This is a genomic window from Pragia fontium DSM 5563 = ATCC 49100 (assembly GCF_900112475.1).
Taxonomy (GTDB): Bacteria; Pseudomonadota; Gammaproteobacteria; order Enterobacterales; family Enterobacteriaceae; genus Pragia; species Pragia fontium.
Genome location: NZ_FOLW01000003.1, coordinates 273,749 through 331,419, shown reverse-complemented (window position 1 = coordinate 331,419; position 57,671 = coordinate 273,749). Strand labels below are relative to the sequence as shown.

At 47.7% G+C, this 57,671-nt stretch carries 51 protein-coding genes and 1 tRNA gene (1 of these 52 cut by a window edge); 26 read left to right on the top strand and 26 right to left on the bottom strand.

Annotation, left to right across the window (positions count from 1 at the left end):
* On the top strand, positions 1 to 487 hold the 3' portion of the coding sequence (gene mutH / locus BMZ28_RS07150) for a DNA mismatch repair endonuclease MutH (RefSeq protein WP_071845505.1). Its footprint begins 200 nt before the window's first position; 487 of the gene's 687 nt are visible here — the last part of the coding sequence; its start codon lies off the left edge, out of view; its stop codon occupies positions 485 to 487.
* A 108-nt stretch (positions 488 to 595) separates the two neighbouring features.
* Here the strand turns inward: mutH and lplT are convergent, their stop codons facing one another.
* Positions 596 to 1,810 (bottom strand): lysophospholipid transporter LplT, encoded by a 1,215-nt coding sequence (gene lplT / locus BMZ28_RS07145; RefSeq protein WP_074821901.1) that lies wholly within the window; start codon positions 1,808 to 1,810, stop codon positions 596 to 598.
* A complete protein-coding gene (gene aas / locus BMZ28_RS07140) occupies positions 1,807 to 3,963 on the bottom strand; it encodes a bifunctional acyl-ACP--phospholipid O-acyltransferase/long-chain-fatty-acid--ACP ligase (RefSeq protein WP_074821899.1) in 2,157 nt (718 codons plus the stop codon). Before aas ends, lplT begins: the two co-directional genes overlap by 4 nt.
* A gap of 407 nt (positions 3,964 to 4,370) precedes the next feature.
* Here aas and galR point away from each other — a divergent pair, with 407 nt between their 5' ends.
* Both galR and BMZ28_RS07130 read left to right on the top strand, forming a co-directional pair.
* Positions 4,371 to 5,396, top strand: a complete 1,026-nt coding sequence (gene galR / locus BMZ28_RS07135; protein ID WP_074821896.1) for an HTH-type transcriptional regulator GalR — start codon at positions 4,371 to 4,373, stop codon at positions 5,394 to 5,396.
* Between the two features lie 32 nt (positions 5,397 to 5,428).
* Positions 5,429 to 5,998: a histidine phosphatase family protein gene (locus BMZ28_RS07130; RefSeq protein WP_074821893.1), complete on the top strand. Its 570-nt coding sequence runs from the start codon at positions 5,429 to 5,431 to the stop codon at positions 5,996 to 5,998.
* A 180-nt stretch (positions 5,999 to 6,178) separates the two neighbouring features.
* Here BMZ28_RS07130 and BMZ28_RS07125 read toward each other — a convergent pair whose 3' ends face one another.
* The 6 genes from BMZ28_RS07125 to BMZ28_RS07100 form a co-directional block, all read right to left on the bottom strand.
* Entirely contained in the window at positions 6,179 to 6,934 is a 756-nt protein-coding gene (locus tag BMZ28_RS07125) for a lipoprotein YafT (protein WP_074821891.1), read from the bottom strand.
* A 69-nt stretch (positions 6,935 to 7,003) separates the two neighbouring features.
* Entirely contained in the window at positions 7,004 to 9,073 is a 2,070-nt protein-coding gene (locus BMZ28_RS07120) for a heavy metal translocating P-type ATPase (protein WP_074821888.1), read from the bottom strand.
* 8 nt (positions 9,074 to 9,081) lie between these two features.
* The gene (locus BMZ28_RS07115; protein ID WP_047781827.1) at positions 9,082 to 9,396 is read right to left on the bottom strand and encodes a YtxH domain-containing protein; all 315 of its coding nucleotides are present in this window, start codon (positions 9,394 to 9,396) and stop codon (positions 9,082 to 9,084) included.
* Entirely contained in the window at positions 9,380 to 9,697 is a 318-nt protein-coding gene (locus tag BMZ28_RS07110; RefSeq protein WP_232036563.1) for a magnetosome protein MamC family protein, read from the bottom strand. The genes BMZ28_RS07115 and BMZ28_RS07110 overlap by 17 nt, the downstream gene beginning before the upstream one ends.
* A complete protein-coding gene (locus BMZ28_RS07105) occupies positions 9,687 to 10,343 on the bottom strand; it encodes a hypothetical protein (RefSeq protein WP_248296097.1) in 657 nt (218 codons plus the stop codon). Before BMZ28_RS07105 ends, BMZ28_RS07110 begins: the two co-directional genes overlap by 11 nt.
* 13 nt (positions 10,344 to 10,356) lie before the next feature.
* Complete coding sequence (locus BMZ28_RS07100) at positions 10,357 to 10,689, bottom strand: HMA2 domain-containing protein (protein ID WP_047781829.1); 333 nt, start codon at positions 10,687 to 10,689, stop codon at positions 10,357 to 10,359.
* A 260-nt stretch (positions 10,690 to 10,949) separates the two neighbouring features.
* On the opposite strand from BMZ28_RS07100, the gene BMZ28_RS07095 reads away from it, so the two are divergent.
* The gene (locus tag BMZ28_RS07095) at positions 10,950 to 11,318 is read left to right on the top strand and encodes an HMA2 domain-containing protein (protein WP_074821883.1); all 369 of its coding nucleotides are present in this window, start codon (positions 10,950 to 10,952) and stop codon (positions 11,316 to 11,318) included.
* A gap of 153 nt (positions 11,319 to 11,471) precedes the next feature.
* On the opposite strand, the gene BMZ28_RS07090 is transcribed toward BMZ28_RS07095, so the two are convergent.
* Positions 11,472 to 11,921 carry a hypothetical protein gene (locus BMZ28_RS07090; protein ID WP_047781831.1) on the bottom strand — a complete coding sequence of 150 codons (450 nt, stop codon included), beginning with the start codon at positions 11,919 to 11,921 and terminating at the stop codon, positions 11,472 to 11,474.
* Positions 11,922 to 12,075: 154 nt separating this feature from the next.
* Between BMZ28_RS07090 and BMZ28_RS07085 the strand changes: the two genes are divergently transcribed.
* The gene (locus BMZ28_RS07085) at positions 12,076 to 12,309 is read left to right on the top strand and encodes a DUF2594 family protein (RefSeq protein ID WP_074821880.1); all 234 of its coding nucleotides are present in this window, start codon (positions 12,076 to 12,078) and stop codon (positions 12,307 to 12,309) included.
* A gap of 77 nt (positions 12,310 to 12,386) precedes the next feature.
* Here the strand turns inward: BMZ28_RS07085 and BMZ28_RS07080 are convergent, their stop codons facing one another.
* A complete protein-coding gene (locus BMZ28_RS07080; RefSeq protein ID WP_074821878.1) occupies positions 12,387 to 13,355 on the bottom strand; it encodes a TerC family protein in 969 nt (322 codons plus the stop codon).
* Between the two features lie 749 nt (positions 13,356 to 14,104).
* On the opposite strand from BMZ28_RS07080, the gene BMZ28_RS07070 reads away from it, so the two are divergent.
* Genes BMZ28_RS07070 through BMZ28_RS07060 form a run of 3 tightly spaced genes read left to right on the top strand, consistent with a single transcriptional unit; the run spans position 14,105 to position 17,965 of the window.
* On the top strand, positions 14,105 to 14,845 hold the full coding sequence (locus tag BMZ28_RS07070) for a gluconate 2-dehydrogenase subunit 3 family protein (protein ID WP_074821873.1): 741 nt from the start codon (positions 14,105 to 14,107) through the stop codon (positions 14,843 to 14,845).
* A gap of 3 nt (positions 14,846 to 14,848) precedes the next feature.
* Entirely contained in the window at positions 14,849 to 16,633 is a 1,785-nt protein-coding gene (locus BMZ28_RS07065; protein WP_047781836.1) for a GMC family oxidoreductase, read from the top strand.
* A gap of 9 nt (positions 16,634 to 16,642) precedes the next feature.
* Positions 16,643 to 17,965: a c-type cytochrome gene (locus BMZ28_RS07060; protein WP_074821870.1), complete on the top strand. Its 1,323-nt coding sequence runs from the start codon at positions 16,643 to 16,645 to the stop codon at positions 17,963 to 17,965.
* An 80-nt stretch (positions 17,966 to 18,045) separates the two neighbouring features.
* Here the strand turns inward: BMZ28_RS07060 and BMZ28_RS07055 are convergent, their stop codons facing one another.
* A complete protein-coding gene (locus BMZ28_RS07055) occupies positions 18,046 to 19,101 on the bottom strand; it encodes an NAD(P)-dependent alcohol dehydrogenase (protein ID WP_074821868.1) in 1,056 nt (351 codons plus the stop codon).
* 341 nt (positions 19,102 to 19,442) lie between these two features.
* Between BMZ28_RS07055 and BMZ28_RS07050 the strand changes: the two genes are divergently transcribed.
* On the top strand, positions 19,443 to 20,348 hold the full coding sequence (locus BMZ28_RS07050) for a LysR family transcriptional regulator (protein WP_074821865.1): 906 nt from the start codon (positions 19,443 to 19,445) through the stop codon (positions 20,346 to 20,348).
* Between the two features lie 72 nt (positions 20,349 to 20,420).
* Here BMZ28_RS07050 and BMZ28_RS07045 read toward each other — a convergent pair.
* The 8 genes from BMZ28_RS07045 to BMZ28_RS07010 form a co-directional block, all read right to left on the bottom strand.
* Positions 20,421 to 20,494: transfer RNA gene (locus BMZ28_RS07045), tRNA-Gly, on the bottom strand.
* A 92-nt stretch (positions 20,495 to 20,586) separates the two neighbouring features.
* The gene (locus tag BMZ28_RS07040) at positions 20,587 to 21,327 is read right to left on the bottom strand and encodes a class I SAM-dependent methyltransferase (RefSeq protein ID WP_074821860.1); all 741 of its coding nucleotides are present in this window, start codon (positions 21,325 to 21,327) and stop codon (positions 20,587 to 20,589) included.
* Positions 21,328 to 21,519: 192 nt separating this feature from the next.
* Positions 21,520 to 23,562 (bottom strand): hypothetical protein, encoded by a 2,043-nt coding sequence (locus BMZ28_RS07035; RefSeq protein ID WP_047781841.1) that lies wholly within the window; start codon positions 23,560 to 23,562, stop codon positions 21,520 to 21,522.
* 640 nt (positions 23,563 to 24,202) lie between these two features.
* Positions 24,203 to 24,706, bottom strand: coding sequence for a DNA starvation/stationary phase protection protein Dps (gene dps, locus BMZ28_RS07030; RefSeq protein ID WP_047781842.1), 504 nt, complete (start codon positions 24,704 to 24,706; stop codon positions 24,203 to 24,205).
* Between the two features lie 384 nt (positions 24,707 to 25,090).
* A complete protein-coding gene (locus BMZ28_RS07025; RefSeq protein ID WP_047781843.1) occupies positions 25,091 to 25,441 on the bottom strand; it encodes a DUF1937 family protein in 351 nt (116 codons plus the stop codon).
* 134 nt (positions 25,442 to 25,575) lie between these two features.
* A complete protein-coding gene (locus BMZ28_RS07020) occupies positions 25,576 to 26,355 on the bottom strand; it encodes a DeoR/GlpR family DNA-binding transcription regulator (RefSeq protein ID WP_074821857.1) in 780 nt (259 codons plus the stop codon).
* Positions 26,356 to 26,396: 41 nt separating this feature from the next.
* Positions 26,397 to 27,611, bottom strand: coding sequence for an NAD(P)/FAD-dependent oxidoreductase (locus BMZ28_RS07015; protein ID WP_074821855.1), 1,215 nt, complete (start codon positions 27,609 to 27,611; stop codon positions 26,397 to 26,399).
* Positions 27,608 to 29,008: an NAD(P)/FAD-dependent oxidoreductase gene (locus tag BMZ28_RS07010; protein WP_074821852.1), complete on the bottom strand. Its 1,401-nt coding sequence runs from the start codon at positions 29,006 to 29,008 to the stop codon at positions 27,608 to 27,610. Before BMZ28_RS07010 ends, BMZ28_RS07015 begins: the two co-directional genes overlap by 4 nt.
* Before the next feature lie 246 nt (positions 29,009 to 29,254).
* Between BMZ28_RS07010 and BMZ28_RS07005 the strand changes: the two genes are divergently transcribed.
* Both BMZ28_RS07005 and eutH read left to right on the top strand, forming a co-directional pair.
* Positions 29,255 to 30,697, top strand: a complete 1,443-nt coding sequence (locus tag BMZ28_RS07005) for an FGGY family carbohydrate kinase (RefSeq protein ID WP_074821850.1) — start codon at positions 29,255 to 29,257, stop codon at positions 30,695 to 30,697.
* A 25-nt stretch (positions 30,698 to 30,722) separates the two neighbouring features.
* Positions 30,723 to 31,967, top strand: a complete 1,245-nt coding sequence (eutH, locus tag BMZ28_RS07000) for an ethanolamine utilization protein EutH (RefSeq protein ID WP_074821849.1) — start codon at positions 30,723 to 30,725, stop codon at positions 31,965 to 31,967.
* Between the two features lie 369 nt (positions 31,968 to 32,336).
* On the opposite strand, the gene lysS is transcribed toward eutH, so the two are convergent.
* On the bottom strand, positions 32,337 to 33,860 hold the full coding sequence (lysS, locus tag BMZ28_RS06995; protein WP_074821846.1) for a lysine--tRNA ligase: 1,524 nt from the start codon (positions 33,858 to 33,860) through the stop codon (positions 32,337 to 32,339).
* Between the two features lie 15 nt (positions 33,861 to 33,875).
* A protein-coding gene (gene prfB / locus BMZ28_RS06990; protein ID WP_114987013.1) for a peptide chain release factor 2 occupies positions 33,876 to 34,974 on the bottom strand; the annotation gives its coding sequence in 2 pieces (ribosomal slippage) (positions 33,876 to 34,898 and positions 34,900 to 34,974; 1,098 coding nt in all).
* A 386-nt stretch (positions 34,975 to 35,360) separates the two neighbouring features.
* Here prfB and BMZ28_RS06985 point away from each other — a divergent pair.
* The gene (locus BMZ28_RS06985; RefSeq protein WP_074821843.1) at positions 35,361 to 37,376 is read left to right on the top strand and encodes an LTA synthase family protein; all 2,016 of its coding nucleotides are present in this window, start codon (positions 35,361 to 35,363) and stop codon (positions 37,374 to 37,376) included.
* A gap of 268 nt (positions 37,377 to 37,644) precedes the next feature.
* Positions 37,645 to 38,742, top strand: coding sequence for a hypothetical protein (locus BMZ28_RS06980; RefSeq protein WP_074821841.1), 1,098 nt, complete (start codon positions 37,645 to 37,647; stop codon positions 38,740 to 38,742).
* Positions 38,743 to 39,087: 345 nt separating this feature from the next.
* Here the strand turns inward: BMZ28_RS06980 and hpaR are convergent, their stop codons facing one another.
* Positions 39,088 to 39,537, bottom strand: a complete 450-nt coding sequence (gene hpaR, locus BMZ28_RS06975; protein WP_047781852.1) for a homoprotocatechuate degradation operon regulator HpaR — start codon at positions 39,535 to 39,537, stop codon at positions 39,088 to 39,090.
* 409 nt (positions 39,538 to 39,946) lie between these two features.
* Here hpaR and BMZ28_RS06970 point away from each other — a divergent pair, with 409 nt between their 5' ends.
* From BMZ28_RS06970 to BMZ28_RS06915, 12 genes are all read left to right on the top strand, one after another.
* Positions 39,947 to 40,582 carry a fumarylacetoacetate hydrolase family protein gene (locus BMZ28_RS06970; RefSeq protein ID WP_074821838.1) on the top strand — a complete coding sequence of 212 codons (636 nt, stop codon included), beginning with the start codon at positions 39,947 to 39,949 and terminating at the stop codon, positions 40,580 to 40,582.
* Positions 40,579 to 41,349: a fumarylacetoacetate hydrolase family protein gene (locus BMZ28_RS06965; RefSeq protein ID WP_074821835.1), complete on the top strand. Its 771-nt coding sequence runs from the start codon at positions 40,579 to 40,581 to the stop codon at positions 41,347 to 41,349. The genes BMZ28_RS06970 and BMZ28_RS06965 overlap by 4 nt, the downstream gene beginning before the upstream one ends.
* Positions 41,340 to 42,806, top strand: a complete 1,467-nt coding sequence (gene hpaE, locus BMZ28_RS06960; RefSeq protein ID WP_047781855.1) for a 5-carboxymethyl-2-hydroxymuconate semialdehyde dehydrogenase — start codon at positions 41,340 to 41,342, stop codon at positions 42,804 to 42,806. The genes BMZ28_RS06965 and hpaE overlap by 10 nt, the downstream gene beginning before the upstream one ends.
* A gap of 97 nt (positions 42,807 to 42,903) precedes the next feature.
* Positions 42,904 to 43,779: a 3,4-dihydroxyphenylacetate 2,3-dioxygenase gene (hpaD, locus tag BMZ28_RS06955; RefSeq protein WP_047782752.1), complete on the top strand. Its 876-nt coding sequence runs from the start codon at positions 42,904 to 42,906 to the stop codon at positions 43,777 to 43,779.
* Positions 43,780 to 43,837: 58 nt separating this feature from the next.
* Positions 43,838 to 44,230: a 5-carboxymethyl-2-hydroxymuconate Delta-isomerase gene (locus BMZ28_RS06950; protein ID WP_074821831.1), complete on the top strand. Its 393-nt coding sequence runs from the start codon at positions 43,838 to 43,840 to the stop codon at positions 44,228 to 44,230.
* Positions 44,230 to 45,699: an NAD-dependent succinate-semialdehyde dehydrogenase gene (locus tag BMZ28_RS06945; RefSeq protein ID WP_074821829.1), complete on the top strand. Its 1,470-nt coding sequence runs from the start codon at positions 44,230 to 44,232 to the stop codon at positions 45,697 to 45,699. Before BMZ28_RS06950 ends, BMZ28_RS06945 begins: the two co-directional genes overlap by 1 nt.
* Complete coding sequence (gene hpaH / locus BMZ28_RS06940) at positions 45,693 to 46,496, top strand: 2-oxo-hept-4-ene-1,7-dioate hydratase (protein WP_047781858.1); 804 nt, start codon at positions 45,693 to 45,695, stop codon at positions 46,494 to 46,496. The genes BMZ28_RS06945 and hpaH overlap by 7 nt, the downstream gene beginning before the upstream one ends.
* 16 nt (positions 46,497 to 46,512) lie before the next feature.
* Positions 46,513 to 47,331, top strand: coding sequence for a 4-hydroxy-2-oxoheptanedioate aldolase (gene hpaI, locus BMZ28_RS06935; RefSeq protein ID WP_047782753.1), 819 nt, complete (start codon positions 46,513 to 46,515; stop codon positions 47,329 to 47,331).
* A gap of 153 nt (positions 47,332 to 47,484) precedes the next feature.
* Complete coding sequence (gene hpaX, locus BMZ28_RS06930; RefSeq protein WP_047781859.1) at positions 47,485 to 48,870, top strand: 4-hydroxyphenylacetate permease; 1,386 nt, start codon at positions 47,485 to 47,487, stop codon at positions 48,868 to 48,870.
* A gap of 69 nt (positions 48,871 to 48,939) precedes the next feature.
* The gene (hpaA, locus tag BMZ28_RS06925) at positions 48,940 to 49,872 is read left to right on the top strand and encodes a 4-hydroxyphenylacetate catabolism regulatory protein HpaA (protein WP_074821826.1); all 933 of its coding nucleotides are present in this window, start codon (positions 48,940 to 48,942) and stop codon (positions 49,870 to 49,872) included.
* A gap of 178 nt (positions 49,873 to 50,050) precedes the next feature.
* Positions 50,051 to 51,220 (top strand): p-hydroxyphenylacetate 3-hydroxylase oxygenase component, encoded by a 1,170-nt coding sequence (locus BMZ28_RS06920; RefSeq protein ID WP_074821823.1) that lies wholly within the window; start codon positions 50,051 to 50,053, stop codon positions 51,218 to 51,220.
* 17 nt (positions 51,221 to 51,237) lie between these two features.
* Entirely contained in the window at positions 51,238 to 52,179 is a 942-nt protein-coding gene (locus tag BMZ28_RS06915; RefSeq protein WP_074821820.1) for a p-hydroxyphenylacetate 3-hydroxylase reductase component, read from the top strand.
* A 450-nt stretch (positions 52,180 to 52,629) separates the two neighbouring features.
* On the opposite strand, the gene recJ is transcribed toward BMZ28_RS06915, so the two are convergent.
* From recJ to xerD, 3 genes are all read right to left on the bottom strand, one after another.
* Entirely contained in the window at positions 52,630 to 54,360 is a 1,731-nt protein-coding gene (gene recJ / locus BMZ28_RS06910) for a single-stranded-DNA-specific exonuclease RecJ (RefSeq protein WP_074821818.1), read from the bottom strand.
* A 90-nt stretch (positions 54,361 to 54,450) separates the two neighbouring features.
* The gene (gene dsbC, locus BMZ28_RS06905; RefSeq protein WP_047781864.1) at positions 54,451 to 55,188 is read right to left on the bottom strand and encodes a bifunctional protein-disulfide isomerase/oxidoreductase DsbC; all 738 of its coding nucleotides are present in this window, start codon (positions 55,186 to 55,188) and stop codon (positions 54,451 to 54,453) included.
* A 36-nt stretch (positions 55,189 to 55,224) separates the two neighbouring features.
* Positions 55,225 to 56,124, bottom strand: coding sequence for a site-specific tyrosine recombinase XerD (xerD, locus tag BMZ28_RS06900; RefSeq protein WP_047782754.1), 900 nt, complete (start codon positions 56,122 to 56,124; stop codon positions 55,225 to 55,227).
* A gap of 103 nt (positions 56,125 to 56,227) precedes the next feature.
* On the opposite strand from xerD, the gene fldB reads away from it, so the two are divergent.
* Complete coding sequence (fldB, locus tag BMZ28_RS06895) at positions 56,228 to 56,746, top strand: flavodoxin FldB (protein ID WP_074821816.1); 519 nt, start codon at positions 56,228 to 56,230, stop codon at positions 56,744 to 56,746.
* A gap of 66 nt (positions 56,747 to 56,812) precedes the next feature.
* Here the strand turns inward: fldB and BMZ28_RS06890 are convergent, their stop codons facing one another.
* Positions 56,813 to 57,559, bottom strand: coding sequence for a GntR family transcriptional regulator (locus BMZ28_RS06890; protein WP_074821813.1), 747 nt, complete (start codon positions 57,557 to 57,559; stop codon positions 56,813 to 56,815).
* Positions 57,560 to 57,671 lie beyond the last annotated feature (112 nt).

Below are 57,671 nucleotides of genomic sequence, written 5' to 3'. Positions count from 1 at the left end.
AGAACAAGACTTCCCCCATCTCGGGGTAGAATTAAAAACCATTCCGGTTAATGCACAAGGGAAACCGCTGGAGACAACCTTTGTCTGTGTAGCCCCACTCACCGGTAATGTGGGTGTTACCTGGGAGAACAGCCACCTGCGTAAAAAGCTGCGTCGCGTGCTGTGGGTACCAGTGGAGGGAGAAAGAAGTAAACCTTTGGCTCAACGTCGTATCGGTACCGCGCTATTATGGAGTCCCGATAGTCATGAAGAGCAACAGCTCAGACATGATTGGGAAGAACTGATGGATTTAATTGTATTAGGTAAAGTGGAATCGATAACCGCCCGACATGGTGAAGTCTTACAAATTCGCCCAAAAGCCGCAAATAGTCGCGCATTAACTGAAGCCGTAGGAGAATTCGGTCAACCGATTACCACTCTGCCACGCGGGTTCTATTTGAAAAAAGCATTTACCGGAGCCTTATTAGCTAAGCACTTTCAAATATAGCTAATGACAGTGATCAATAAAGCTATTCCGCTCGTCGCCAACATTGAGCACAGCCAAAAACCTCATGGTGAATAGTCAGAAGAGCCTTTCGGCTCTTCTCTATCATGATCATACTGATTGATTATTTTTGGATCTTATCAACTGAACAATCCATAGACTGCTGATTGAGACAGCCAATAATCCACCAAAGACACAGCCCAGCACCACAGGTGGCATCCCCGCTTTAACCGCCAATGTATACAGGCCAAGCATCAGCAGCATTGCGGTATTTTCACCAAAGTTCTGTACGGCTACCGCATTACCTGCCCCGACCGTTTGCTTACCGCGATCCTGTAATAACGTATTCAGCGGGACAATAAAGAAACCCCCGAATATCCCCACCACCATCAGAATCACATAAGAAAACGCCAGATTTCCCTGCAATACAAACACAATCACCCCAATTCCCAGTAAAATGCCTGCGGGAATACAGCGACTGACAGTTTTTAGCGTAATCCATTTGGCCGCTGCCGCTGCACCAATCACAATACCAACGGCTACCATGGCATTAAGCATGGTTGGCGTTAGCAAGCCTTCAATATGTAATGCCACCGGTACCCAGATAATCAGCAGAAAGCGCAGCGTGATCCCCGCGCCCCAAAACAGGCTGGTCCCCACCAAGGACATGCGGGTACCCTCATCGCGCCACAGCACGACACAAGAGTGAGCAAAGCGCCCGACCATCTGCTTCAAATTCCAAGGCACACCGGGGCGAGCCGCCTGTAGTTTGGGAATATAGCAGTTAGCGACCACTGCGCCGGCATACACCGCACAACACCCCCCTAATGCCAGATAAGGACTGATATCAACCAACCAGCCACCCACCAGTGACCCCACCAGAATCGCCGCCAGCGTTGAAGCCTCAATCAACCCATTGGCTTTAACTAATTGATCGCCATGGGTTATCTCACCCAAAATACCGTACTTGGCGGGGGAATAAGCCGTCGCGCCAATGCCCACTAAGGTATATCCAAAGAAAGGATCCAGACCGCCGATAATGATCGCCGCACCGAGCAGCTTGATGGCATTGGCAAACATCATCACCCGACCTTTGGAAAAACTGTCGGCAATTTGTCCCACAAACGGAGCCAACACCACATAAGCCACAATAAATAACATTTGCAATGTGGAGTGTGCCCATAACGGATAGGCTTTTTGAATCAGTACGCCGAGGGTGGCAAAAAACAGCGCACTATCACCAAATGCCGAAAGAAACTGTGCGCTGGTGACCGCCACCATACCGCGGCTCAACAGCGGTTTTGGCGTAACATCAATGGTTGTCATACGTGCTCCGCAGGCGCTTCGGCCATTTTACGTAGGGTAACAAAATCCGGTTTACCGCTACCTAAGAGCGGCAAAGATTTAACCACCCGAATATCACGAGGAACGGCCAGACCCGGTAAGCCTAGCTCTTGAGCTGCACGGGACAAAGCATCCCGCGCTAATCCATCAACCGTCGTGAACAACACCAGCGACTCACCTTTAGCCAAATCGCTGCGCACCGTTGCGGCATGCTCAGCCTCCGGTGCCACTTTTTTGGCAATCGCTTCCACGCTCTCCAGCGAAACCATCTCACCGGCGATTTTAGCAAAGCGTTTAACTCGTCCTTTAATGGTGCAAAACCCTTCAGCATCAAAAGAGACGATATCGCCGGTATCGTACCAACCACGCTCCATCACACCTTGCTGATTCTCTGCTTCGGGCACTTCCAACACGCCCGGATTCTCAACCCGTAAATAGCCCTTCATCACGTTAGGGCCTTGCACCTGCAAACGTCCGCCATCCTCAATTCCCGGTACGGAAATCAGACGAGAATGCATGCCCGGCAATAAACGACCCACGGTATGAGATTTCGCCGCCATCGGAACGTTAATCGCAATAACCGGTGCGCACTCCGTTACGCCATAGCCTTCCAAAATACGAATGCCAAACTTCTCTTGCCATAATTCACGCGTAGCGGTTGATAATTTCTCTGCTCCCGCCACCACATAACGCAAACGAGCAAAGTCGTAGGCATGGGCAAAACGAGCATAATTATTGAGGAAAGTTGGGGTACCAAACATCACATTACAGTTTTGGTCATAAACCAGTTCTGGCACCACACGGTAGTGCAATGGGCTGGGATAGAGAAAGATCCGACTACCGGTGATCAGCGGCGTCAGTAACCCTGCAGTCAGGCCAAACGCATGGAACAACGGTAAGGCCGACATAAACTTATCCTGAGGGGTAAAATCCGCCACGGTACGAATCTGTTCCACGTTAGCCAGCAAACTGTTATGCGAATGAACCACCCCTTTTGGATTACCTTCGGAGCCAGAGGTAAACAGAATCACTGCGGCATCATCCGGGCTTTGCTTCACCATCGCCTGACGAGGGACAAACAGATGCTTAATAATCCACAGCTTATCTTCTCTGGTAACGGTATCTTTCAGGTCTTCAAGAAAATACCATTTAGCGCCAGTCACCTGTTCAGCCAGGTACATCAGCTTTCCCTTCTCCAAAAACTGACGAGAAGTAATAATCGTTTTGACCTGTGCCGCTTTCAGCGCGCTTTCCAGGCCATTTACGCCTGCGGTGTAGTTCAACATCGCCGGTACCCGCCCGCTTAATGAACAGCCGAAAATGGCGGCGGCGGTAATCGTGGTATTAGGCAATAGCAGGCCAACATGCTCCCCTTGTTCGGTCAGCCGACCAATAATCCGGCTAACGCCGAGGGATTTTTTCAGCAGCGCACGGTATGAATCATTCTTCATCGAAATATCGGCAATACAGGTTTTACCAATACCGTAACGCCGATGTGCCTGTAGCAACGCTTCAAATAACGTCATGGATGGACGCACCGACATTCGGGCATCCATCATCACCTGATGTAAGCGTTCACCCGCCAGTTTACGACGCTCAGCAGAACGTTTAGCTTCCGGCATTGGGATCTTGGTGGCGGGTAAAATATGAATGGTTATTTGGGGGAATAAGCGACGTTTGAAAACACCTTTCAGACGGCCAAGAAAACTCAGTTCAGCCCCTTCCAGCCAAATGGGGATCACCGTTGCTTGGGATCTCGCCGCCACAAATGCCGCACCGTCATATATTTTCATTAAAGAACCGGTGACGGTAATACGACCTTCCGGAAAGATCACGATGGGGCGACCGTGCTCAATTTGCCGTACCAAGGTTTTAATCGCCATGGGATTACTCGGATCAAGCGGCACAAAATCGATATAGGGTTTAATTATCCGCATAAACCAGCGATCCGTCACATTAGTGTAAACGGCGAAAACCGGTTTAATCGGCAAAAATAGGCCGAGCAGAATGCCATCGATAAAAGAAAGGTGGTTTGGCGTTATCATCAAACGCTCATGATGGAAACTGGAGAGATCGCCTGAGACACGAACACGGAAACAGAGGCGACAAATAAAACGCAAAACTTGATAAACCATCAACTAGCTCCCTATGATAACGCTTTTATGCGTTGATACATCCATTTACGGGTTAAGACAAGCCATTTCTATCTCGGTTCATCATTCATTAGCCAACCGGATAAAAAACCAGCAATATCAAAAATTAGCAAAAAAAAACCTACGCATCCGCGTAGGTCGGTGTAATCCAGTAAATGGTTCCGACGTTGCCGCCGGATATTCACCAATAAATACCTCTGGGATCTAAAATCTAGTCCATACCCCACCTTCCAGCCAGTACCAAAAAGCTACATAGCGCGATAAAGTGTAACTAAGCATGTAATTATTGCATTTCATCTCATTTTTTCATCACGCTGATTGCCAATATCCTTTAATTCCGTGAGACTCAACGATGTAAACGTTTTCTTTTCTGGGAGTGAAAGTTAAACATGGCCACAATTAAAGATGTCGCAAAGCTGGCTGGTGTTTCGGTGGCAACCGTCTCCCGAGTCATGAATAACTCTCCCAAGGCTAAAGGTGCTACACGACAAACGGTACTTAGCGCCATGGAAACGCTGCAATATCACCCTAACGCCAATGCCAGAGCATTAGCTCGTCAGACCACCGGTTGCCTTGGTCTGATTGTTGCTGATGTATCCGATCCGTTCTTTGGTGCGATGGTCAAAGCCACCGAACAAATTGCGTATGCCAACGGCAGCTTTTTATTGATTGGCAACGGATATCACGACCAACACAGGGAACGTCAAGCCATTGAGCAGCTCATTCGCCACCAATGCTCGGCGTTGGTGGTACATGCTAAAGCCTTAAGCGATGATGAACTGCGCGGATTAATGATGCAGATTCCCGGCATGGTGTTGATTAACCGCAGCATCCCCGGTTTAGAACAGCGCTGTGTTGCACTCGACGATCGATATGGTTCTCATCTGGCCACCCAATACTTAATTCAGCAAGGCCATCGTCATATTGGCCTAATCGGTTCAAATCATAAAATATCCGATGCTAAAGATCGGCTACAGGGCTATCTCGATGCCTTAACCGAACAACAAATTCCAATCAATAACAGGTGCATTGCTTCTGCCTCACCGGATGAAGCCGGCGGTGAAAAAGCGCTGATTGAACTACTGGAAAGGAACCAGCAAATGACGGCGGTGGTCTGTTACAACGACACCATGGCCGCTGGAGCCTTATCAGTACTTAGCGATAACAACATTCAGGTTCCTCAACAGATGTCGCTGATTGGCTTTGATGATGTATTGATTGCCCGCTATCTACGCCCCAGCTTAACCACCTTACGCTATCCAATAATATCGATGGCTCATCAGGCGGCTGAATTGGCACTGGCGCTATCTCAGGGTAAGCCATTACCAGACGTCACCCATTTATTTCATCCAACCTTGGTGAAAAGGCATTCGGTAGCCGAATTACCGGCCACGCATTCACACCATTCAATTTAACCTTATCCGTTTAATTCAGGAGCCGCCGTAAGATGTCTCTACTCAATCGCTATTATGTCCTGCGACATGGGCACAGTCTGGCTAATCAGCAAAAAATTATCGTGAGTGATATTCAACACGGCGAACATCGTTACGGTCTGTCACCACTCGGTATTAATCAGGTCACCCATACGCTGGTAAATTGGCCCTTTTCAATACCTGATATGATTTTTCACTCTGACTTTAAACGCACCAGTGAAACCGCTGGCATGGTAGCCGACTATTTTAGTCGCCCATTACAACCATCTCCGGCACTGCGCGAACGCCATTTTGGTGAGTTTGAACTACAAGATGACGAGTATTACCCGCAGGTTTGGCAATATGATGAGCAACAGCCAGAGCATCAATTTGGAGAGGTGGAATCATTAACGTCGGTCTGCGAACGGGAAATGGCGTTAATCAGCCAGTTGGAACAACAATATTGCCAGCAAAACATTCTGCTGGTAGGCCATGGCGACCCGCTGCAAATCCTACTCAGCCATTTTTTAAACCAGCCGCTTAATCAGCACAGAACGCTGGTGCCATTGGCAACGGCGGAGGTGCGGGCGTTGAATCCGGAGTGATGAGACATCAACCTACTCCTGCCGTCATCCCTTAGGCCAAACGTTGTTATTAAACTAAAACCTGGATTCCGGTTTTCACCGGAATGACGGAAAGAAACATTTTCTAAGATATATCGACAATCTTGATATCGTCATCTCCGCAAAAGCGAGGATGACGATAGATGAAAACAATGTAAACCGTTAGCCACCAAAGCGCGCAAACAGCTCTTTTGCCGCCGCTTCATAGGCCTGCACTTTTAGCGCCATGATTTGTTTCGTATCTTTCGAATCACGATTATAGCGCCCGCTCACTGACGAGCTTTCAAATACTTCCGGGGTAAAGGTCACCCAACGTCCGCTCAGCACGTCAATTAACGCCATACGCAAAACTAAGCGCATATGCTGAGTTTCGTCCGGCAATACGCCGCCAATAAACGGTACCCATGAAACCACTTTAGTCGCTTCATTCTCGGAGCCGCTTTCCAACTGCCCCCAATAGACCAGAATCTTGTCCTGTCCGCCATTGGCCGCCGTCAGGCGTAACAGTTTGGGATAATCGGTATTCTTTTCTGGTGCAGCTTCACCACGGTAACCGTAATAGCGAGAATCATTAGGTGGGATACCAGAAAAAACGGCAACAGAGTAATACTGTTTAAGGGCTTTTTGCATTTCAGCATCTGGCGTCATTGCCCCTGACTGAATCAGCAAAATAGAAGAGTCTTTCGGTAGTCTGAAGCTATAGCGCGCATTATTCAGCGCGGTTTTAATATCGGCATCCGTAATGTCCTGCTTCGGCATCGCCCCCAGCACATCCTGATCGCTCAGCTCACCGCGATAAAACGCATTAGATCCCTTATCCGCATTAGAGATAGAACGTACAGAACAACCGGAAACCACCAGAACACTTAACACAACCAACAACAGCGTTCGCCATTTCCCTGCTATCAGGTCTTTCATTCACTTAATCCTTTAACAATCCACAGTATCATTCATCAATAGAACACCCGGTGGCGACAACCTAACCCGTTACTTTCGTGCCGCCAGTGAACGCAACAGAACGCCAATAGTGGTTCCATTATGCAATAGTGCACTCAAGGTTGGAGACAGTCGTCCCATAGCCGCCGCCAGCATAATACCACTGTTGATCCATTCGGTGAGCTTAATGTTACTGTTGACCAATGCCATGGCTTCAACCGCCAACTCACGGGCCACCACTACCCCATGCAGGGAATCTTGTAGCAATACCGCATCGGCAGCTTGCTGAGCCAGTTCGGTGCTTTGATTCATCGCCAAGCCGACATCAGCCTGAGTCAATACCGGTGCATCATTTACCCCATCACCAACAAACATGACGCGACATCCCTGCTCTTGCAGGCCTTGCACGATAGACACTTTGCTTTCTGGTGAGGCTTCCGCAAAGAACCGATCGATATCCAGTTCCTTCGCCATTTGTTCAGCTTTATGCTGCTTATCGCCGGTTAACAGAATAACGTTGTTAATACCCAGCTCGCGCAGTTGATGAATCACCTGAGCGGCTTCATCACGCACGTTATCTTGCAAACCAATCATGCCGACCAATTGTTCATTCAGACTGATAAACAGTAAATGACGCCCCTGTTCTTCCAGCTCTTCGATTTGTTCACTGAATGGCGCAAAATCAATATGGTAATGTTCACGCAAGAAGTGTCGACTGCCGATCACCATACGGTTGCCATCCAGCTCAGAAATCAAGCCATGAGCGATAACATACTCCACTTCGCCGTGGTTAATATGCGGTAGTTCATGCTGTTGGGCTGCACTAACAACGGCTCGAGCCAGAGGGTGATTGCTGTGTTCTTCAACCGAAGCGGCAATCGCCAACAGGCGCTTCGCCCAGGTTTTCTTCGGTTCAAAACTAACCACGTCCGTTACCAGCATATCGCCATAGGTCAAGGTACCGGTTTTATCGAACACCACGGTATCAATACCCGCCAGTTGTTCAATCGCCCGCCCACCTTTTAACAGCAGGCCGGAAGTGGCGGCTTTGTACATCACCGATTTAAAAGCTATTGGCGTACTTAGTTTTAAGGCGCAAGAGTAGTCCACCAGGAATACCGAGGCCAATCGATTCCAGTCGCGGGTCAATGCAAATACCCCTGCCCCGGCTGCCAAGGTAATCGCTACCCGGCGGTCGGCCATCTTCTGGGTAACCTGTTGCGTTTCGCTGCGCTGGCTAAGGGATTCGGTGATAAAACGGCGAATGCTGGCGGTAGAGGATTCATCGCCCACTTGCTCAGCGCGAACGGCAATATTGCCATCCTGCACCTGAGTACCGGCAAATACCCAAGCCCCTGCTTCACGACGTACCGGCACACTTTCGCCGGTCATGGATGCCTGATTAATTAAGCTGACACCTCGCAAGACCGTGCCATCAGCCGGAATATTATCTCCCGGCCCCAGCAACATTACATCACCATTAACCAATTGTTCGCTATTGATTTCCTGGCTTTCGCCGTCTCTCTCAACCCAAACCGCATGATTTTGTGGCTGCATCAACTCTGACAGCAATTCATCAGAATGACGGCTGGTTTCTTGTTCGAAATATTCACCCAGCGTTAGCAGCGACTGCGTAAGCATCGCGGTGCGGTAATCACCACGGGCAATCGACAGGCTTAGCGCTAGCGCATCCAACACCTCAACCTTTAACTCACGATGACGTAATGAATCCACACCTTCCGCTACGGTCGGTGCAATCAGCGCAATCGCCGGTAATGCCGCCCAACGTTTGGGCAGAAACTGCGTTGCCGCCAACCCGACTAAATTCAGCAGATTATCGCCGCCGCAGTATTCCGGCTCATACTCACTTTCCGTCGCCAAAGACCAGTCAATGCTATTTAGATGTTCGAGTAACCGCTGTTCATCGGTTTTTTGGCGATCGTAAGTCAGTACCGCTGAAGCGGCGGCCGGGCGCAAACGCACGGTTTTAACGCCGGTAAAAGCCAACAGCTGATTTTTCAACCAACCGGCATGCTCCTGCTGCTCACGCAGTCGGATTATGCGTACTCTTAAACGGCCGGGAAGCGAATGAACCGGTTTAATACAATATTGAGTCGTCATCAGCGCAGTTACTCGCTATCCCGATCTTTCTCGCGATAATAATCCAGCTCAGCCTGCACATCTGCCAAACGCTCTTTTAGCTCTTCAACTTCACCGCGCACCGCTCCCCAGGCTTTATTGGCCGTAGCACCAATGCTTTTCTGTACATGACGGTTAGATAACAAATAGGCCACGGCGGCACCGGCAACAATACCGGTAATCAGATGGGCGCGGCCATTATCAGCACGGTAAGGGGTTTGAGGCGCCTGCTGATCCATTGTAGAAGGGGCGGCATAAGGAGAATAATAAGGATAATAGTAATAGGGATTATTCGGCTGTTTCATCTGAGCCTCTCTTATTCATGGCGTCTAACAAATATAAGCCTGCCGCTCCGGCACTCAGCACAGTCAGCAAAGTTAATACCGGACGACCCGCTGTCGCGTTGGCAACTGTCATGGCAGCCCCACTGATAAGACCCGCCTTGGTAGCATCAATCAGTACTTTACTGGTTGCTTGCTCAATGGTTTTTTCGCCGTTCTGGTAACGACGCCATTGCTCAACGCCAGCAGCTGTTGCACCCACCAGAGCCCCGGCAATCAACGCTCGACTGGCGGGATTTAAACGATCGCTGTTATTACTCATCATCTGCTCCGGTATCGTTATTGCCATGACGATGGCGTTCTACTGAATCCTGAAAGCTCTCTTTACCTGCCTGAACCGTATCGCGGAAAATCGCGCTGCCGGTCATCACGTTTTCTTTAACACTACCTGCGGTACTCTCTGCCGCATCCTTCACCTTGCTACCGCTGCTTTTCAGCAAATCACCAGCATTGGCAAACGTTTGTAGCAATGTGTTGCGGACACTTTCATTACCTAAAATTAGCGCTGCTGCTGCACCAATCATGGCGCCTTTCCAAAATTCTTTATCATCGACACCGATAGTGCTGATGATTTGTTTTAATAGACCAGCCTGTTCACCCATCATCCCTTCTACCATGCCTTGCGCCTGACCGGCCCAGTCAAAACCGGATAACGGCTGTTGCGCTGCCGGTTGCTGGAATTGAGGCTGTTGAGGCATTGGGTATCCCATTGGCGGCTGCCCATACATAGGATTCCACATTGGCGGATGAGGCGGCCACATCATCGGTGGCATTTGTTGCATTTGAGGCTGTGCTGCTTGCATCTGTTGCTGAGGATAAGGTGGATAATAAGGATAACCGTAAGGCCCGTATGGCGGCATGCCTTGATATGCCGGCTGCTCTTGATCGTTACTGGTATTATCTTTGCTCATACTGCATTCCTCGTTATTGGGTTTCTGCCGGCGAGATAATTGGCAAAATTTGGGTTAACGCCTGTTGAGCGAGTTGATCGTCATCACCAAACAGCTGATCCAGTAGCATTGGTGGTAAACGTTTAGCATCGTACTCTAATAATAGACTGCCGGTATCGGTATTCAGGGTATAACTGCGTAAACAATTATCTTTGCCGCAAAGTTCGTCCAATGCAGACAGTTTACTTTTACCTACGCTGGCGACCAGTTTATTGGTAAAGCGCAAACGAATACGGCCGGGAATATGGTGAGCTAACTCAACAAAACGACGCAGCATCATTAGCCCACTGAAACTATCAGCACTCATTACATATCCTAAAATGATTTATTCCGCAGAAAAAGGCAAAGCGGGTTAATTTTTTGTTAGAGCTATCATATGACGTGACCCAATGATTTTAAACACCTAAAAATAACTGATTTAGTGTGAATCACATTTATCACAAAAAAATACATAATGTTGTTATTTTCTTGTGATAACGCGCAGCAAATTGTGCAATAAAAATACTAGACAGCCCACAAACCTTAATGTAAATTATTCTCGTTATCTTTATCATTCAGGTGGCCATTATGAGTAGTCCGTACATTCATCAAACACAAAATCGCGTGCGTATTCGTTCCGATTATATTCAGCATCACGCGGCTGAAGTCAGTGCATTGATTGAAAAACTTGAACAGGTGCCTGGAATTAAAGAGATTCAATACCGCCGCTATGCCGGTTCGGTAGCAATCCGCTTTGATAGTCATATTCTTTCAGCGGCCGCATTACTGGAAACGGTAGAAAGCTACGGCTGGCTGGAGAACGTTGAAGAACGCGATTTTATCAATAATGCCGTTCGTCTGGGAGCTAAAACCCTGTTAAAAGGCATTGCCTTAACTACATTGAAGCGTACTTTAGGCGGCTCTTTAGTTAGCGCCGTTGCAGCATTTGCCCGATAAGCTACCCTGTTTACCTATACACCTCGTTAATGTATTGCCATTGGGCATAGATAAACCGGGTGTTTTTATTTATCCCTGCCAGATACGCTTTTCTCTATCTCGCTTCCGTACTCAAAGCGCCGCCATCAACGTCTCTTAAACTCATACGCCCTATCAGGCAAAACGTTTAGCCGCGCACTGACAGATACCACCGCTGCGGGCCGGGCAACGCTTACAGGGAGGGGATTTAAACGGCAGGCGTAATATTGCCGGGGTCGCCGCAGTATTGGGATTCATGCGCGCCGAATTAATATGGGGAGTTACCCCTCTGGCGCCAGAAGATTTTGTCGGCATCACTTCGGTCACAAAGCCACCGTGCTCAAACCAATCAAGTAGTGGCTTTAACGGCTTAGTGACTTCAACCAACACTGAACCCACCACCTGCTGTGAAATTTCGCTCCAAATAGAATCGGTAGCAACGCCGGTAGCCGGATGCTTATGATGAACAGGTAACACGGCCGGGCGTGAAAGGTGCTGTAACGCACGATCTCCCGCTTTATTTTTGCTTCCGTGCTTAGCCGCTTTCTTACGCAATTTCTTCAGGGCTTTCAGGGCTGATGACATGGTCAGGTCACTCGCAAATAATAATGAGAATAATTATCTATCCTATTTGCCATTTTTTCAACGCTTTTACACCAAGGAAGCTCACGTCTCGGCAAATACTTTGCTACCATATGCCAAATTTTAAATCGTCATAGATATCCATATAGGACAAATCATGAACAATATCAATTTTCCAACCAATGCCAAGCTTGAAGAAATGGCTAATGAAATTTCCGGCCTGAAGGCGATTATGACCTTGATGCTAATTGCGATGGGTCAGGCAGACTCTGGAAAAGTGGTTCTTAAAATGGAAAAGCTGATTGCTGAGCATCCGGATCAAGCACAGGCTGAATCCTTCAAAAACATTGTCCAGCAAATACGTCAGGCTTACCGCCAAGAAAACTGCTGATAGATGTCCCAATTTAAAAGCCCCGGTCTGAATAACAACCGGGGCTTTTTTTATTTTATCGACATCAACAAAGGTAACTATTGTTCAAGACGCTTATCGTGACGGTAGTTAACCCAAGCGTTAATCACCAGCGTAATCAATAAAATACCGCCAACCGTACCAAGAGAGATAGCAATCGGAATATGGTAGAAATCGACAATCAGCATTTTGACGCCGATAAACGCTAAAATAATGGCCAGACCATACTTCAACATCGAGAAACGTTCAGCCACGTTAACCAGCAGGAAATACATCGCTCTAAGACCAAGAATAGCGAATAAATTTGAAGTCAGCACAATAAAGGGGTCGGTGGTCACGGCGAAAATAGCCGGAATACTGTCCACCGCGAAAATCACATCGCTGATCTCCACCAGAATCAACACCAGAAATAGCGGAGTGGCGTACAGTAAGCCGTTACGGCGAGTGAAGAAACGTTCCCCCTCCATCGTATCGGTCATACGCATACGGCTACGGATCCACTTGATCATCGGCTTATTACCGATATCGCTATCATCATCCTCTTTGGCCAATGCCATTTTGATACCGGTAAACAACAGGAAGGCACCGAATACATAAAGTATCCAGTCAAACTCAGAGATCAGCCAGCTACCAGCAAAAATCATGATGGTACGCAGGACAATCGCCCCCATCACACCATAAACCAGCACGCGTCGCTGCAATACCACCGGAACAGAGAAATAACTGAATAACATTAACCAAACAAAAACGTTATCCACTGCCAACGCTTTCTCAATTAGGTAACCGGTGATAAACGCCAATGCTTGAGTATCGGCCACCTGCTGGCCAGCGGTTCCCTTTAGGTACCACCACAAACCCAGCGCAAACAATAAAGAAAGGCTAACCCAGATAAGCGACCACGCAGCGGCCTGTCTGAATGACATCGCGCCGCCTTTTTTCTTGTTCTGACCGTATAAGTCGATCAGCAGCATAATCGCGACAACAACAATAAAACTACCCCATAACAAAGGGGTTCCAACAGTATTCATCTAGCATCTCCTGCGGTTTTTCAGCCATCACTGGCCGCTGTTTGAAAAAACATATTGACGATTCAAAGCATAGCCAGCGCACCGAAAAACCTAACCTTCAGACATAAAAAAACGGCAAACGTCGGAAAACGCTGCCGCTAATTTAGCTAGCTATAAGCGCACCTCGCCTTCCGGCAAGGTCTCACTTACAACCTGAAGGTTGCCTGGTAACCGGATGTATTGCATACATCGTATTGACGATTAGCCAGCGTAGAAGTTACTCCCCTTTGCGCCGACAAAGATACGTGATTGCAGGTACAAACGTCAAGAGGAAGATAGCATCTATATGCATGACGTGTTTAATAAAGACAAAAAAGTTGCGACGAATAAATTTCGGCTCACCATATTTATCAATCTAAAAATATTTCAGCTTACTTTTCCACTGATTAATCTCACTATTTATCGTTTATTTTATTTTCTCCCTGCACTAAAAGTGCCGTCCGGCGGGCATTTTTATCAAATATGTCTTATTCTTTTAATAGAGGCTTTTATTGATTACCTCATCTCTTCTTATCTCTTCTTATGCTGCAGTTTGCACTCGCTACCCTTAGCCTCCTTCATATAAGACATCAGTACCATTTAACCATTATTCCAATAAACATCCTGTAATAAACAATCCAAACCTATAACTCACGATAAATATGCCTATCGTATGGAATTAAAAATGAAAATCGGTTTAAGAATTTGTCATTTTTTGGGGGATAATATCTATGAATGAAAAACATACTGGTAATTCACGCAGAGATTTCCTTTTAAAAACCATCACATTAGTTCCCGCAGTTGCTCTTGGCAGTACCGGGATTGGCACATTAGCCGCACCGCTTAGTACCCAGGCCGCAGCAAAAGAGCAAACCGCTCCCCCTCAACCAACCCGTGACTATCAACCTACTTTTTTTACGCCAGAAGAATTCGCTTTTATTAAAGCCGCGGTCTCGCGTCTGATCCCACAGGACGATCGCGGCCCCGGTGCTCTGGAAGCAGGCGTACCGGAGTTTATCGATCGCCAAATGCAAACCCCTTATGCCTCTGGAGCCAACTGGTATATGCAGGGGCCTTTTCACCCGGAGTCCGATCCCGCGCTCGGTTACCAACTGCCGTTACAACCTCGAGAGATCTACCGCCTTGGTATTCACGAAGCCAATCAATATGCCAGAAACCAGACCGGCAAGCTGTTTGCCGAGCTATCCACCGATCAACAGGATCAACTGTTGATGCAGTTTGAAGCAGGTAAAGCCGAGTTTCAGCAAGTGCCCAGCAAAATATTTTTCTCAGCGCTGTTACAAAACACGCGCGAAGGCTTTTTCAGCGATCCTATCCACGGCGGTAACCAAGGATTGGTGGGCTGGACATTAATCGGCTTTCCCGGTGCCAGAGCGGACTTTATGGACTGGGTTGAGCGTAATGAAGCCTATCCATTCCCACCGGTATCCATTCGCGGAGAAAGGAGCTAAACCATGGCAAACGTAATGAAAAAAGTGGATGTCGTGGTGGTCGGATTCGGCTGGACGGGTTCCATCATGGCCAAAGAATTAACCGAAGCCGGTCTGTCCGTCGTGGCTCTGGAACGCGGCCCAATGCGCGATACTTATCCTGACGGCGCTTATCCTCAAGTCATTGATGAACTCACCTACAATATTCGCAAAAAGCTGTTTCAAGATCTGTCCAAAAGTACCGTCACTTTACGCCATAGCACCGGTGAAACCGCGGTTCCCTATCGCCAGCTTGCGGCATTTTTACCGGGAACCGGTACCGGCGGTGCAGGCCTGCACTGGTCGGGGGTTCACTTTCGCGTCGACCCGATAGAATTGCACTTGCGCAGCCATTATGAGCAACGCTATGGCAAAAGCTTTATTCCCGACGGCATGACCATTCAGGACTTCGGTGTCAGTTACGAGGAACTTGAACCCTTTTTTGATAAAGCGGAGAAAGTCTTTGGTACCTCCGGTACCGCTTGGTCGATCAAAGGACAAGTTGTGGGTAAGGATAAAGGAGGCAATCCATTTGCCGCCGACCGTTCGGACAACTTCCCGCTACCAGCGCAAATGCGCACCTACTCGGCCCAACTGTTTTCAAACGCTTCAGAAGCCGTTGGCTACCACCCTTACGATTTACCCTCCGCCAATACTTCTGGCCCCTACACCAATCCTTATGGGGCGCAAATGGGGCCGTGTAACTTTTGCGGCTACTGTAGCGGTTATGCCTGCTATATGTATTCCAAAGCATCCCCTAACGTGAATATCTGGCCAGCACTCCGTCAGGAGCCTAAATTTGAGCTGCGGGCCAATGCCAATGTACTGCGCGTCAACCTGAGCGATGATAAAAAGTTAGCCACCGGCGTGACCTATGTTGATGCCCAAGGCAACCAAATAGAACAACCGGCCGATATCGTTATTCTGGCTGCTTTCCAGTTCCATAATGTGCATCTCTTACTGCTGTCAGGCATTGGTAAACCGTATAACCCGATCACCAACGAAGGGGTTATCGGACGCAACTTTGCTTACCAAAATGAAACCTCGATTAAAGCCTTTTTCGATAAAGACGTTCATACCAATGCCTTTATCGGTGCCGGTGGTGCAGGCGTCGCGGTGGATGACTTCAATGCCGATAACTTCGACCACGGCCCTTACGGCTTTGTTGGAGGCTCGCCATTTTGGGTCAATCAGGCAGGAACCAAACCCATCTCTGGCCTACCGACCCCACCGGGCACGCCGGCCTGGGGCAGTAAATGGAAATCAGCGGTAGCCGATGCTTATACCCACCATCTGTCGATGAATGCACACGGAGCGCATCAATCCTATCGGGTGAACTATCTGGATCTGGATCCCAATTACAAAGATATCTACGGTCAACCGCTGCTGCGCATGACGTTTAACTGGCAGGAAAACGACATCAAAATGTCGCAGTTTATGCACCAGCGGATGGAAAAAATCGCCCAAGCGATGAATCCTAAACTGATTAGCGGCTCAGCGAAAAAACCGGGTGAAAAATTTGATTCTACGGTTTACCAAACCACTCACCTGAATGGGGGGGCCATCATGGGGGAAGATCCCCATACCAGCGCCATTAATCGCTATCTACAAAGTTGGGATGTACATAACGTTTTTGTCCCCGGAGCCTCCGCCTTTCCTCAGGGATTGGGCTATAACCCAACCGGGCTGGTTGCGGCACTGACTTACTGGTCAGCTAAAGCGATTCGTGAACAATATCTGAAAAACCCGGGCCCACTGGTGCAGGCATAAGGAATAAACATGAAAAATTTACTTCCAGCCCTGTTCTGCGGGGTAATCAGCTTCAGCACGTTAGCTCAGCAGGCTAACGATAGCGATCTCATCAAACGCGGCGAATACTTGGCACGCGTCGGTGACTGTGTGGCCTGCCACACCAGTAAGGGCGGTATTCCATTCGCCGGTGGATTGCCGATGGTCACTCCGATTGGCACCATTTACAGCACCAATATCACCCCGGATAAGGACACCGGCATTGGTAACTATAGCTTTGAAGACTTCGATCAAGCAGTACGCCATGGAGTGAGAAAAAGCGGTGAAACCCTCTACCCGGCGATGCCCTATCCCTCTTATGCCATCGTCACCGAGCCAGATATGCGGGCGCTGTACGCCTACTTTATGCAACAGGTTGAGCCGGTTTCTCACGCTAATAAATCAAGCGATATTCCATGGCCTCTTTCCATGCGCTGGCCACTCTATTTCTGGCGCGGTATGTTTGCGCCCGACGTTAAGGATTTCGCCGCCGAGCAAGGGGAAGATCCACAGTTGGCACGCGGTCGCTATCTGGTGGAAGGTCTTGGCCACTGCGGAGCCTGCCATACGCCACGCAGCCTGACCATGCAGGAAAAAGTACTCAGCAATAAACAAGGAGATGATTATCTGTCCGGCAGTAACGCACCGGTTGATGGTTGGGTCGCGATTAACTTACGTGGGGATAACCAACAGGGACTTGGTCGCTGGAGCGAAGAACAGCTGACTGAATTTCTACTTACCGGCCGTAACGATAAAACCGCGGTATTTGGTGGCATGACCGATGTGATCGTACATAGCCTGCAATACCTCACCACCGAGGATGCGACGGCGATTGCGCGCTATCTGAAATCACTGCCGGCCAAAGATCCCACTCAACCGCCATTTACACCAGATGACACCGTCGCGAAAGCTTTATTGAAAGGTGATGACAGTAAAACCGGGGCGGCAATTTATATCGACAACTGTGCCGCCTGCCATAAAACCGATGGGAAAGGTTATTCACGCTTCTTCCCTCAGCTACAGGGAAATTCGGTGGTACTCACCGAGGATGCGACTTCACTTATTCATATTGTTCTGACCGGCAATACCCTACCCGGCGTGCAGGGAGCACCGTCATCCATCACCATGCCTGCTTTTGGCTGGCGTCTGAACGACCAACAGGTTGCCGATGTCGTGAACTTTATTCGTTCCAGTTGGGGGAACAACGCATCAGCTATCACCGCGAAAGACGTTGCTAACGTGCGTGAAGATAAAGATGTGATTCGCGATCCGAAACTACTGGGCAGCCAGAATGTGGAGCAATTACTGAAGTAACGACATGAATCATATGGGCCCCGATGAATACCGGGGCTCATATTGAACCAGCATGAGCGAGAATAAATCAGATAATCCGATTATGCCTTCAGAGAGGCCATATCAATCACAAAACGATATTTCACATCGCTGTTCAACATACGTTCATAAGCCTGATTAATCTCTTGCATATTAATCAGTTCAACGTCTGCGGTAATATTATGCTGACCACAGAAATCGAGCATATCCTGCGTTTCCGCGATCCCGCCAATACATGAACCCGCGACTGAGCGTCTGCCTAAAATCAACGGTATGGTATTTAACATTGGAGAGAGATCCCCCAAATAACCAACAAATACCAATGTGCCATCCAAATTCAGCGTCGGCATATAAGAGTTAATATCATGAACATAAGGGACGGTATCGATGATCAGATCAAACTGCCCTTTTACCGTAGCCATTTGAGCTTCATCAGTCGAGAGCACAATATGATGAGCCCCCAAACGTCTGGCATCTGCCTCTTTATCTGCGGAACGGGTGAATAACGTGACTTCAGCTCCCAGAGCGTTAGCAAGCTTCAGCGCCATATGACCTAAGCCACCCAGACCAACAACCGCGACTTTACTGCCTTGCCCCACATTCCAGTGGCGCAATGGAGACCACGTCGTAATGCCAGCACACAATAACGGCGCAGCCGATTTGAGATCCATACCATTCGGCACTTTCAAAACAAAATCTTGCGAAGCCACGATTGATTGAGAATATCCGCCATAGGTGGGCCGATGATCGTGACGATCGATACCATTGTATGTCAGTACGCTGCCTTGCTCACAATACTGTTCCAAATCATGTTGGCATGGCTGGCATTCCCGGCAAGAGTCGACCATACAGCCAATACCGGCAAAATCCCCCGGCTTAAATTTTGTCACATCTGTACCAACCGCAGTCACGCGACCAATAACCTCATGGCCGGGCACCATAGGATAGACGCTTCCGCTCCAGTCACTACGCGCCTGATGGAGATCGGAATGACAAACGCCACAATAGAGAACCTCCATCACAACATCGTCAGGACGAGGATCCCGCCGGGTAAACTCAAAGGGTGCCAAAGGCGCTTCCGCTGACTGGGCTGCATAGCCAAGCACTTTTATTGTCATCTTGTTGCTCCTGTATCATCAATCCTGATTACGATTAAAAACCTGAGTCCGATCGTTCTGACTCTATTTCTGGCATAGCTCATTGATTTATTAGCGTGAAAGAACGTTGTTTACGACCAGCCGACAGCAAATGGCCCGCCATAAATTATTCCGCAGCACTGTGGCAATAAAAGTTACCGCCATTCTTTTAGCAGCACTAGCCGGATAAATGCGCAAGAAGCTATGAGAAAAATTCATGAATCCATGAGAAAGTACCTATGCTACCTTTGGCTATCCAGTGAAAGGCCATAGATTCACCACACCGTCAAACCGCCATAAACAACGTCGCAGCAGGTACCGAAATGTTAAAAGAAAACTTCAACGACTTAATTTCATTCCTTGCTGTGGCCAGAGAAGGCAGCTTTACCCGAGCAGCAGCTAAATTGGGAGTATCCCAATCAGCGCTAAGCCATTCAGTACGTAGTTTGGAAGAACGCCTGAGTATTCGGTTATTAACCCGAACCACGCGCAGCGTGGCCCCTACTGAGGCCGGGGAAAAACTGGTTAATAGCCTGGAGCCACGCTTTGCTGACATTGAAAGTGAGCTTAATGCCTTAACTGAAATGCGCGATCGACCAGCGGGCAATATTCGCATTACCGCCGGTGAACATGCCGTTGATTCAGCACTCTGGCCGGTATTGAAAACGTTCCTTGCTGATTACCCGGATATTAACGTTGAAATCACCGTGGATAACGCCCTTACCGATATTGTCAGCGGTCGTTTTGATGCCGGTATCCGCTTTGGGGAACAGGTTGCCAAAGATATGGTTGCGGTGAGAATCGGCCCGGATATCAGCTTCGCCGTTGTTGGCTCCCCGGCTTACTTTAAAACCTATGGTATTCCACAAACGCCTCAGGAATTACAACAACATCGCTGTATTAATACGCGCTTACCAACCATGGATAGCCTCTATGCTTGGGAGTTTGAAAAAGACGGTCGGGAGCTCAAAGTACGGGTTGATGGCCAACTTACCTTTAACTATTCTCGGCAACAAATCGACGCCGCCACTCTGGGACTTGGCCTATCGTTTGTTCCGGAAGACACGGTAAACAGCGAACTGGCAAGCGGCCAATTAGTCCGTGTACTTGAAGAGTGGTGTCCACCATTTTCCGGTTACTATCTTTATTACCCCAGCCGGAAACAGCACACTACCGCTTTTTCTCTCTTGATTGATGCATTGCGTTATCAACAACACGTGCCCTTATGAGCAAGAATAGCTGGGGAGTTCGCTGTTTTGTGAGTAACAAAGAAAATAATCGAATAGATAACAGAATAATTCTGGAGCGGGTGAAGGGAATCGAACCCTCGTATAGAGCTTGGGAAGCTCTCGTTCTACCATTGAACTACACCCGCGTTAACAACATGAGAATTAACCGATTAATTATAGCGCTGAATGTCTTTCGGAGAAAACAAACAATTCAGGTTAATTCATCATGCTCATCAACTTACTTACCCAACGGCTTTTGCGCCGACAGCAGAAAAATCATCGGCCGCTCTTTCTCTTCGTCCAGCGCCGGGCTGTCCTGAATCTGCTGTTTGCTTGGTCCCCATTCATTTAAATGAGTAATCACAAAGCCCTGCTCAATCAGCATATTGAGATAAGTCCCTATCATACGATGCTGCTTAACGATGCCTTCGGCTATCCAGTTAATCACTCGCTGTCCTTCAGCCTGATAACCGTTTATCGGCCAGGATTTCTGTCCCTGCTCATCAACCAACCAGTCAGGTTGTTTCGGCGCGGTATAAATTGGATGTTCCGCTGAAAAAATCAGATAACCACCGGGAAGTAATGACCGATAAACCGTCGCTAACAGCCCAGACAGATTTTCAATATAGTGCAGCGTCAGCGAACTATAGACCAGATCATAGGTATTTTCTGGCAGTTGCAGATGTTCCAAATCCCCCTGTTGATAGGTAATTGCATCATCTGCCGTCATCTCTCTGGCTTTATTCAACATCTTCTGTGATAAATCGATGCCCAATACCTGAGCTGCCCCTTGCTCACGAGCGCTGCGGCAAAACCAACCGTAGCCACAACCTAAATCAGCAATATTAAAGCCGGCCATATTCGGTAACATGTCGCAAATCGCAGGCCATTCTGGCGCACCTTTTAAGCCATTTACCGAACGACTAAGCTGTGCATAGCCATCAAAAAATGCCTTATCGTCATAAATATTTTGCGCCATCTTGGTTCCTTAAAATAAAAATCGGATAAATTGATCGGTAAATAACACGGTAATTCTACTGCGATATATTACGAAGAAAAAATAAATACGTGGTTAGCCACTTATTTTAGTCCAAAAAAATATCCCGCTACACATCGCAGCGGGATATATTTATTCAGTCTTAGTTATCAGTAAGTGACTGTATAATTAACCTTAAGCATAAAGTAACTGTTCTGGTTCTAAATTGAAGCCACCGGTAACAATAATATTCAGGTCGTTATTCACCGCTAAGTGTAAGTCCTTACCTGACACGTTGACATCCAACAGTTGATTCACATCCTCAATGCCCAGTTCTGTCAGGCGAATTCTATCACCCTCTTTCGCGCTAAAATCAGCGATGGTTGTAGTACCGGTACTGCCCTGACTAAAGTTAAATACGTCAGCACCACCGCCGCCATAAAGCTGATCATTACCGCCGTTACCGGTTAACAGATTATTCCCGTCATCACCGATCAAAACGTCATCAAAACGAGAACCAATAAGGCCTTCAATTTCAAATAATAAATCACCTTCGGCATCACCGCCGCTATTAATATTCTTGCCTTCCTCATCCACTCTGAGCATTCTGCCATTATCCAGCCTGACCGTAACGCCAGCCTCGGATTCGCTGTAATCGGCGATATCAAATCCCATGCCGCCATATAACGTATCAGCACCCGCTCCGCCAACCAGAATGTCATTACCGGCACCGCCAAACAGCGAGTCATTCCCTTCGCCACCGTACAGTTTATCGTTACCCAGGCCACCCACCAGAATATCATTGCCGCCATTGCCAACCAGCACGTCATCACCATCACCGCCGATCAGATAGTCAACGCCATTCTGACCAACAATCACGTCATCACCAGCGCCACCAAATGCCCAGCCGGAAACGTCCATGGTGTCATCGCCATCGGTTCCTTCCGCAATCGCCTCATAGCCAACGACGTTGATACCTGCTAATCCATTTTCTGTCACGGAGTACGCGCCACCGGCGTTAAATTGAACATTTTCAACCGAAACCAGATCGTTTACCGAGCTGGCATTGACGATAAACAGATGCCCATCCTGAGTACGAGCAATAGAAAACTGACTCAGCTCGCCAGCTACTTCAACGGTGTCATTACCTGCTCCGCCGTCGACGGTGTTATGACCAAAACTAACGCGGAACCGATCGTCACCTTCAAAGCCTTCTAAGAAGTCATCGCGAATGCCATCCTGTAACAGGTCAGCGTTCTCACTCCCCAAGATAAAGGCGGATTGACCAAAGTGATTAGATGACGCGGAGGCTTTATCTGAAACCCAAACTTTATCTCTTAACTCATCAGAGAGTCCGGCAATAACGATAGGCGAGTTTAAATCCATCTGCTCATAAAACGCAGACTTAGAAACTTGCAATAAAGACTTATAGGCCATCGGCATATGCGCAGACCATGACGGGAAGTTTAAAATAGAAAACTTACCGTCTGGATAATTATCCGCCGCATAAAAGTCATTATAAATGACCATATTATTTGTTGCGCCGTTCAGCTCTGGATAAACACCTTTCAGCTGTAGGCCATGGCTGTCCGAAATAACCCGATGAACAGGATCATTCTCATAGCCAATATTCAACACCGAATCCTTCTCTTCATACACATAGGCCGCAGCAAAACCAATAAACTCAGAGTTTTCATAAAACCCATTCCAATTGTCATGACGCAGTGCTGCCATGCCATTCACCGCCGCGCCACCCAAGCTATGCCCGGTAACCAGAACGTCTTCCCCGCTCAGGCCATTTTCTGTCGCATAATCAGCGATGGTCTTAAAGAGTTTATTAAATGCTTTCTTTGGATAGTCTTTATGATTAAAAATTAATCCCAGATCTGACTTAATATCCGAAATGGTATTAATCTGTCCCCATAAGCCCTGAGAACGCGTACCCGTGCCGTGAAAGCTGATGCCAATTTGCTGGAGTGTGCCGGAATCATCAAAACGACCTAAAACTTCAGCCTCAGCCCCTAAGGTTTTAAGTCGTTCTCCCAGATAGGTGCCACTTTTATCAACCTTACCTGAATAACCAATTTCATTTGGCGTTAACAAGCGCCAGCCAGCATCCGACAAGCTTTGCTTCGCGATCGCTTCTTCCTCAGCACCTGACTGATTGTAGCGAATCATATCATTAGCCGTTTGTACCAAATGCCGTCCATCTTTGCCTTTATAATCGTATATAGCCATTATCAACCTTCTACTTTTTATAGGAATATAAAATATGTCAGGCCTGTTATTCCCTCCATTTTCCTATGGAAGAAATAAAACAAACCACGAATAGAAATAGAATATTTTTAAAAAATTAATGCAGAACATTCGGTAGAAGAAGTTATAAAACACCATCAATAAAAACAATAAGAAAAATAGCCAAAAGAATAAATTATCTATAAATAAATATTAAAAAATGACGCTGATATATTAATAGATGTTTATCAAGCCAAAGAGACTCGTTATTTTCTCAAGAAACATTAATATTTCCATTTAAGCAAATTGAATTTAAATGACTTTCTCAATAACTCACTATCGATTCTGCCAATTCCCTTGGCACTGCGACGTAACATGGAAGAAAACATGAATCTTAAAATTTTTATTTTCAAATAAATATCAAAAGACCAGACAAGCTCACTATGGAAGAATTTATTATATTAAACACATCGTGATGGCTGACGTTTATAGATTAAATAATAATGCTTAAAGAATATTTAATTCTACTTAGGCTTGAATAAATTAATGCTAAATATCTAAACACTTGTCTATAGATAATAAAAACCCCGCTGACGATAGCGCCAGCGGGGTTAAAAAACGTCGAGTTATTGTCTGGTTGGGCTTAGACTAAATGAGCCTCAATAAACCACAGGAACTTATCCAAATCACGTGAAGCTGCGGTAAACATATCAGCCACGTCTTCATCTTCAGCTTCTGTAATCGCTTTACGCAGTTCATTAGCAACGGTGGCATAACGATCCGCCAGCTCTTTTAAGTGATCGGTTACGCTGAAAATATTGGTTGGATAAGGTTTTAACGAGCTGGTTGCTTCTATCGCCTGTAGCGTCCCCATTGCGGTACCACCAAACTGCACCACACGTTCTGCGAAAGTGTCCTGATGATCCAACAACACATCACGGAAACCATCAATCATTTCATGAACGCTGATAAAGTTTGCACCTTTCATATTCCAGTGCGCTTGCTTGGTAACCAGAGCCAAATCAGCCAGTTGAGCAACCATATAGTTCAATGCTTTAATGGAAGATAATTTGACGCTGTCTTTTACATCATTACGAGTAAACGCTAATTTAGAATCTTTAGTTTTTAGTGATTTAACTGTACTCATTATCCGAATCCTCATTGTTATTTAACATTGAAGTGCTTCTTAATATGAAATAAGTATAACACCATGAAAATATTCTACAGATAGTATCTACCTATTATAGATATAGGCTACTGTTTTCTTCATTAATTTAATTTACTACTTATTTTAATGGGGAATAATGGGAAGGAAATACCTGACATTTGAATATAAACAATGATTATTTATGCCATCTCTATATTTTTCTATACCTCATATAAAAATTAAATAATTCATGGTAAACATCCGCCACGCCAGTCTTTGCCTCTTAAAAAACGCAAGAAAGCACCCAATGGCACCCTCTTGCTTAGACAGATACAACGATTTTCTCCAGCATATGCATGCTGCAAATTAAGCGGTAATTAGTGATTATAATTTATGTTCCGCGGCAAAATCGTCATAAGTCCATACCTTACGATTGCGTGATTTAAAATATTCAATCTCATTTGCCACACCGCTGCTTTCATCCCAGCCAGGTAGCGTCAGAACAATTAACTCATCACATTTCGCCATAAACGCTTCATCAATGGGGGCCCATCTGATTCTTCTATCCATCTTGGTCGCCAGCACATTCATCGGATGTGACATGGTGATTTGGCTGTATACGGCATAACCTGCCATGGTTAACTTGGTGGCGGCCGAAGTACAAAGATCAAAGCGCTGCTGAACAATCTCCTCATCCGCATGAGAGTAAGGGCAGGCAATAAAGTAGAGTTTCATCGTTTCGTCCTTAACTTAAACATTAAATTCATTAATATAGCAATATCATTAGGTTATTATAAAAATCTAATAAATATAGATAACATTGAATAAAGCTATATCACTATAGCTTTATTCTCCGTCAATAAAATAAATCACCGATTATCTTCAGCATCAGCGAAAATAATTTTCGTCTTTTTATTGGCTTCGGTAATTTTTATATCTCTACTGGTGGTAACAAGAATATCAACATTCTCCCAACCGCTGACTAAACTTATTGCATGCTTATTAGACTTAGTGGAGTCAGCCAACACAATAAGTTTGTCACTGTTTTCCATCATCTTTCTTGCAACGGCCGCTTCATCAATATTCTGATTCATGATGCCCTTATTGGCATCAATCGCCCCCACACCAATCACCGCGTAATCCGCTGAGAACTCACCAATATTCTTCAGCGTAATAGCCCCCAAACAGGCAAATTTGGAGCCACTAAACTGTCCGCCAATCAAAATGGCATCAATGGTCATATTTTCCTGCACAATACCGGCAATCAGAGGTGAATTGGTAATCACCGTCAGCCCATCAATATTTTTCACCTGCTGAGCAAATTCCATGGTTGTGGTACCGAAATCAATCAACAAGGTATCGCCCGATTTAATAAACTCAGCGGCCTTCATGGCGATGGCTTTTTTCTCATCCGCAGCCAGTTTAGCGCGCTCACTAAAGTCACGTTCAAACTTTGACTGAATATTTACCGCCCCACCATGCACTTTTTTGAGTAGCTTCTGAGACTCTAACTTGGTCAGATCGCGACGGATAGTCTCTTGTGCCACATTAAACTGCTCAGCTAAATCATGAACAAACACCTGCCCATTAGAAAACAGCTGTTCAAGAATAGCCTGATGTCGCAAATTACTCGGACGTCCTTCAGTCATAACCAAATACCCTTAAGATCGCTTAACGATGTATCGGCAAACTATACGATACTCACATTGATTTCTGTAGCATTTCCGGAAATCAGTCTGGAATTCACCCCTTTCAACATGATCCGTCGCCCAGGTAAACAGCGATGTTTCTTTTGATACAGAACCTGATTGCCTGATTTGACCACCACCGTACCTGTGATAGCCTGTTTCACCCGGATATTGAGGTCTAATGTCGATAAATTCTCATCAGCGGCAATACAAGAAGGCGCAGTAAATTGAATCTTTTCATCAAAAACAATCGGCAAACGTAAGGAGGCTTTCGGCGCTGGGCACTGTAGGTCTTTGGCAACCGCCAGACCCACTTTCATACCTTCCTGATAGCACTGATCCCCCATATCTGCCGGATGAAGCAAGTTGCCAATGGCATAATAAGCGGCGTCAGAACAGCGTCCCTGATTATCAACCACCGGACAACCGGTATCCGCTCGATAATCCAAATGGCTCCCTTTTATCAAGGTATATTCACCGGTAAATTCACCGGTAAAGATAACTGAATCACACTCAATCTTTTCGCGCTGGCCGTTACATTCAACCATCACATACTCAACGCGATTCAGTCCGCCAATCTCAACTAATTTAGTCTGGCAATAAACCGGAACACCAAAAAGTTTAGCCGCCATAATTAAAGGCCGGTTCGCCGTAATTCTTGCGCCCTGTTCAATCATCGCCTTGGCTTTAACACCCGCATTACGCAACGTCCATAATGCTGAAAAGCTGACAATCTCAGTACCGATAATCACCGGGTTGCGGCAAGGGGTCTGTCGATTTAAATAAATAAATTGCTGTAAAGCCCCGGTGGTTAAAACACCCTGCGGGCGAAGGCCGGAAACCAATCTCGGATGGCGTGGGGTTTCACGAACGCCGGTGGCAATAATGATGCGTTTAGCCTGTATATTAACCAGACCCGCATCACAAGAAACCTGAATTTTTCCGTCAGGATAAATCCCCACCACGGTCATGCCGGTCAATACCGGAACGTCACCGCGAATCTTCAGAATGTGCTCAACAAAATGCGATCCTTTCATCGGCCGTTTAAAGGTCAGTAACCCAAACGTCGGATGCTGGCAATGTCGGGGAACACCACCGGCCTGCGCTTCCCGCTCCAGAATAACAATATCATGCACACCTTGTTGCTTTAACGCCGTTGCTGCCGCAATACCAGAGGGGCCAGAGCCAATAATAACCACATCGTAATTTAGCTTCATTTCAGCACCTCTACCGCTAACGTATTCTCAAAACGATAATTAATGATTTCTGCCACCTTATGGCTACAGTAAAAACCGTTACACCGCCCCATCATCGCTCGGGTTCTCCGGCGCAGGCCTCCCAAACATTCCGGCGGAATATCTGAATCAAAAATCGCCTCAATTTCATTACGGCTGACGCGTTCACAGTGACACACAATGCCACCGTTATGCTCGGTCTGATAACTGCGCTGTTCATGCTCCGCCAACATTGGCATCTTAGGCCAGATCAGTTCAGCCGGCGGAGACATGTCAAACAACGGTGAAAAATTATTCTGATACAACGCCAGAACGTGCTTCGCAACACCCAGTGCGGAAGTCAGGCCGGTGGAGCGAATTCCTCCGACACATATCCACTGTTTTTCCGGATAGTCATTAATGCGGTAGTGTTTCTCTTCCGTTGCGGGACGCAGACCGGCATAGGTTGCCGTTACACTATAGTTATGCAAGCTGGGTAACATGTTGCTGCCCTGACGAATTAAATCTTTCAGGACATTTTCATCCACTTCCGCTTTCCAGCGATCCTCTTGTTCTTCTGCCGTTGGCCCTAACAGCAGATTGCCAAAAATAGTTTTGGCTAACAGCACGCCTTTCGTGATGGCTGTCGGAACAGGCAGGATAATGGCATTAATATCGGCCGCGGCTTCTTTATCGTAAACCAGGAACTGCCCTTTTCTTGGCTTAATCTGGAAAGGTGACGGATGGCAGATACTTTCCACAATATCCCCATTGATGCCTGCACAGTTGATCACCAGAGGAGCTTGAAATTCCCCTTTTTTAGTTTTCAGCGTCCATAAGCCATCATTGAAACTTCCGCTTTCAACCTCACAGTGGAACGCATATCCAGCACCGTGCTTTACCGCCTGAGTTAAGTACGCCAGCGGCGAACTCCACGGATCCATCACGCCTTCACCGGGGACGCTAACCGCCGCCAGCGCGCCTTCCGCCAGCTTCGGCTCCCGCCGATAGACTTCTTCTTTATCAACCAGACACACATCCATAACACCATTCTGATGTGCCTGTTCAACAATAGCGGGCAATTTAGCCAACTGTTCTTCATTCCAGGCAATCACCAACGCGCCAGTCTGCAGCAATGGTAGATTCATTTTATCTTTGATGGCCATAAACTCTCGATAGCCATTCTGTATACATTCCAGTTCAAGACTGCCGGGAGGCGCATCAAAACCGGTATGCAATAACGCACTGTTCGCTTTACTGGCTCCCGAAAGGATATCTCCGCCCCTTTCCAGTAATAAAGCATTAGCACCGGCAATCGCAAACTGACGATGGACAGCACACCCGACCACGCCACCGCCGATAACAATCACATCCCAATTTTTTTTATTTTCGTTCTTCATATGTAGCCAATCCTAGTGACCAATGTCTTTCGATATCATAAAACCACATGATAACCACAATATCAACACATAAAAAAACGACAATGACACTTAATAGCAAAACAAATCACACATTGTTAAATAAATGTGACCAAGGTCATAAATAAGTATCAATATGTGAATTTTATGTGGATTTAAGTTCCGTTTGATCGTAATAATCCACAAAACAGTCTAATTACCAACAAAAATAATAAAGGAAGATGCGTCATGCTTAACCAACGCTACGCCGCGATAGATCAGGGAACTACCGGTACCCGAGTTGTCGTTTTTGATGAAAGCGGACGTTCTCATTCTCCCATGAGCATTCCGCATAAACAGATCACCCTGAACAGCGGATGGGTTGAACAGGATCCGGAAGAGATCTTAGGTAATATTGTAAAATGTTTAGCCAGCTGTGAAGTGGTTGATGCGATTGGCATCTGCCATCAGGGTGAAAGTATTGTCGCCTGGCATGCCGATACCAAACATCCGCTGTATAACGCCATTATTTGGCAAGATATGCGGACAGAAAAACGTATTCAACAGCTAAAGGATGCCGGTCTGGAGCCTATCGTTCAGTCAAAATCTGGACTACCCCTCGATCCTTATTTTTCCGCCAGCAAAATGAACTGGATCATCGAAAATATCGTTGGTGTAAAAGAGCTGGCCGCAAAAGGCAAATTGCGTATCGGTACCATGGACTCCTTTTTTCTCGACCGTTTATGCGGAGTTTATTGCACTGACTATAACTCGGCCTCACGCACTTCACTGTTTAATATCCATACCTTGGAATGGGACAGTGAACTTTGTGAGATCTTCAATGTGCCGATCCACTGTTTAGCCCCAATTCGGGACACCACCAGCCACTTTGGCAACATTAATCTGGACGGGCATCTGACGCCGGTAACCGCCTCAATTGTCGATCAGTTTGCTGGCACTTACGGTCATGGCTGTCGGCATAAAGGCGACGCAAAAGTCACGTTTGGTACCGGCGCATTTCTTCAATCACTCACCGGTACGGAAATTGCCGACATTGGTGATTCAGGACTCCTGCCGACCCTATGCTGGAAATTCCCGGATAGTCCGGCGGTATTTGGTCTGGATGGCGGTGTTTATAACGCCGCGTCAGCCATTAACTGGGCTCGTAAAATTGGTCTGTTTAATGATTTTGATGAGCTTGATAGTTTTTGGAAAGAATCAGCTATTTCACGGGGGCTGGCTTTCGTTCCGGCACTGTCCGGGCTGGGTTGCCCTTATTGGGATCGTTCGGCCGCAGGAATCTGGACCGGTTTATCATTAGATGTAGAAAGAAAAGACATGCTTCAGTCAGTCTTGGAAGGCATTGCCGTCCGTTCTGCTGAAGTGATTCTGGCTATGGATAAGCTATCTCCTCTGGGAGACAGTATTTCCGTCGATGGCGGTCTCTCCTCCAATACTTACTTTAAGCAATTTCTGGCCAATATCATTCAGAAAAAGATTGTCGCACCTGCTAATCGAGAAGTGACTGCCCTCGGTACAGCCATGCTAGCCAGAAAGGGATTTGGCCTCGAACGCCCCATTTCTTTCAATACAGATGCCCATATCACAACACCAAATGATGCCTCGATGTTTGGCGTGATTGAGCAATATCAAGACATTATCTCCCGCTCTCGCGGCCTACGTCATTCATAAAATAAACAAGAATAAGGAATATCACATGGCTGAATTCGGTAACTATGTTATTTATCTGATTATGGTGGGCACCCTACTCGGTGCATGTGCCTCCATTATTAAACCGCAGAGCGGGCTGGGCCAAGAATTCGTTAATGGCATTCACTCTATCGGCCCGGTCTTTCTGGCTCAGGCCGGTATTATGGTCGCGGTACCGATACTGTCACAGGCTATCTCACATCTGCTGGGGCCGGTATTCAGCGCCGTAGGCTCGGATGTCTCTATTGCTGCCCTGTCAATTATTGCCGTGGATATGGGGGGCTATCAGCTCGCCGACGCACTCACCACCAACCGTGACATGTGGATTACCGCCATGCTGGTTGGTTATACCTCCGGTGCCACCATTGTTTATCTGATTCCGGTTGGATTAACCATGCTTAACCGTAAAGACCATAAATATCTGGCGCTGGGTGCGATGGCCGGGCTTATCAGCATTCCTTTTGGTGTACTTGCTGCGCTGTTGCTGATTACCTTTAACAATATTCCGGTACGGGACATTATCTCAACCAGCTCACCGGCCACGTATTACCTGAGCATCGATTTTGTCACCATGTTGCAGTATCTGATGCCGCTGTTTATTTTCTGTTTTCTGTTGGCCGCTGGTCTGAAATACCGCCCAGCGTTCATGGTGGCCGGCTTCCTGATTTTCGGCAAGATTATGGATGCCTTTATTAAGTTAGTGCTGGCCTGTTCCATCATTCAACATTTTACCGGAGTATTTACCCTTGTATTCGGCTGGTGGGGATTCGATCCGATGTTTGCCGATCAAAAAGAGCTATTCCGAGCCATTGAAATTGCCGGTTACATTGGCATTATGCTGGCGGGTACCTTTCCAATTTGTTATCTGTTCCAGAAATATTGTAAAGGTCTGGTCAGTATCTTTGGCCGCAAGCTGAAGTTAACCGATACCGGTGCGCTGGGCTTTATTATGGTACTGGCTAATATCATTGCCACTTATCACCTGTTCAAAGGTATGCGTGCCCGCGACAAAGTACTGTGTGTTGCCTTCGGCGTATGTGCGCAGGCCACTATCGGCGATCATCTGGCCTTTACCGCGAACTTTCAACCGACGCTGGTTCTGCCAATCCTGCTCGGTAAGCTAATCGGCGGTTTCCTGGCGGTGGCTATCGCCATTAAGATTTCAGTACCGGCAGCGGTTAAGTTTGAACAGCAGGATTTGGAAGAAGTTGAAGATATCAAACAACAAAACGGTGAGCTGCAACCTGCCTGATTTCTTTCCCTTATCAAGGTGGAATAACGTCGGATAAGGCATAATAAAAAGGAGCGTGATAAATATCACGCTCCTTGAGGCTGCTGACAAACTTTTTAATCAGCATCAATGGTTGTTCCGGCTGTAAAAATCTTGAGTGAATATCACCTAAGTGCTCAGCCGGAAGGACATCAGTATTCAACTTTAGCGTGCGTCGTGCCTAGCCGGGTTACGGGCACTCCGGCGGGCAAGCCCGCTACGACCCCCACACCCGTCTCTCCCGACGATTGCGTATATTAGTACTTTATCAACAATCTGAAGGAGCGTGATAAATATCACGCTCCTTTTTTCTCTATGCTTCTATATGATTTTTTCTGTCAGGCAGAAAACTTATTTCACCGGGCGCATGGCCGGGAACAAAATCACATCACGAATGGTATGGCTATTGGTAAACAGCATCACCATACGGTCAATACCAATACCCAGGCCTGCGGTTGGCGGTAAACCGTGTTCCAACGCAGTCACATAGTCTTCATCGTAGAACATCGCTTCATCATCACCAGCATCTTTTTGGCTGACCTGATCGGCAAAGCGCTGCGCCTGATCTTCCGCATCGTTTAACTCAGAGAAACCGTTACCAATTTCGCGACCACCAATAAAGAACTCAAAGCGATCGGTAATAAACGGATTATCGTCATTACGACGGGCTAAAGGAGAAACCTCTGCCGGGTATTCAGTGATAAAGGTTGGCTGAATCAGATGACTTTCTGCCGTTTCTTCAAAAATTTCACACTGAACGCGGCCTAAGCCCCAGCTCTTCTCAACTTTAATGCCCAGTGATTCCGCAATAGCCTTCGCTTTATCCATATCGTCTAAATCCGCCACATTGGTTTCAGGACGATAGTGACAGATGGCTTCTTTCATGGTCATTTTGGTAAACGGCTTACCAAAATCAAAAGACTGGTCGCCATACTCAACGGTCGTGCTGCCCAGCACGTCCTGAGTCAGGGTGCGGAACAGATCCTCAGTCAACGCGATCAGATCTTTATAATCGGCATAAGCCATATAAAGCTCGATCATGGTGAACTCTGGATTATGACGCGGAGAAACCCCTTCATTACGGAAGTTACGGTTAATTTCAAACACCCGCTCAAAACCACCGACCACTAAACGCTTGAGGTACAGTTCCGGCGCAATACGCAGATACATATCGATATCCAGCGCATTATGATGGGTAATAAACGGACGTGCAGTTGCACCACCCGGAATCACCTGCATCATTGGCGTTTCTACTTCCATAAATTCACGTTGCACCATGAAGTTACGAATAGCAGCCATAATTTTGGAACGCACCACAAAGGTACGACGAGAATCATCGTTGGTGATCAGATCCAAATAACGCTGGCGATAACGCGTTTCCTGATCCGCCAGACCGTGGAACTTATCCGGTAACGGACGCAGTGCTTTGGTCAGCAAGCGAACTTCATGACAATGAATCGATAGCTCACCAGTCTTGGTTTTAAACAGTCGACCGCGGGCAGCAACGATGTCACCCAAGTCCCACTTCTTAAACTGCTCGTTATAAATACCTTCCGGCAGATCGTCACGGGAAACATAAATCTGAATGCGTCCACCTACGTCTTGTAGGGTAGCGAAAGAGGCTTTACCCATAATGCGGCGAGTCATCATACGACCGGCAATGGCGACTTCTAAACCTAACGCTTCCAGTTCTTCGTTCTCTTTATCATCGTATTGTCTATGTAGCTTGTCCGATGTCATATCACGGCGGAAATCATTAGGGAATGGGTTACCTTGCTCACGCAGGGCTACCAACTTCTCACGGCGCGCTTGCAGTTCGTTATTTAACTCTGCGGCTGACTGCGCTGCATCATGCTCTTGAGGTTGCTCAGACATATCTATCTATCCTTTTTATAGCCCAGCTTTTAAGCTTGCTTCAATAAATCTATCCAGGTCGCCATCTAATACGGCCTGAGTATTCCGGGTTTCAACACCGGTACGTAAGTCTTTAATCCGTGAATCATCCAGCACATAAGAACGAATCTGGCTACCCCATCCGATATCCGATTTGTTCTCTTCCATCACCTGTTTATCAGCATTTTTCTTTTGTAGCTCAAACTCATACAACTTAGCTTTAAGCTGACGCATCGCCTGATCTTTGTTTTTATGCTGAGAACGGTCGTTCTGGCACTGCACCACAATATTGGTCGGCATATGGGTAATACGCACCGCAGATTCCGTTTTGTTAACGTGCTGACCACCGGCACCAGAAGCGCGGTAAACGTCAATACGTAAATCAGCCGGATTGATTTCAATATCGATATCATCATCCACTTCTGGATAAATGAAAGCCGAGCTGAAAGAAGTATGGCGACGGCCACCGGAGTCAAATGGACTCTTACGCACTAAACGATGCACGCCGGTTTCAGTACGTAGCCAACCGTAAGCGTAATCACCCATCACTTTAATGGTGGCCGATTTAGTACCGGCAACGTCACCGTCAGATTCTTCAATCATCTCGGTTTTAAAACCTTTGGCTTCCGCCCAACGCAGGTACATACGCACCAGCATACTCGCCCAATCCTGTGCTTCCGTACCGCCAGAACCGGCCTGAATATCAATATAGCAATCAGCGCTGTCATATTCGCCAGAGAACATACGGCGGAACTCTAACTGAGCTAATTTATCTTCCAGTTGATTCACTTCTTCAACGGTTTCATTGAAGGTGTCTTCATCATTTTCTTCAACGGCCAGTTCTAACAGGCCGTTGACATCTTCAACGCCTTGCTCGATCTGATCGATGGTTTCTACAATCGCTTCAAGTGAAGAACGTTCTTTGCCTAAAGCCTGAGCACGCTCAGGTTCGTTCCAAACATCGGGCTGTTCAAGCTCGGCGTTTACTTCTTCCAGACGTTCTTTCTTGGCATCATAGTCAAAGATACCCCCTCAGAACCGCTGTCCGTTCAGACAGGTCCTGGATCTGGTTTCTTACCGGATTAATTTCAAACATGATTTGTACTTACCGTTATGTGGTATAAGTTGACAGAATTATAATTGTAAACCGGTAATTCTAGCGGATCTGCGCTGTAGAATATAGCGGGTTCGGCGGCTTTTTATCGTTATTCGCTAGCGAATAACGTCCTTTCGTGCCAACCGCACAAATTAAATTCCCTGCCCCAGTTATTCCAAAGCTTAGCGAATAGGATTTTCCAGACAACGAACGCCTACATCAGACTTCTGCTTTACCTATGATTCAAACCAGAATGACTGAATGAATGACGCCCTGAAACGATTACACATATAATCTTTATTCAAATAACTTTCACAAATTTCGTACACTCAGTATCTTATTGCGCTGTCCTACCCATATCCGTTTTGATCTGTAAAGAAGGTACTATGTGGTTTTACCGATTTCGACAAGCTCTGATTGCCCTGTTATTGCCCTGGCTGTTAGCCGTAATTACCCAATCCACAGGTAGATTGTATCTATTACTGACCTATGGTACGCCTGAAGCGTTAAACGGCTTCGGCATGGATATTAAACGCATGTTCTGGATTGGCGGGCTGTTTGATATTCGCATCGCCAGTCTCTTGTTTGTCCCTTGCCTGCTGATTGCCGGTTTGCTGGCTATAAGCTCACGCAGTTTCCAATGTTGGCAGCGCTTCTGGCCATGGTTAGCGGCAATATTAAGCACTATCGTCACCACGGTAACCGTCGGTAATATTTTCTATTACGCCACCTATGAGCGCGCCATCGATATCTTTGTCTTTGGACTGGTTGAAGATGATACCGCCGCCGTTCTGGCCACCATGTGGCATGACTATCCGGTTATCCGTGGATTACTCAGCCTGGCGCTGTTTGCCGTTATTACCTTCTGGTTTTATCGTCGCTGGCAGCGCCGGCTAGGCGCTAAACCTGAGCGTAAGATTAACCTGCCAATCTCAGCAATCTCAACGCTGGTTATTCTGGCGGTCTGCTTTGTGGGTATGCGTGGTTCAATCGGTACTTTCCCACTTCGTCAGTCGGACGGGCAAGTCTCTGAAGTTAAAATGCTGAATATGCTAACCCCTAACGGGCTAATCGCGTTTAACTGGGCATTTAAAGCCCACAGCGAGGACAATACCTTTGCGGATGCCACCGATGAACAGGGTGAAGCGCTGCTCAGCCGCTTTTTGGATAAACCCACGGCGGCAAGCCTGACGCCGTTTAGCGCCCGAACCGACGTTAATCCACTGGCTAAAAGTAATCCACCGAATGTGGTACTGGCCGTGATGGAAAGTATGGGCTATCACCTGGAAAGTTACGATCGCCCCGATCGCGATCTGTTCGGCGCGCTGCGACAACACTGGCTAACCGACTGGCGCTTTGAACGCTTTATCTCGGAAGGTGACGGCACCATTGATACCCTGAACCGCTTCTTTGTACGCAGTCCCATGAGCGGCATTAGTCAGTCCAGTGCTCAGGCTCTCGACTTTGACAGTAATATGTTTAAGCCTTATCTGGCTAACGGTTATAAAATTATTTTTGTCACCTCCGGAAACGGTTCATGGCGCAATCTAAACCAGTTTCTACCCCGTTTAGGCGTCAGTGAGTTTATGGAGCAAAACGGCCTGAAAAAGCGCTATCCACAGGCTCACATGAGTACCTGGGGTATACCTGATGAATATATGTTCCGCTATATGGAAGAGCGTCTGGCTGAGGCAGACAAAAAAGGGGAACATATTCTGATCATGTCGATGTCTACCACTCATCATCCACCTTATAAAACACCGGACGGCTATCAGAAAACCAATATCCAACTAACCGATGCGGAAAAGAAACGGCTGAGCAATTTAGCCAGCGGAGATGAGCTGCAAGAGGTGATGCATACCCTGCGTTATGCGAACGATCAATTGGGGCAGTTTATCAGTTGGGTTAAATCGCAGCCGCTGGGTGGCCATACGATTATTGCAGCAACCGGCGACCATAACGTGCGCGGTATTGGTTATCAGGATACACATGAGCTGGTACTGGGTCATGCGGTGCCGTTTTACCTGTATGTTCCTCAGGCTTATCGTGACCACAGCCATTTTGATGCTGCTCGCGTAGGAAGCCATAAAGATATCTGGCCAACGCTCTATCAGCTTAGCCTGTCCGATACGCCATATTATCGCACCGGCTGTAATTTGCTGGCGGAGAAGCTGGATGATATCTGGTGTCAGGGCTATAACCCCGAAGCGGTGATTACCCCTCAAGGGGCATATATTCTGACCGGCAAAGGGGAGTTTCGCCCATGGGCAGCGGATAAAGGTCTGTTGCTCGGCGATCCACAGACGATGACGCCAGAACAGGAAAAACAGTTTAACCGCTGGGGCGCCTTTACCGATCTGCTATGGTGGCAGCTTAATCGGCAGGTACATGGGCAGAAGTAATGAGCAATAGCGAAAATGTTCTTTCGCGGTAAACCAGAGCGGCTCCCTCACCATCCCTCTAAAATGAACTGAACCCCAAAAAGTTGGACACGATAATCCAACTTTTTGGGGATATGAATGAAAACGTTACTTAACATATAAATATTCACTAACACCATAATAGAACGCTTCAAGTTATAACGTTAATAATCATCGAATTAAGTAATTACCTCCCCTTAATATTGTGTTATTATTTTAAAATTAAAAAAACCATGGATTGGTCACTAAATTGAGTAACATAAACTTCATTACGGCAAAATTTACCCGATGCGATAAGAATAGTAATCAGGATTATCCCTGTTGTTATCGTATTATTACCAGCTTAGATACGTTCTATTTTTTGGAGGATCAATTTCTCGATCTAAACGTATTAGATAAGCTAGAGAAAGGGGATATAATCCACATTGGTGCTCACTCGTTAGATGACGGCACTTATTGGCTACACTGGTTATTATCAGAAGAAAAAGGCTCATGTGAGGTTGTACAACGGTTAAAATTTACTATATTTCAAAAAATGACACTTATTCTTTATTTTTTGTCTGTATTTTTTCATATCATTGATCACCCTTCAATAATCACTATTATTGCACTTTTTACTTTACCTATTACTTTGATTTGTAGCTTAAATATTTTTATTAAGTGTATTAATTTTTTTTCCGTTAAAGCACGAATACAACGAATACACTTCTCCAGGGCAAAAAAAGGCGATCTCTCATTTATGCGGGATACCCGTAATGAAAAACGTAAACGACAATATTTTTCAGATATAACACTTCATATTATTGATGGAACAGCTCAAGATATTGAAATGAGGCTCACCTCAAAACACCAAAATCTTATAATTAATTTTAATATAAGTGGAATATTAATAACATTACGAGAATATGCGTATTCTTTGACCAAAACCACCATCCCGATAGTCCACTATACTACGCATCCTACCTTTATTGCCGAAAACGATCGGTTAAAATTACTTATTGATAATAATAAAGTAAAAGCCATTGTAAATAGAACAGATCGGGCAACATATTTATTATGTAATCCGACTTGGATGAGCAACCAAAAAGTAAAAAAAATATTACTACATTGTTATTCTATAATGATTCCTGCGCTTTTATTTGGATACCCAATTTTTATTATGACAATCAGCGACCTTAACTCCTATATTTACTTTTTTACTATAATAGTGATATTACCAACACCATATTTCATCGTATTTCTTTATTACTTTTTTTCGCTATTTGGCGATCATTCCTCAACTAAACAAGCTCTCAGTTGGCTATTAAAAATTACGGATAACAAGCCACCTAAAGAAATTTGGCAATAAGCATTTTTAAGGTTCGTGCTAAAATAGTTATTCAACAATATAGCCAACCACCCAATTTGAAGTCGCCATGCCAACCAAAGAGAAGGTGTTGAAGAGAACCGCCTTTCTGCGAGCTAGTACTTACATACTGTTAAAATCTATTTCCGACAAATTTTTCACTATCAGTAATACTGCCCGGCAGCCGTGAGTTCATGGTGATACTGTTTTTCGGGTCAAGCCAAGTTTTACCAAAAGTTTCAGATGGCCCTTGCCAACTGACTTTGCACTTAGAATTAACTGTTAGATCAAGTTGTAGCTGTCATTTAAAACAGGACGGGGTGATGAGTACAAACCAACCTAACGGGTTCAACTCTCTTCCCTCTCTACTTCCGCCCCACCATTATTATCCACCACCTCAATAAACCGCTCCAACAACACCATAAGTTCATCCAGTTTATCGGCGGAAAAACGCTGTTCGATCTGACGATATCCCCGTTCAATATGCTCTTTAGCCTGTTGGTAAACCGTGTGCCCTTTATCCGTCAGAGAAACATATAGCTTACGCTGATCGTTCAATGGCTTAAGACGAAGAATCAATCCATCGCGTTCCATTCGCGACAGGATCCCGGTTAGGCTTGGCCGAAGAATACAGGTCTGGCGCGCCAACAGATGAAAGTCGCAAGAATGCATCTCCGCCAACACGCGAATAATCCGCCATTGCTGCTCAGTCAGGTTATATTCGTTGAGAATGGGTCGGAAAAAACCCATCGCTGATTCCCGGGCTTGTAATAAGGCAATGGTCAGAGATTCATGCATAAATTCTTTTCACTCTTGATTAAGGCGACAAACATCACGCCATTAGTATGACATGTAAACGCCACTTTTCACCCTATGATTGCCATAACACTCCCTTCCCCTTGATGGTAAAAACAAAATTCATTTTCATATTAATAATTTAACAATTCGAGTCAATATGAATTCAATGAAATCATCATACTTAAAGCAAAATGCTGAATCGTTAAAACCAAAAATTAATTAATACACTGATAAATAACTATAATATTTTATTAATGTAAATAGATTGTTATACAGATCACAAGAATGAAACGTTTATTTGATCGCCAAACAACATCAAGATAAATAGATATCATTAATATATTAACAATCTATAAATTTAAGCCTCAATAGAAATTATGCATACGACTGACCACAGAGGAATTCGTTCATGAAGAACAATGTATTTGCCGTTGCCCTGAACCATAAAAGCCAAATGACGGCCTGGAACAGTGCGTTTCAACAGCCTCCTTACCAGACGCTGCCCAAAACGCCGGTCTGGTTTATTAAACCGCACAATACCGTTATTGGCTCACTGGCCCCGATTCCCTATCCATCCGGCGAATCAGAAGTGCTTAGTGGCGCTACGCTAGCTATCGTTATTGGTAAAACCGCCCGCAAGGTACAGCTTGAACAAGCCGCTGACTACATTGCCGGTTATACCTTGGCAAACGATGTGAGCCTGCCGGAAACCAGCTTTTATCGCCCGGCTATCAAAGCCAAATGCTGCGATGGTTTCTGCCCGATAAGTGAAAACGTGGTTGATATTCATCCCCAAGACTTAGTCATCATTACCGAAATTAATGGTCGCGAAGTCGATCGCTGGAGTACCGCCGATCTTATCCGTTCTCCCCATGAGTTGGTTTGCGCACTGAGCGACTTCGCGACCCTACAACCCGGTGACAAAATTCTGATTGGTACCCCACACCAACGCGCCAAAATCAATCCCGGCGATCGAGTCACCGTACGCGCTCAGGGATTAGCGGATTTAACCAATATCGTTATGCAACAAGGAGCTACCGCATGAGACACGCGCGCATCCAATATCAAGGTCAACAGCATCAAGCAGTGATTGATGAACAAGAGCGGGCGATTCTCAGCAACGGTACTCAACTGGCGGCCAATAGCTTTGAGTGGCTACCGCCAGCGGACGGCACCCTGTTTGCCCTTGGTCTAAACTACGCTGACCACGCCGCCGAGCTGGATTTTAAAGCGCCGGAAGAGCCGCTGATCTTTATCAAAGCCTCCAATAGCTTAACCGGTCATCGTCAGGTTAGCGTACGCCCGGATAACGTTGACTATATGCACTATGAGTCTGAACTGGTGGTCGTTATCGGTAAAACGGCACGCAACGTTAGCCGTGAAACCGCCATGGACTACGTTGGCGGCTACACCGTGTGTAACGACTATGCCATCCGGGATTATCTGGAAAACTACTATCGCCCCAATCTGCGGGTAAAAAGCCGGGATATCTTAACGCCAATTGGCCCATGGATTGTCGACAAGGCCGATATTGCCGACCCACATAATCTGACCTTAACCACCCATGTCAACGGTGAACTACGGCAAAAAGGATCCACTCAGGATCTAATTTTCGATATCCCATTCCTGATTGCCTATCTCAGCAAATTTATGACCCTACAACCCGGCGACATGATTGCGACCGGCACGCCGAAAGGCCTTTCCGATGTACGCCCCGGTGATGAAGTGATCGTGGAAGTTCAGGGCGTTGGACGACTGGTTAATCGGATTGTAAGTGAAACTGAATATGAGGAAGCGCTGTTATGCAAATAGTTAATCACTGGATCAATGGCAAAAACGTCGCCAGTAAAGAAACCTTCCAAACCGTCAATCCAGCAACCGGTGAAGTACTGGCGGAGGTGGCTTCCGGCGGCGAAGCAGAAGTGAATCAGGCGGTGGAAGCGGCCAAACAGGCTTTCCCGAAATGGGCGGGGCTACCGATGAAAGAGCGGGCACGTCTGATGCGCCGTTTAGGTGACTTGATTGCGCAGCACGTACCAGAAATTGCCAAAATGGAAACCGCCGATACCGGCCTGCCCATTCATCAAACCCAAAACGTACTGATTCCACGCGCTTCCCATAACTTTGAGTTTTTTGCCGAAGTGTGTCAGCAAATGAACGGCAAAACCTATCCGGTTGACGACAAAATGCTGAACTACACTCTGGTTCAGCCGGTGGGGGTATGTGCGCTGGTTTCGCCGTGGAACGTGCCGTTTATGACCGCTACCTGGAAGGTTGCCCCGTGTTTGGCTTTGGGCAATACCGCGGTATTGAAAATGTCGGAACTCTCGCCGTTAACCGCCAACTATCTGGGGGAACTGGCGCTGGAAGCCGGTATCCCGGCAGGCGTACTTAACGTGGTGCAAGGCTATGGTGCCACCGCCGGTGACGCTTTAGTTCGTCATCACGATGTGCGCTCGATTTCCTTTACTGGCGGCACCACCACCGGCCGTAAGATTATGGAAAGCGCCGGACTGAAAAAGTACTCCATGGAACTGGGAGGAAAATCGCCGGTGCTGATCTTTGAAGATGCCGATATCGAGCGCGCGCTGGATGCCGCACTGTTTACCATCTTCTCCATCAACGGCGAGCGCTGTACCGCGGGTTCACGCATCTTTATTCAGCGCAGTATCTATCCGGAATTCATTAAACGTTTCGCCGAACGCGCCAACCGCCTGAAAGTGGGCGATCCTCAGGATCCCACCACCCAGTTGGGTTCTTTAATCAGCCAACAACACTGGGACAAAGTCTCCGGTTATATCCGCATTGGTATGGAAGAAGGCGCCACCCTGCTGGCGGGCGGCCCGGATAAACCTACCGATTTACCCGCCCATTTACGCGGCGGTCATTTCTTACGTCCAACCGTACTGGCCGACGTGGATAACCGGATGCGCGTAGCGCAGGAAGAAATCTTTGGCCCGGTCGCCTGCCTGATTCCGTTTGACAGTGAAGAGGACGGTCTGCGAATGGCTAACGATGTGGAATACGGTTTGGCTTCTTACATTTGGACTCAGGACATCAGCAAGATCCTACGCCTGTCCCGCAGCATTGAAGCCGGCATGGTATTCGTTAACACCCAAAACGTGCGTGACCTGCGCCAGCCGTTTGGCGGCGTTAAGGCCTCCGGTACTGGCCGTGAAGGGGGTGAATACAGTTTTGAAGTGTTTGCTGAAATGAAGAATGTCTGTATTTCATTCGGCGATCACCCCATTCCCCGCTGGGGAGTTTAGTTGTTATCTCGGCACGTTGCTCGTAACGGAGCCTGCGGGCTCCCTATCACCAGCCATTTTTATGATTCCCGGCACACGGGAATCAAGTGAGGAAGATATGGGTAAATTAGCATTAGCAGCCAAAATAACGCACGTTCCCTCGATGTACTTATCAGAATTACCGGGGAAGCATCACGGCTGCCGTCAGGCTGCCATTGACGGACATAAAGAGATCGGCAAACGCTGTCGGGAGTTAGGGGTAGACACCATCATCGTGTTTGATACCCACTGGCTGGTCAATAGCGCCTATCACATCAACTGCACCAAGAACTTCAGCGGTGTTTATACCAGTAATGAACTGCCACATTTTATTCGCGATATCAGCTTCGATTACGACGGTAATCCGGAATTAGGCCAGATGATTGCCGAGGAAGCCCGCAAGCTCGGCGTTCGCGCTCAGGCTCACGATATCCCAAGCCTGAATCTGGAATACGGCACGCTGGTCCCTATGCGCTATATGAACGATGACAAACACTTCAAAGTGGTGTCCATTTCCGCCTTTTGTACCGTGCATGATTTTGAAGATAGCCGCCGCATGGGTGAAGCCATTCGTCAGGCCATCAAAAACTATGATGGCACCGTTGCAGTATTAGCCAGCGGCTCGCTATCACACCGCTTCATTGATGACCGCCGAGCCGAAGACGGTATGCACAGCTATACCCGCGAGTTTGACCGCCAGATGGATGAGCGAGTGGTGAAACTGTGGAAAGAAGGTCGCTTTAAAGAGTTTTGCGCCATGCTGCCGGAATACGCTCAGTACTGCTTTGGTGAAGGCAATATGCACGACACCGTAATGTTATTGGGTCTGCTGGGCTGGGATAAATACGACGGGAAGGTGGAGTTTATCACCGATTTATTTGCCAGTTCGGGCACCGGTCAGGTCAACGCGGTGTTCCCGCTGCCGGATAACATCAATCAACAGGCCGCAGCTTAATTTAGCCCGGTGTGCCGCAGCTCTTCACTGTGACCACACCGCAACAACCGGAGGCGATATGCCACATTTTTATGCTGAATGTACAGACAACATCCGTGATCAAGCCCAGTTGCCTGCACTGTTCGCCAAGGTTAACCAACATTTAGCCTCAACTGGGATTTTCCCGCTGGCGGGGATCCGCAGTCGTGCTATCTGGTTAGATACCTGGCAAATGGCCGATGGCGCTCACGACTATGCCTTTATCCATATGACATTAAAAATCGGTCATGGGCGCAGTCAGGAGAGTCGAAAGCAAGTGGCAGAGTCGCTATTTTCCCTGATTCAACAGCACTTTGCACCGCTAATGGCGCAGCGTTATCTGGCTCTCTCATTTGAAATGGTGGAACTGGATGCCGAACTTAACTTTAAGCAGAACAACGTTCACGCCCTTTTCAATCAGGGGGCCAAATAATGCTGTCGAATCTCATCTATCGCCAGGCGTTTATTAACGGCCAGTGGATCGATGCCCACAATAACACCACCTTTGCGGTAAATAACCCGGCTAACGGTACCACCATTGCCCACGTGAGCGATCTTGGCGAAGCAGAAACGCTGGACGCGATACAGGCCGCTCAGCAGGCACTGCCCAGCTGGCGTCAGTTAACGGCTAAACAACGTAGCCAATATCTACAGCAGTGGTATCAGTTGATCGTTAGCCATCAGGAACCGCTGGCGGAATTACTCAGTTTGGAACAGGGCAAACCGATGGCGGAATCTCTCGGAGAGATCCTGTATGGCTCCAGCTTTATTGAATGGTTTGCGGAAGAAGGTAAACGCACCTACGGCGAAACCATTCCTTCTCCCCTGCCCGGTCGACGCATCACCACCATTAAACAACCGATCGGTGTTGTCGCCGCCATTACACCGTGGAATTTCCCCAATGCCATGATTACCCGCAAAGTCGCACCAGCGCTGGCGGCTGGCTGTACCGTGGTACTCAAACCTGCGCCGGAAACGCCATTATCCGCCTTAGCGCTGGCGGCGCTGGCTCAGCAGGCGGGGATTCCCGCAGGGGTATTTAACGTGGTGACCGGCACCGATGCCGTCGCCATTGGCAGAGCCTTAACCCAAAGCCCGACGGTGCGTAAGCTGTCTTTCACCGGCTCGACCCACGTTGGCAAATTACTGATGGCTCAGTGTGCCGCGACGGTGAAAAAAATGTCGCTGGAGCTGGGGGGCAATGCGCCATTTATCGTCTTCGATGATGCCGATCTGGATGCCGCAATAAGCGGCGCGCTGGCGGCCAAATTTCGCAACAGCGGTCAAACCTGCGTCTGCGCCAATCGATTATTGGTTCAAGACTCAGTATACGACACCTTTAGTCAAAAGCTGGCCGCTGCGGTAGCCGCTTTACAGGTTGGCCCAGCTCAGGAAGGTGACTTTCAGCAAGGCCCCTTAATCAACGCTGCTGCCGTGGCCAAAACCCGGTCTCATATCGACAATGCCAAACAACATGGCGCCAAGGTACTTACCGGGGGTGAACCACACCCTCGGGGTGGCCTGTTTTTTCAGCCCACTGTGCTGACTGAGGTGACTGAGAACATGTTGATTGCCAATGAAGAGACCTTTGGCCCGGTAGCGCCCTTAATCCGTTTCCATACCGAAGAACAGGCCATCGCGCTGGCTAATCAAACCGAGTCGGGTCTGGCCGCCTACTTTTACTCACGGGACATCGGCCGTATTCACCGCGTTGCGGAAGCGCTGGAATGCGGCATGGTCGGAATTAACGAAGGCATTATTTCAAACGAATCCGCCCCTTTTGGCGGCATAAAACAGTCCGGGCTGGGGCGTGAAGGCTCCCGCTACGGCATTGAAGACTATATGGAGATTAAATATCTCTGTTTCGGCGGACTGGATCTGAACGGGAAATCAGTATGTTAACTCAAGAAACCATTAAGCACATGGCTCAGCAATTAAATCAAGCTGAGCAGCAGCGACAGCAGATCCGACAGATCTCTTTGCAAAACCCAGACATTACGCTGGAGGATGCTTACGCTATCCAAAGAACGTGGGTAGCGATGAAAATAGAAGAAGGCCGCAAGCTCAAAGGCCATAAAATCGGCCTGACCTCGAAAGCCATGCAGTACAGTTCGCAAATTAGCGAGCCGGACTACGGCGCCCTACTGGACGATATGTTTTTCGACGATGGCAGCGATATTCCCGCCGATCGTTTTATCGTGCCGCGTATCGAAGTCGAGCTGGCCTTTATTCTGGCCAAGCCCCTAAGCGGGCCAAACTGCACGCTGTTCGATGTGTATAACGCCACGGATTACATTATTCCCGCGCTGGAAATCATCGATGCTCGCTGCCACAACATCGACCCGGATAGCCAGCGCCCGCGCAAAGTCTTCGACACTATTTCTGATAATGCCGCCAATGCCGGTGTGATTATGGGAGGGCGTCCGATTAAGCCTGATGCGCTGGATCTGCGTTGGATCAGTGCGCTGCTTTATCGCAACGGCGTGATTGAAGAATCCGGCGTGGCGGCCGCGGTGCTTAATCATCCGGCGAACGGCGTGGCATGGCTGGCCAATAAGCTCTTCCCACACGGCGTACAGCTAGAAGCGGGTCAGGTAATCCTTGGCGGCTCCTTTACCCGCCCGGTTCCCGCCAGAGCCGGTGACACCTTCCACGTCGACTACGGCCCTATGGGCTCCATCAGCTGCCGGTTTGTCTAAGGAGAACATCATGCAAATGCCCGTTAACCATTTTAAACGCGCACTGGCAGAAAAGCGGCCGCAAATCGGTTTATGGCTGGGTCTGTCTAGCCCTTACAGCGCCGAGCTACTGGCCGGAGCAGGCTTTGACTGGCTGCTAATTGATGGGGAGCATGCGCCCAACGAGCTACAAACTATTTTAGGCCAGTTGCAGGCTATCGCTCCTTACCCATCACAGGCGGTGGTTCGGCCACCGTGGAACGATCCGGTGCGGGTAAAGCAAATTCTGGATATCGGCGCGCAAACCGTCTTGTTACCCATGGTGCAAACTGCCGAGGAAGCCGATATCGCCGTGCGCTCAACCCGCTATCCCCCTAACGGTATTCGCGGCGTTGGCAGTGCCTTAGCCCGAGCATCGCGCTGGAACCGGGTGGAAGATTATCTGGCTCAGGCCGACGCGCAAATGTGCGTACTGGTGCAAATTGAAACTCACCGTGGGTTAGTTAACCTGCCAGAGATTCTTAAGGTTGAGGGGATTGATGGGGTATTTATCGGTCCGGCGGATCTGTCCGCCGATATGGGTTTCCCCGGCCAACCCAATCACCCAGAAGTCAGACAGGCCATTGAACATGCCATGGCCCAAATTGTGGCAGCCAATAAAGCCCCCGGCATCTTGATGGCCGCCACAGACATGGCCCATCACTATTTATCCTTAGGTGCACTATTTGTGGCGGTTGGTGTCGATACCACCCTGCTCAGCAAAGCCGCTGAATCATTGGCGAAACAATTTCGCCCTTCAACCCATGATGCAGCTTATGACCAACGAGAAATCAACGATAAGAATGCGGTGTATTAGCCGCCCTGTTTATTGAGACATGTGAAGGCAGGCTAATGCAGAGCTCATCATTACGGCTGCATTGATCGCTTTAATTATTAACGGCAATAACACTGATTATAAGGAGTGGAGTATCGCTTTGCCTCCGGCAGGCTGATACTTCCAAAAAAGCCTATGAATAATACTCAATCTCTGCCCAATACCGCCGGAGGCGATGGTTCCCCGGCCATGCAACATAAAACCCACACGCCACAGCAACAAGCGGTGATTAAAAAGCTGTTTCGTCGGGTAATTATCTTTCTGTTCGTGCTGTTTATTTTCTCATTTCTGGATCGAATCAATATCGGCTTTGCCGGGCTAACCATGGGTAAAGATTTAGGATTAACCTCCACCATGTTTGGGCTGGCCGCCACCCTGTTTTATGTCACTTATGTGATTTTTGGTATTCCCAGTAACGTGATGTTAAGTAAGGTCGGCGCCCGACGCTGGATAGCCACCATCATGGTATTATGGGGCTTAGCTTCTACCGCCACCATGTTTGCTACTGGGCCAACCAGTTTGTATATCCTGCGTATGCTGGTCGGTATTACGGAAGCCGGTTTTCTACCGGGTATTCTGGTGTATTTAACCTATTGGTTTCCTGCTTTCTTTCGCGCCAGAGCCAACGCCCTGTTTATGATTGCGATGCCGGTCACCATGGCCTTCGGTTCACTGGCCTCCGGCTATATTCTGTCCCTTGATGGAGTATTAGCGTTAAAAGGCTGGCAGTGGCTATTCCTGTTGGAAGGCTTCCCGTCGGTGCTATTAGGCGTTGTGGTGTGGTTCTATTTAGATGATACGCCGCAAAAAGCCAAATGGTTAACCGATGAAGATAAAGCCTGTCTGAATGACATGATGGAAGCAGATCGCCTGACGTTGATTCAGCCCGAAGGCCCGAGCAGCTATGATGCCATTAAGCAAAAAAGCCTGTGGCGCGAGATATTATCGCCGGTTGTTCTGATGTATACCCTGGCCTACTTCTGCCTGACCAATACCCTGAGTGCGATTAATATCTGGACGCCGCAAATTATGCAGAGCTTCAATCAGGGTAGTAGCAATATTATGATTGGCGTTCTCACCGCCATTCCACAGTTCTGTACCATTGCCGGTATGTTGTGGTGGAGCAAGCGCTCAGATCGCCTACAGGAACGTAAAGTACATACGGTACTGCCCTATCTGTTTGCCGCCTTTGGCTGGATACTCGCCTCCCTGACCAGCCATCCGCTGATACAGCTATTGGGCATCATTATGGCTTCCGTTGGCTCCTTTACTGCCATGGCAATCTTCTGGACAACCCCCGACCAGTCCATCAGTTTACAAGCCCGGGCAGTCGGCATCGCCGTGATCAACGCCACCGGCAATATTGGTTCGGCCGTGAGTCCATTACTGATCGGTATGCTGAAAGACAGCACCGGTAGCTTCTCCGCCGGGCTCTATTTTGTCGCCGGACTATTGATTGTTGGCGCCATTATTATTTGGTTTATTCCTATGCAGCACTCCAGACCGCGCGCAACGCCGTAATCTTTTTATCGATAAGGGCTGAATTCATTCTGCCCCTTATCGACTATCGGAGATATCAGGTAAACATTTATGCATGACAGACAACATCATTCATCGTCGTTTATACCCAATATTGATATCAGCAAAGTGTACGACGCCCGTTACGAGTCGCGCGATGTTCACTATGAATCTTTTGCGCGTTTAGCCGAGTTTTTCGGACGGGATATGCAGGTTCACTGGCACGACTGCTATTTTCAGATCCACTTTCTCGACAGCGGACAAATTGAGTTGCAGCTCGACGATCAGCATTATTCGGTTCACGCCCCGCTGTTTATCATCACGCCGCCCTCCATTCCCCATGCTTTTAATACCAAATCCGATAGCGATGGCCACGTCCTGACCCTGCGTCAGGAGTTAGTCTGGCCGCTGTTGGAAAAGTGCTATCCCGGAAATCAGGGCGCGCTAAATCTACCGGCCATTTGTCAGTCGCTGTCCGGACATGAGGCAGAATTAACCACCATCAGAACCTACTGGCAGATGATCGCCAGTGAGTTTCAGAGTAAAAATACGCTGCATCAAGAAACGCTGACGCTGCTATCCCAAGCCCTGTTTATTCAGCTATTGCGCAATATCGAAGAATTGGAATCATCAGTCTGTAGCGTAAAAGGCAATATCAAGCTGTTTCAGCGTTTTAACTTACTGATTAGTCAGCATTATCGTGAGCACTATACCGTACCGAACTATGCCGAGATGATTGGCATTACCGAATCTCGCCTCAACGATCTATGCCGTCGGTTTTCTAACCTTCCGCCTAAGCGATTAATCTTTGAACGTCTGGTGAGCGAGGCCAAACGCCGTTTGCTGTTTTCCAGTGATTCCATCCATATCATCGCCTATCAACTTGGTTTTAAAGATCCTGCCTATTTTGCCCGCTTCTTTAGTCGTATGACCGGCAGTTCACCAACCAATTACCGGTTAGCACAGGCTCAGCTAATCAATGCCGCGGCTAAACCCGGTAGTTAATCCTGTCAGCCCATGAAAAGTACCCATCATTGCCTCGAAAGTGTCTTCTTTGTTCGCAGATTAATTGCTTCAATAAACAAACAAAAATTAAACAATTAAATAACATTCTCAGTTAATCAATCGTACAGCAATAAACACTGAGTCGCCGCGTAATCATGCACTATGGAGGCAATCGATAATGACCAAAACCAACCCGATGCTCGACAAATTACAATCCATCCTGCCGGATATTGCAGCCAACGCCGGTCGTGCTGAACTGGAGAGAAAAGTACCCGATGAGAATATCAAGCTGCTGAAAGATATCGGTCTGCACCGTGCCTTTCAGCCGAAAAAGTATGGCGGACTGGAAATCTCTCTACCGGAATTTACCGACTGTGTCGCCGCGCTGGCCGGTGCCTGCGGCGGCACCGCTTGGGCGTTCAGCCTACTCTGTACCCATAGCCATCAGCTCGCCATGTTCTCGCAAAAGTTACAGGATGAAATCTGGGGACAAGATCCCGATGCCACCGCCAGCAGCAGTATCGCGCCTTTTAGCACCATCCGAGAAGGTGACGGTGGGGTTTATCTGAGCGGTGAAATGGGCTGGAGCAGCGGCTGCGATCATGCTGACTGGGCCATTGTCGGCATGCGCCGGGCCAATGATAAAGGCGAACTGATTTACAGTTTTGGCGTAGTTCCCCGTAGCGATTATGAAATCCGCGATGACTGGTACGCCGTAGGCATGCGCAGCAGCGGTTCTAAAACACTGGTGCTGAAGGAAGCCTTTATCCCTAATCATCGTATTGAAGCGGCACAGAATATGATGGAAGGCCGCTCCAGTGGTTTTGGCCTCTATCCAAACAGCGATATTTTCTCTACCCCTTATCGCCCATACTTCGCCTGCGGGTTCGCCGCAATTAGCCTTGGCGTTGCTGAACGTATGCTGGTGGCGTTTAAAGAAAAAACCAAAAACCGAGTGCGGGCTTATACCGGTGCCAATGTGGGCGCAGCAACGCCGGCGCTGATGCGCCTTGCAGAGTCGACGCAACAAATCTCCGCTGCACGCGCTTTTCTGGAAAAAACCTGGCAAGAACATGCTGAATACGGTCGTCGTCGTCAGTATCCCACTCGCGCCACGCTGACCAACTGGCGTACCAATCAGGCTTATGCAGTGAAAATGTGCGTGGCCGCTGTCGATCGTTTGTTTAGTGCAGCCGGTGCCACCAGTTGGATGGAACATAATGAAATTCAACGCCTGTTCCGCGATGCCCACATGACCGCTGCCCACGCCTACACCGATTATGACGTATGCGCGCAAATTCTCGGCCGTGAACTAATGGGTCTTGAACCCGATCCAACCATGGTTTAATTAAGGAACTTCAACAGATGACCGCTCATATTGATGACGCACTGGATCCACGCGCCTTTCGGCGCGCATTAGGCAACTTTGCCACCGGAATTACCATTGTTACCGCCGCTCTGCCTGACGGTAATAAAGTTGGCGTAACGGCGAACAGTTTTAACTCCGTCTCGTTAGATCCACCGCTGGTGTTATGGAGTATCGATAAACGCTCCGCCAGCTACAGTACCTTTGAGCAGGCCAGCCACTTTGCGATTAACGTACTGGCCGCCGACCAAATAAACCTGTCGAACCAGTTTGCCCGTGCTCAGGAAGATAAGTTTGCCGGTGTTATCCATGAATGTGGATTGGGTGGCGCGCCATTACTCAATGATTGTGCAGCGCGTTTCCAATGCGAGCAATATCAGCAGGTGGACGGCGGCGATCACTGGATCATGATCGGCAAAGTGGTGGCATTCGATGACTGTGGCCGCGCGCCACTGCTTTACCATCAGGGTGCTTATTCCATGGTGCTGCCCTACCCACGGCTCCAAAAAAAGGAGCAGTGCTGCGCCACGTCCAGCAATATGCAGGGACGGCTACGACATAACGTCTTTTATCTGCTCACGCAGGCATTACGCAGCTATCAAACCCGCTATCAGCCGAAACAGCTCTCCAGTGGTTTACGCACCAGTGAAGCCCGGATGCTAATGGTGCTGGAAAACGATGCCGAACTGGATATGGATCGCCTGTTAACCGAAGTCGCCATGCCAGCCAGAGAAATCGAAGAAGCCGAGGAAAACCTACGGCGTAAAGGAATGGTAGCGAATACCGAGAATGGCTATCGCCTGACGCCAATGGGGGTTGAACAGGCGGAGATGCTGTGGGATATCGCAGCAAAACAGCAGAATGAGGTGTTGGGGGAGTTTAGTGAGGAGGAAGTTGAGGTGCTGAGGAAGGTGTTGAGGAGGATTATTGAGTTAACATAAGTTTTAGCTTAACGACAACGCTTGGCTTAAGAACGAGGTCCCCGCTTTCGCAGGGATGACGGTATAAATGCAGGAATGACAACATAGGTCTAATCAAGCTTTCCCCCTCCGTCATTCCGGTGAAAACCGGAATCCAGGTTTTAGCTTAATGTCCGCACTCGGCTTAAGGGCGAGATGATTCGCTTCGCTCACCCTTCGGGCCATTCACTATGTGAATGTTTGCTTCGCCTACGGCTACGCGTTCCAGCTTTCACCGGGATGACGGTATAAATGCGGGAATGACAATATAAACCATAGTTAAGAATTCAAGTTTATTTTTCTGGGGAGCCTTCAAGCATCCGCCCTAATGCTCCCCTGCTCGGCCGTTACGTCCATGCTGAGCCATACGCTGAATCTTTGACGGCCGAAATTTACGCCCAAATCAATCCACTACAAACAAAATAACCTACCTTACTTCGCCCACAAATGCTGAATCATCAACTGCACACTTCGATTACCGCGAAACTCGTTAATATCCAATTTATAAGCAATCGTCACCTGTTTAATACTGGCGTCCGGCCACTGGGTGGTATCGATATTAAATGCGATACCGTCCAACAGCGCACCACCGCCAACTGGTTCAACGGTCACTTTCAGATGACGTTCGCCCACCAGCCGCTGCTGTAGAATTTTAAACTCGCCGTCAAAAACCGGCTCAGGGAATGCCTGTCCCCATGGGCCGCCGTCGCGCAGTTGTTCCGCCGTCTCCAGCGTTAACATGGCATTTTCCAGCTCACCATCACTCCAGATCACCCCTTCCAGCGCGGAAGGCTCCAGCCATTCACCAATCAGTTCAGCAAAACAGCGCTGAAATTCATCAAAGCGGGACTCTTCTATCGACAAGCCTGCGGCCATGGCATGACCACCAAAACGCAGGATTAAACCGGGATGAATGGTATCTAAACGTTCAAGGGCATCACGCAAATGCAGTCCGGCAATCGAACGGCCAGAACCTTTTAGAATACCGTCACCGGCAGGCGCAAAAGCAATCACCGGGCGATAAAAACGTTCTTTAATACGCGATGCCAGAATGCCAACCACCCCTTGATGCCATTCCGGATGATACATGGCTAAACCGTAAGGCAGTGCTTCAGCGCTTTTCTCCAACTGTTCGCACAAAGTGAGCGCTTCAACCTGCATACCGGCTTCAATTTCACGGCGAGTATGATTTAACGCATCCAGATCGCTGGCCATCGCTCGAGCCTCAACCATATCATCACACAGCAATAGCTCAACGCCGATAGACATATTGTCCAGCCGCCCGGCAGCATTGAGACGAGGCCCCAGCGAGAATCCCATATCGTTAGCCGTCAGTTGACGCGCATCGCGTTTGGAGACTTCCAGCAACGCGCGAATCCCTGGGCGACACTGCCCAGCGCGAATACGGTTTAATCCTTGGTAAACCAAAATACGGTTATTGGCATCCAGTGCGACCACATCGGCTACTGTGCCCAGCGCGACCAAATCCAATAGTTCCGCTAAATTAGGTTCAGCAATCCCCTGCTGTTCAAACCATTTTTCCTGACGTAAACGTGCCCGTAGAGCCAACATCAGATAAAAGGCAACGCCAACTCCCGCCATTGATTTAGACGGGAATTCACAGCCGTTCAGGTTCGGGTTAATCATCGCATCCGCTGCCGGCAGAGTTTCTCCCGGCAAATGATGATCGGTAACCAGCACCTGAATACCTTTGTCGTGAGCCCTGTCCACGCCAGCATGGGATGAAATACCATTATCGACGGTAACGATCAGTTCAGCGCCCAAAGAAGCGGCCTGCTCTACCACTTCCGGGCTCAGGCCATAACCATCTTCAAAACGATTTGGCACCAAATAGCTCACGCGGGTAAACCCCATACTGCGCAGTGCCAGAACGCTTAACGCGGTACTGGTTGCACCATCGGCATCAAAATCGCCGACGATAACAATCTGTCGATGTTCTTTTAATGCGTTAACCAGTAAATCAACGCCCTGTGGAATGCCATCCAACTGTTGATAACCCAGCAACGCTTTCGCCCCTTTCTCTAATTGGCTGGCATCCGTTACCCCTCTGGAGGCATAAAGATGGCGTAATAATGGCGAAAGACTGGATGGTAAAGCGCTGCTGTCAACCTGAGGACGGCGGCGTAATTGCGTTTTATTCATAATTGAAGAGTACTTAAACCGGATATTAACTATCGGTATGCAGAAGAAGAACGAGATCCACAAAGTGCTGTGGATCCCGTTAGAAGAATCTTACTTGGCTTTAGCCACGTTCTTGTGAGCGATATAGGCATCTAACGAAGCTTTAAGATCGCTCGGTGCGCTATAACCCGGCACTACGGTAGCCCCGTCAACAATAATGGCTGGCGTGCCCTGAATACCGTACAGCGAACCCAGTTCATAATGGCGCTTTAAATCGATCTTACAGGTAGCTGGCTTCACCGCTTTACCGGTCATCGCGTTATCAAACGCAGTCATACGGTCTTCCGCACACCAGATAGAGGCCATCTTCTTCTCAGCGTCAGAGTCTGGCCCTTGACGTGGGTATGCCAAATAGCGAACGGTAATACCTAAATCATTATAACCGCTCATCTCTTTGTGTAATTTGGTGCAATAACCGCAAGTGATATCGGTAAATACCGTGACCACATATTTTTCCTGCGGTGCTTTATAGATAATCATTTCATCTTTCAGCGCTTCTAAGCGCTTAGATAAGATCGGCCCTAATTGCTCATTGGTGGCATTCACCGGCATTGGACCACTAATATCATATAAAGGCCCTGACAAAATATGTTTACCATCGCTGGAAACATACAGGACGCCACCTTCCGTTAACACTGTTTGCAACCCCGCAATCGGTGAAGGCAGAATATCAATCTGTGTCGCCCCAACCTTTTGCTGTAACGCCTGTTTAATTGCCGCATCATCCGCCTGAGAGACAGAAGCCAGAGCGGTCAGCGCTAACGTAAATAGCCATAAACCTTTCTTCATTATTTTTCCTTTGGAGGGAAATCCATTCCCATCCAGTTAAGCACGCGGATGGTGCTGTTGATGTAACTGTTTCAACCGCTCGGTTGCTACATGTGTATAAATCTGGGTGGTCGACAGATCGCTATGACCTAATAACATCTGTACGACACGCAAGTCAGCACCATGGTTCAATAAATGTGTAGCAAAAGCATGACGCAATACGTGTGGAGACAAGGCTTCACTATCGATACCGGCCAAAACCGCATAATGTTTGATGCGGTACCAGAATGTCTGACGCGTCATTTTTTGCCCACGTTTGCTGGGGAATAGAATATCTAGAGTGCCGCCATTGATCAACCACGGTCGAGCATACTCAAGATATTGTTCCAGCCAATATACGGCCTCTTCCCCCAACGGCACCAAGCGTTCTTTGTCTCCCTTACCGAGAGCACGAACCACGCCCTGCCGCAGGCTAACGTCGCTGATGGTTAATCCCACCAGCTCAGATACTCGTAAACCGGTCGCGTACAGCACTTCAAGCATTGCTTTATCGCGTAATTCAATCGGGTCTTCCGTTCCCGGCGTTTGTAGCAGTGTATCAACCTGTTTTTCCGTTAAATCTTTCGGCAAACGCTGAGGAAGCTTAGGAGAAGACAGCAGCGCAGAAGGATCATCTGCCCGTATCTTCTCGCGATACAGGTATTGAAAAAGGCGGCGCATCGCGCTCAGCATGCGAGCAGAACTGGTTGCCTTATAGCCACCATCAACTCGATCCGCCAGGAAAGATTGTAAATCCAGCGCCTGAACATGCTCCAGAGTTAAATGATGAGCCACCATCCAATCGGTCAAAGCACGGAGATCCAGCCGATAGGACGCCAGCGTATTCTCTGCCAGATTTCGCTCCAGCCAGAGCGCATCAAGAAATTGTTCAATCACAATCGAATTATCTTGCGACACCGTTCCCCCTGCTGACATAACACCTTCGGTTAATTATGTCCGATCATACCCTATCTGGTATACTTTCCGGCAAACTTCTACCCATAATAAAGCGATATACACCATGAAGATTGGTCTGTTTTATGGTTCCAGCACCTGTTATACCGAGATGGCAGCAGAAAAAATCCGCGATGTACTCGGTGAAGAGTTAGTGGTTCTACATAATATTAAAGACGATCCCGTTACGCTGATGGAACAGTATCCAATACTGATTCTTGGCATCCCTACCTGGGATTTTGGCGAACTACAGGAAGATTGGGAGAAGATCTGGGACGATCTACAGAAGCTCGATCTACAGGACAAAATTGTGGCGCTGTACGGCATGGGCGATCAGGACGGCTACAGTGAATGGTTTCTCGACGCTCTGGGCATGCTCCACGACCAAATCCAACCGCTGGGGGTGAAATTTATCGGCTACTGGCCAACTGAAGGTTATACCTTTATTAGCCAACGAGCCGTTACCTCAGAGGGGAGCCAATTTGTCGGTTTGGCGCTGGATGAAGTGGTGCAGTACGATCTGAGTGAAGAACGAATAGAAAACTGGTGTGAGCAAATCCTTGGCGAAATGCAGGCGCTGCTGTAATCCACCGCTGATTCATTAATGATGATGCGACCTTAAGCCCCATTTAAACGGGGCTTAATAGCAACTTTACTCTTCTGAAACAAACACGTACATATCACTGCGGCACAGGTTATAGCTATACTCAATCGGCCGATTCTGGCGATCGAATGCCACTTGCTTAATCACCAACACAGGTATCACGGTATCCAGTTTCATATATGACTGAAATTCCTTATCCGGCATACTGGCGCTAACCTTACTTTTGGTATGCTGAGGAATAATATGGCGACTGCGAAAATAGTCGTACAAAGACAGGCCAATATCATCCACATTATCAATAAGATCGACCGGAACATAAGACTCTTCAATCGATACCGGATCCTGATCGACATAGCGAATACGTTTTAGCATAAACACATCACTACCGGGCGCGATATCCAGTAACTTGGCCACTTCTTCCGAACAAGAGACAATACTCTTATTCACCCAACGGGTATCCGGTTTATTGCCACGTAATACCACCTGATGTGAGAAACCTTTGGCTTCTTTCAGAGAATACTCAAACTTATCGCTGATTTGGGTGCCGTAACCGCGAGAACGAATAACCGCACCCTGTTTTTCCAGCATTTCCATGGCTTTTCGCACCGTAATGCGTGAAACACTGGTCAGTTGACTGAAATCACGTTCACCGGGTAACACATTCCCCGGCGGCAACAAACCGCTATGTACCGCCTGTTTTATCGTATCGGCAAACTTTACATATAACGGCGTATTATCTTTCTCCGTTAATCGAGTACAGAGCTGTTTAATCAGCGTTGCATGAACATCATTCATATCAGTCAAACCACCGAGAACGGGTTAATAAGGGGGGATACTCTAAATACGAGACGGTTATACTATCATCGATTATATGGCGATTGATCTATCACTGCAGTTAATTTTCACT

Bases quoted from the DNA above. Each gene is read 5' to 3' on its own strand.
- hpaR (WP_047781852.1), bottom strand. From the start codon at position 39,537: ATGCATGAATCTCTGACCATTGCCTTATTACAAGCCCGGGAATCAGCG.
- BMZ28_RS07090 (WP_047781831.1), bottom strand. From the start codon at position 11,921: ATGTCATCAGCCCTGAAAGCCCTGAAGAAATTGCGTAAGAAAGCGGCT.
- hpaH (WP_047781858.1), top strand. From the start codon at position 45,693: ATGTTAACTCAAGAAACCATTAAGCACATGGCTCAGCAATTAAATCAA.
- BMZ28_RS07095 (WP_074821883.1), top strand. From the start codon at position 10,950: ATGAGTAGTCCGTACATTCATCAAACACAAAATCGCGTGCGTATTCGT.
- BMZ28_RS07115 (WP_047781827.1), bottom strand. From the start codon at position 9,396: ATGAAACAGCCGAATAATCCCTATTACTATTATCCTTATTATTCTCCT.
- BMZ28_RS07070 (WP_074821873.1), top strand. From the start codon at position 14,105: ATGAATGAAAAACATACTGGTAATTCACGCAGAGATTTCCTTTTAAAA.
- BMZ28_RS07020 (WP_074821857.1), bottom strand. From the start codon at position 26,355: ATGACTGAAGGACGTCCGAGTAATTTGCGACATCAGGCTATTCTTGAA.
- hpaE (WP_047781855.1), top strand. From the start codon at position 41,340: ATGCAAATAGTTAATCACTGGATCAATGGCAAAAACGTCGCCAGTAAA.
- BMZ28_RS06965 (WP_074821835.1), top strand. From the start codon at position 40,579: ATGAGACACGCGCGCATCCAATATCAAGGTCAACAGCATCAAGCAGTG.
- BMZ28_RS07005 (WP_074821850.1), top strand. From the start codon at position 29,255: ATGCTTAACCAACGCTACGCCGCGATAGATCAGGGAACTACCGGTACC.
- galR (WP_074821896.1), top strand. From the start codon at position 4,371: ATGGCCACAATTAAAGATGTCGCAAAGCTGGCTGGTGTTTCGGTGGCA.
- BMZ28_RS07040 (WP_074821860.1), bottom strand. From the start codon at position 21,327: ATGGCGCAAAATATTTATGACGATAAGGCATTTTTTGATGGCTATGCA.
- BMZ28_RS07060 (WP_074821870.1), top strand. From the start codon at position 16,643: ATGAAAAATTTACTTCCAGCCCTGTTCTGCGGGGTAATCAGCTTCAGC.
- BMZ28_RS07125 (WP_074821891.1), bottom strand. From the start codon at position 6,934: ATGAAAGACCTGATAGCAGGGAAATGGCGAACGCTGTTGTTGGTTGTG.
- BMZ28_RS06950 (WP_074821831.1), top strand. From the start codon at position 43,838: ATGCCACATTTTTATGCTGAATGTACAGACAACATCCGTGATCAAGCC.
- lplT (WP_074821901.1), bottom strand. From the start codon at position 1,810: ATGACAACCATTGATGTTACGCCAAAACCGCTGTTGAGCCGCGGTATG.
- BMZ28_RS07110 (WP_232036563.1), bottom strand. From the start codon at position 9,697: ATGATGAGTAATAACAGCGATCGTTTAAATCCCGCCAGTCGAGCGTTG.
- BMZ28_RS07130 (WP_074821893.1), top strand. From the start codon at position 5,429: ATGTCTCTACTCAATCGCTATTATGTCCTGCGACATGGGCACAGTCTG.
- hpaX (WP_047781859.1), top strand. From the start codon at position 47,485: ATGAATAATACTCAATCTCTGCCCAATACCGCCGGAGGCGATGGTTCC.
- lysS (WP_074821846.1), bottom strand. From the start codon at position 33,860: ATGTCTGAGCAACCTCAAGAGCATGATGCAGCGCAGTCAGCCGCAGAG.
- hpaD (WP_047782752.1), top strand. From the start codon at position 42,904: ATGGGTAAATTAGCATTAGCAGCCAAAATAACGCACGTTCCCTCGATG.
- BMZ28_RS07080 (WP_074821878.1), bottom strand. From the start codon at position 13,355: ATGAATACTGTTGGAACCCCTTTGTTATGGGGTAGTTTTATTGTTGTT.
- fldB (WP_074821816.1), top strand. From the start codon at position 56,228: ATGAAGATTGGTCTGTTTTATGGTTCCAGCACCTGTTATACCGAGATG.
- hpaI (WP_047782753.1), top strand. From the start codon at position 46,513: ATGCCCGTTAACCATTTTAAACGCGCACTGGCAGAAAAGCGGCCGCAA.
- dsbC (WP_047781864.1), bottom strand. From the start codon at position 55,188: ATGAAGAAAGGTTTATGGCTATTTACGTTAGCGCTGACCGCTCTGGCT.
- BMZ28_RS07065 (WP_047781836.1), top strand. From the start codon at position 14,849: ATGGCAAACGTAATGAAAAAAGTGGATGTCGTGGTGGTCGGATTCGGC.
- BMZ28_RS06920 (WP_074821823.1), top strand. From the start codon at position 50,051: ATGACCAAAACCAACCCGATGCTCGACAAATTACAATCCATCCTGCCG.
- BMZ28_RS07010 (WP_074821852.1), bottom strand. From the start codon at position 29,008: ATGAAGAACGAAAATAAAAAAAATTGGGATGTGATTGTTATCGGCGGT.
- BMZ28_RS07120 (WP_074821888.1), bottom strand. From the start codon at position 9,073: ATGACGACTCAATATTGTATTAAACCGGTTCATTCGCTTCCCGGCCGT.
- BMZ28_RS07015 (WP_074821855.1), bottom strand. From the start codon at position 27,611: ATGAAGCTAAATTACGATGTGGTTATTATTGGCTCTGGCCCCTCTGGT.
- BMZ28_RS07085 (WP_074821880.1), top strand. From the start codon at position 12,076: ATGAACAATATCAATTTTCCAACCAATGCCAAGCTTGAAGAAATGGCT.
- recJ (WP_074821818.1), bottom strand. From the start codon at position 54,360: ATGAATAAAACGCAATTACGCCGCCGTCCTCAGGTTGACAGCAGCGCT.
- BMZ28_RS07050 (WP_074821865.1), top strand. From the start codon at position 19,443: ATGTTAAAAGAAAACTTCAACGACTTAATTTCATTCCTTGCTGTGGCC.
- BMZ28_RS07105 (WP_248296097.1), bottom strand. From the start codon at position 10,343: ATGAGCAAAGATAATACCAGTAACGATCAAGAGCAGCCGGCATATCAA.
- dps (WP_047781842.1), bottom strand. From the start codon at position 24,706: ATGAGTACAGTTAAATCACTAAAAACTAAAGATTCTAAATTAGCGTTT.
- BMZ28_RS07100 (WP_047781829.1), bottom strand. From the start codon at position 10,689: ATGAGTGCTGATAGTTTCAGTGGGCTAATGATGCTGCGTCGTTTTGTT.
- eutH (WP_074821849.1), top strand. From the start codon at position 30,723: ATGGCTGAATTCGGTAACTATGTTATTTATCTGATTATGGTGGGCACC.
- BMZ28_RS06945 (WP_074821829.1), top strand. From the start codon at position 44,230: ATGCTGTCGAATCTCATCTATCGCCAGGCGTTTATTAACGGCCAGTGG.
- BMZ28_RS07055 (WP_074821868.1), bottom strand. From the start codon at position 19,101: ATGACAATAAAAGTGCTTGGCTATGCAGCCCAGTCAGCGGAAGCGCCT.
- BMZ28_RS06985 (WP_074821843.1), top strand. From the start codon at position 35,361: ATGTGGTTTTACCGATTTCGACAAGCTCTGATTGCCCTGTTATTGCCC.
- BMZ28_RS06970 (WP_074821838.1), top strand. From the start codon at position 39,947: ATGAAGAACAATGTATTTGCCGTTGCCCTGAACCATAAAAGCCAAATG.
- BMZ28_RS06915 (WP_074821820.1), top strand. From the start codon at position 51,238: ATGACCGCTCATATTGATGACGCACTGGATCCACGCGCCTTTCGGCGC.
- BMZ28_RS07035 (WP_047781841.1), bottom strand. From the start codon at position 23,562: ATGGCTATATACGATTATAAAGGCAAAGATGGACGGCATTTGGTACAA.
- BMZ28_RS07025 (WP_047781843.1), bottom strand. From the start codon at position 25,441: ATGAAACTCTACTTTATTGCCTGCCCTTACTCTCATGCGGATGAGGAG.
- hpaA (WP_074821826.1), top strand. From the start codon at position 48,940: ATGCATGACAGACAACATCATTCATCGTCGTTTATACCCAATATTGAT.
- BMZ28_RS06890 (WP_074821813.1), bottom strand. From the start codon at position 57,559: ATGAATGATGTTCATGCAACGCTGATTAAACAGCTCTGTACTCGATTA.
- aas (WP_074821899.1), bottom strand. From the start codon at position 3,963: ATGGTTTATCAAGTTTTGCGTTTTATTTGTCGCCTCTGTTTCCGTGTT.